Genomic DNA, 56,685 nt, shown 5'->3' with positions numbered 1-56,685 from the left:
CACCGCGTGTATGAGAGCGTGAATGTGCCAGTAATATTGGTTAACGCTCGCCTATGGCCAACGGATTCAGAAGTGAACAAGAAACACATTAAGGATTACACCATTTACTACATTGAAGACTCAGGCCACTTCCCAATGCTAGAACAACCACAGCAGTTCAACGCAACGTTGATGAAAGCGATTAAGTCAGTGAAGTAGTGCGGTTGTAATCATTCTATAGATAAAACTAAGGCCTCGCGTGTGCGAGGCCTTTTTGTTTCTTGGGGTACCTCAACCTGAAAAGGTTATATGGTCGCATCTGTCTTAAAGAGTAATACCTTGTTATCCGAGTAGCGATAAAGATATGGGTAAGGCGATGTATTCATTGCCTCTACATCAGCCTTGAATTTTTCAGGGTTAGCTTGGTATGTTTCTTGTTTAGCTGAGTCCATCCAACCGAAGTAAGGAACATAGCGGTAGAAGTAGCGTTGGTTTTCGCTGGTTGCCATCATTTCGTCAGAAACAGAATACACTAGGTAACGATTTGCTTGTGGTACACCCTCAATGAAATCAATCTCACCTTCTACAATTTTCTTGAAGTAGTCTGGCCTACGTTTCGAAAGAAAGCAGTGGTCTAATTCATCTTCAACAAAAGTGGTATCAGGCGTAAATTCGGCAGATTGTCTAAACTCGGCACATTCTGGTTTGGTAATATCCATTGCGCTGACACTTGTATTTCTAACATTGAGAAAATCTTGCTCAAACTCAAAAATTTCCGCATTCGGATATTTTTGCTTCATCATTTGTTTTAAGCGATCTAAGTCTTCGCGATAGATTGAGTCGTAAGTGACATCATCGCCAATAGGCTCGATAGCAATATTGTGCTGACGTTTGAAGGCGTAAGGAAGTTTGTCTGCTGTTTGCGTGCCCAAAAAGAACGTCGCTATATCGAGGTTTGATGCCAGGTTGCCAATTAACATGGCTGCGGTTGCGGTGGTACTGACCGTGTTTTTGATTGCTACTTTATCGTAGTAATCTTTCGCCAGAACATCGGCATTACCTAGCTTAGTCGGCTCACGCTCTGTGTAAACATACATGATTTGCATTGCTTGGCTGTATTGCTCGTAATTGTCATTCTGATAGATATCGAGTTCTGATGCCTGTTTGGTGTTGTCCACCATGGCTTCTCTATCGTGTCTCACCGTACAACCAGTGAGTAATAATGCAGCCACTGATGCTGCGAGTATCGTTTTATTCATTTTCTAGAACCACTAACTATATAAATAATGTAATTGTTTGGTATTAACCATTTGTTTAGTTATTGAATATTAAATAATTCTATTGAAAATAGATACTTAGCAAGAGGTATAAATGTGACTTGGCACGTTGTTATTGAAAATTGAGCAAGGTCTAAAGCGAATACAATTGAAGACTCAGGCCACTTCCCAATGCTTGAGCAACCAAAGCAGTTCAACGCAACGTTGATGAAAGCGGTTAAGTCAGTGAAGTAGGGCTGTTGCACGTGAGAATAGGCTGATAATCCCCTCCTAACCTCCCCTTGGTTTACATCTCCAATCTCTTGTTGGTAATGGGAAAGGGGAGGAACTAAATACCGATCGCTATATGTGCTGGCATATGTTCAGCGACAAAGAATGTTCTCCCCCTCATTCTTGTGTCTCAAGAGATCGGGTCACTCCATTCGAGGGGGAGCTAGAGGGGGAGGCTTTGGCTTACTAGAACCATTCCACAACGTTGATGAAAGCGGTGAAGTCAGTGAAGTAGGGTAGTTGTTAAAGGACAGTGGTAATCGTTGATAGATAAAATTAAGGCCTCGCGTGTGTGAGGCCTTTTTGTTGGTCGGAGGTTTTGCTAGCTACATTCATTTCAATGTGCGAGCAATGATCGCATCGTTCACTCATTTATGGTCCTTAAACGACGGCCTCATAGTTATATAAATGCTCTACCAACCACCCCTAGATACGTAATCAGCACCGCTGTTATTGGTAAGGGCTGACCGAATCTAGTGGTGCTTTCTACTGACAATAATTTTAACTATGTGTTTAGGACGTCCTGCTATGGCTAAGAAAATAATATTCATTCATGGTCGCGCTCAAAAGCCCGATAAAGCTCCCCTTCAAGCACTCTGGTACGAGGCTATAGAACATGGCTTGCAGCGAGATTGTGGATACTCAAGTTCATTACAAGCTTTTAAAGATGTCGATAAACGGTTTGTCTATTACGGTGAGCTATCAAATACATTGTTAGACAAACCAACGGAAGACCCTGCAAGTCGTCAGCAAGCGTTGTCTGAACTCAAAAAGTACAAGACAAGCCAGTTCAATAAAACAACGTATAACAAGGTATCTAAAATTGGTTTTCTGAAAGAGGCGTTAGCAGATACTTTTTCGTCACTATTTGGAAAGCTGGGTGTGGCTGAGACACTCATAACCAAGGTCGCACCGGACATGGCGCATTATTGGTATGAAGATACCTATTTCGGTAGCGATGTCAGGCATAGGCTAATGGTTGAGCTGAAGGAAGCGCTTGATAACCAGGATGACGTGATGATTGTATCGCACAGTCTTGGGTCGATGATCAGTTATGACGTGCTGTGGAAGTTGTCTCATTACGGAGAGTATAGGCATGACTATGGTGCGGATAAGAAGGTCAACTTATTGCTAACGCTCGGGTCACCGTTAGGCGATGAAAACGTAAAAGATAGGCTAAAAGGGAGTCGTTTGAAAGATGAGAAGAAGTACCCGTTAAACATTCAGCAATGGATAAACATATCGGCAGAAGATGATTTTATCTCTCATGACAGCAAAATTAAAAATGACTTCAAGGATATGCTCAAACTGGATCTAATACCCGGTGGAATGAAAGATATCCACCCGATTTATAACCTCAATATTCGCAACGGGAAAAGCAATCCACATGCTTCCATCGGTTATCTCATTAACCCTAAATTCATCACAGTACTGGACGAATGGCTCTCGAGTTGATTTGGTTTACCATCGTAAATTGCTTCTCTGCTTGTTCGTTGGAACGAAGATAAAACAAGGCCTCGCGTGTGCGAGGCCTTAGTTGTTTGTGGGGGAATTAAAAGTAGGGGTGTGAACACAGAATTGGACAAAAATGGCGAGGTTAAATGTACTCATGGTTCAGAAAAAAATAACGAAGTCTAACCTATCCATTACTACGAAATTACAGCTTTACGATGCCACGAGTCACTTTAATGCCACCAATTAAAGTAGAACCACCGTAGTCTTTCGCTAATCTTAATAAAGTGTCATGAAATCCATGATTTGGGAAAGCTTGTTCTACTTCTGCAATCATGGACTTAGGGAGCCCTTTTTTAACCATTCCTTTTGATGCATCAATCCAGTCCGCTTTTCGACAAGCTTCTATAACTTTTTCATGTGGACCTTTATACGGTGTGATTTTGTGATGCCAGTGAATAGCGCCTTTTAGAGCATCAGGGTCTAATCCCCAATTTTCCTTTTCATTGTCATTTAATGCCACTGCTTCTGATGGCTCAAGGTAAGCGAGTTCATGGTCAGTCCACAGGCCAATATCATGATAGACAAATGCGGTTTCGACTAACTTTTCAAATTGTTTATCATAATCTAGAAAGTGCATTGCATAAGTGATTGTTCTATAAACATGATTACGATAGCCAAGATAATCTTCCCCAATCAGCTCTTTATAACGCTCAAGTAGTAACTCTACCCGTGGTCTCTCTAGCTTTATTTGAATCTTACTGCCCATGATTATTTCCTTATTAAATCATCCTGTTGTTCATTGAGGAGTTTAGACCAAAAATCGATATTAACGAAAACTCGGGATAATCGCTGGTATGCCCGGTAGAAGACCAACCAACGCCATTACACCACTAAGCACAATAAACATAGTTCCAGGCAACACCCAACGGCTCATTTTACTCAGTTCACTACTACGTTCTTTACAACCGACTAAGCCTAAGTTGTCCAACAGCATGGTGAGAGCCCAACCAAATGCAGGGTTAACGAGCGCTGAAGAAAATACAACAATCGCTGCCGACTGTGTGGTTTTTCCTTCACGCGTCATTTCCATTCCAGCTTCTAGCAATGGCACAAATACCCCAACAATCAGCGCCACACACAGTACAGGTTGCCAGATAGCTAGATCCATCGGGTAACCCCAAACAGCGGCGATGATACAGAACAGAGCTGTGAGCAGCGCGCCAGCAGGAATAGGGCGTTTAGCTATCGCCGCTGGTACGATGTAAGTACCCCATGAAGATGTAAAGTTAGTACCGCCAAGCAGAGAACCGAACGTTTGACGAATTGATGCCGTGGTCATGGTGTCGTCGATGTTCATGTGTACTTTTTCGGTACGCTCTGGGTAGCTGATCTTTTGGAATACTTGATGCCCTAAGAAATCCGGTGACCACATCGCTACGGCTAGAATCGCAAACGGCAATACCACCATGAAGTGTTCAATCGTCGGTAGGCCTAGCATCCAACCTGTATCTTCTCCCCACCAATACATAGGGTTCATGTTAGGCAAGCCTGGCTCAGTGTGGAAAGCAAATGGGGCGCCCATGGCAAATGCAATCGTACCACCCAACAAGCAGCTAAGAGGTACTGCTAACCAACGTTTGCGGAAGTGTTCCAGTAGCGCGTACAAGATAATGGTGCAAAAGATCACCACAAACGCGATGTGGCTCATACCGATTCCTTCAGCCCAAGCGAAAAGCTTTTTCACTTGAGAGGCGGTTCCAACAAAGCCGAGGTAGAGCAATAAGCCGCCACACACGCCTTTACTGGTGAGGTTGGCCAACATGCTGCCACCTTTACTGATGGCTAAGATGAGGCCAAAAGCGCCAATCAACAGGCCAAACGCCATCGGGTGTCCACCTGCTGCAACCACAATCGGAATCAAAGGGATAAGTGGGCCGTGGGTCCCTGCGAGGTTTGCAGTCGGCAATAAAAAGCCAGAGAAAATAATAATGAAAACAGAGGCGATGAGCAGTTCATAACGAACGTTTTCTAGAATGAAGTCTTCATTTAATCCGAGAGCCCCAGCAAAGGTGGCTGCAATCGCGCCCACCATAACCACTTTACCAATGGTCGCCGCCATCGCTGGGATGGTGTCTTCTATCTCAAATCGATAATCTTTAAACGGCAAATTTGGACGCCAGCGCTTAGGCGACATGATTTGCAATTCGTGTTCTAGATACTGTTCTCGGGATTCAAACTCTGAGCTTGGTTTATGTTGTTGTTCATAGGTGAGTTCATCCTCATTGGCTTGAGGCTTCTCTGTTTGTATATGTGCGGACTCTAAAGTAGTGCTCATTTTGATTCCTTTCGTTCACACTCTTAGGTGTGTTATTCCAACAAACGTTGTTGACTCACGGTATGAAGCGCAAACAATGCGTCAACTTGTAATTAAAAACTCATTAACATTTAGTTGTTAGTACCTTATACCAAACCAAAAAAAACAAATAGACTCAGTCGGTTAGACATTAGTCGTAGAGTCGGACGACTAGTATTAGACCCTGTAGATAGTATGTGTCTGGTTATTTGTAGTCCCTTAATTTCTCCCACGTTCTGCACTTGATAGTGATAGAATCTCCGCATTAGAGTTATCGAGAAACTAGGTATTTATAAACAATGTTTATCCATCACGTAAATGGCATCGACTGGCTGGTAATTACAGCCTTTGAAGAACTGAAAACTATGTTTATCGAAGATGCAGGCCCAATCCCAGCTTGCTTTTCTACCGCCAGCGAGTTGAGCCTGATTGATCAAGCCAAACGCAGTTATGGATTTTTGCCTAAACTCCGCGGTGTGATCACCGATACCGGCACTTTTCAAAGTAGAGATATTGAAGAAGATTTGAACCCACAGCTTGCGTGTATCGTTGAAGGGCGTGGTCGGGTTTTTATCTATCACGGCGACTACGTGGCTTTTGTCGATGACGAGCAAACCTTCATTACCCGTATGGACTGAGAGTGATTCAGTGAGTTGAGATCGGCGAATTGGTAAATCGGCGAGTTAGCCCACCTAGAATTTAAAACTAAAGGATTAATATGATGGCAAAAACGATCTCATTGGTACTTGGCAGTGGTGGCGCAAGAGGCTTGGTTCACGTTGGAGTCATCCGCTGGTTAATTGAGCATGGCTATCAGATAAAATCCATTTCTGGCTGTTCAATTGGCGCACTTATCGGTGGTGTCTACGCTGCGGGCAAGTTGGATGAATTTGAAGAGTGGGTCACCAGTATCGATCAAGGTGATATGGCGATGTTGTTGGACTTTTCATGGCAGTCGAGTGGTATGTTCAAAGGGGACAAGATCATCGACACTCTGCGTGGACTGATCGGCGAGATTTCAATTGAAGATCTGCCCATCCCTTATACCGCAGTTGCCGCTAACGTCGCCGATGAAAAAGAGGTTTGGCTGCAATCAGGTTCTCTGTTTGACGCCATTCGCGCCTCCATCTCTTTGCCACTGTTCTTCACTCCACATGTCATTAATGGTGAAGTGCTGATTGATGGAGGAGTGCTCAATCCCGTACCGATTGCGCCTACCTTTAGTGATAAGACAGACTTTACGCTGGCTGTGAACTTAGGTGGTGAACCTGAGATGCTTCAACAGGAAACGATACCGGTTTCCCTACCTACAAAAGAGAGCAATCTGCATGAGAAGGTTGTTCACTTTATCGATAATCTCGGTAGCAGTGTAAAAAGCAAAATGAGCTTCAACTTTGCTTTTTACGATATTGCCAACCAAGCATTTGATGCGATGCAATCGACCATTGCTCGCCAAAAGTTGGCCGCTTACCCCGCCGATATCACGCTTGAGATCCCACGCAATGCTTGTGGCACCCTAGAGTTTGATCGCTCACAAGAGATGATCGACAGAGGCTACCACTTAGCACAGGCTAAACTGGGCAATCGACTTTAATGTATTTGCTGCTGAATGAGGGTAACTATGGAAACTGAACTCAAATTATCTGAACTCAAAGAATTGGTCACAACAAAAGATGTCATCGTGCTCACCAGCATAGAAGAGCCTGCTGTATCTTGGTTGATAGATTGCTATCAAGAGAATGCTGATATCCAAATTATCGAGAACGCACACCAACTAGATACTGAAGCGATTTTGTCGCAATGCAGAAGCAGCCTTAACGAAAGTAAAAAGGTCATCCTTACAGCGCAGTTTCGTAGCCAACTGCCTATCATCAATATCGCTTCACTGTGTAATGAGCAGCGCAAGTCATTGATCAATATTGAGCTATTAGGCTGGGATGAAGACAAACGCGTTCCTCATTCTTACAGTAGTTTCTAGCTTATATTTGTTGCTAGCTTATATTTGTTGCTAGGTAACTGCAGTTTTTAGGTAACCGACAGCGTCTCTATAACCAGAGCAGTTCAACACAAGGTTGATCAAAGCGGTTAAGTCAGTGTCCGGAATTTGTTGACCACTACAGGGTGGTTGTATCGAATCAGGAGTAGAAAAGTCTCTTGAGATTTTACTTGTCTAAATTGTGCTTAATTATTTGTTCCACCACACCATTCATCGTCCTTGAGCTAATCTCCGGTTTCAAATACAAGGAATGATACTCAACTCCTGTTCGGTCTATATAGGCTGCTTGTAAGCCAGCGGATAGCGCACCATGAGTGTCCCAATCATGAGTAGCGACAAGACGAAGGTTTTCGACAGGCTCTTTTAAAGTTTCGGCTGCAAAGTTATACACATCTGAATTGGGTTTGAAACTGCCTGTTTCTTCAACGGAAATGACGGTGTCGAAATAACCTTCTAAGCCTGAGTTCTTGATTTGAGAAGTGATGAGATCGAGGGATGAGTTGGAAAAAGCGACGGTTTTAAACCCGTTCTCGCGCAATTTGAGCAAAGACGCTTTGATATCTGTGTGCGGTGGTAGATTGGCAAAAGAAGTTAACAAGGCACCTTTGCTTTCCGCCGTTAAATCACACTTGTACCGTTGTGCAATAGCGTTGAGCGCTGCATTCGCTAATTCAGAAAAAGTAGATTTTACGTTTGTTGCGATGCAAACCGTTGAAGAGTGTAAAAGCTTTGAAAACCAAAGTGATAATGCATCCTCTTTTCCAAACACCGCTTTAAATTTAGGCTGTAATGACTCCAAATTTAAAACCGTTTCGTTTATATCAAAAAGTATCACTTCTTTTTTCATGCAAAGCCCCCAGATTTAATTGAATTTTATGCTTACATAATCTGCTCTGACGATATGGTTTTCAACCTCCATTCAAGTAACTAAAGCTTTGCTCTCTAATTTGAAAAGAAGCTGGAATGCGTCAACGACAACCCGCCAACTCAAATCTGGCGTTGCTTTATGAGTATCATGCAACGCCAAATCTGAAACGATTTAGCTTAATTTGCGGCTTCGATGGTGCCTTTGAAAGTGCTGTCTAAAAAGTCATTGATCTCTTGTGAGTGGTAAATTGAGATAATCTTTTTATACGTTTCATTATTTTTGTCTTCTTCTCGCGCCGCAACAACCATCACTGCTAAAGGTGCGTCTTTTTTCTCTAAGTAAATGCCTTGTTTCTTAGGGTCGAGTCCAGCCGACATTACATAGTTCATGGTGATTGCAGCAGCATCTACATCGTCAAGAGAGCGGGGTAGCTGCGCGGCATCCACTTCAACAAATCGAATGTTCTTCGGGTTGCTAACAATATCGTTTAAAGACGCGTTGAAACCAGCGTTGTCTTTTAATGAGATCAGCCCTGCATCTTCAAGCAGTAATAGTCCACGCCCGCCATTCGTTGGATCGTTTGGAATCGCGATTCGAGCGTTTTCGGGAATAGAATCAAGCGAAGTGTACTTGTTCGAGTAAACGCCCATACGCATCAAAATTGAACGTCCGATAGAAACTAACTGGCTATCGTGATTGGCATTAAAGTTATCGAGGAATGGCTGATGCTGGTAACTGTTCAGTTGGATACTTCCATCATCTAATGCTGCGTTAGGGGTGATATAGTCTGAGAACTCGACGAGTTCAATGTTTATCCCTTGCTTTGCTGCTTCTTTGGCAACAGCTTGTACAACTTGTGCATGTGGGCCAACTGTCGCCCCAATCTTGATGACAGCCTCGTCTTTTTTTCCACATCCTGTTACACCGAATACGAAAGCTAATGCCAACAGGGATGCTGTGATTTTTTTGTAGCTGTTCATGATAACTCCATTTAATAAATAAAAGACATGTAGACGTCTAGCTATCTATATTATCTATTTGCGCGATCGGGTCAATAGGTTTGTTTGAAGCGAAGTTACATTGATGAGCGGTTAAGTCAGTGAATCAACGAGGCTTCTGTACGTGAGACTCGACCGACAATCCCCTTCTAACCCCCTTGGTTTACATCTCAAACCTATTGTTGGTAATGGGAAAAGGGAGGAACTGATTACCGACCAACAAAGGCCTCGCGAGTGCGAGGCCTTTTGGGTTTTGTAGGGAATAGGGCAGTCACTCGGAATCTAAAGAAAACGGGTTCAGTAAAGCTAACTATTAAGAAAGCTTTTGGTTAAAGAACTCAAGTGTACGTTTCCAAGCTAACTCTGCTTCTTCTTCAGCATAGCGGCCAGTTGAATCGTTATGGAAGCCATGGTTCACGCCGTCATAGATGTAAGCTGTGTAGTCTGCTTCGTTCTCTTTGAGTTCGGCTTCATAATCTGGCCAAGTCGCATTCACGCGTTTATCGATTCCCGCAAATTGGATGAGCAAGGGGCCTTTTACATTTTTTCTTAAATCTGGTGCGGCAGGAGTACCATAAAATGGAACGCCTGCATCGAGTTGCTCTGGCATGACAGCGGCCAACATATTCACGATATAGCCACCGAAGCAGAAACCGACTGCGCCTAGCTTACCGTTACTTTTTTCATGGGACTTCAAGAAGTTTGCCGCTGCGATAAAGTCTTCTTCGATTTTCTCTTTTGATAGCGACTTCTGCATCGTTCGACCTTCATCATCATTACCTGGATACCCGCCAAGCGAATAGAGTGCATCAGGTGCAAACGCAATAAACCCCGCCGCTGCGAGTCGTCTTGCCACATCCTTTATGTATGGATTGAGGCCTCTATTTTCATGAATGACCAATACAACAGGCGCATTGCCCTCTAACTCTTTGGGTACAACCAAGTAACCATAGCCTTCGCCGTGTCCTTTAGGTGAAGGAAACTTCTCGTAGGTTGCTTTGATGGAAGGGTCATTGAAAGAGACTTGCTCTGCCTGCGCATAATTAGGAATCAGTGCAGAAGTTAGCGTCGTCATGGTTAAGCCAAGTACAGCTAGCCCAGATAGACGAGTCATAAACTCTCTGCGATCAATCAGGCCGTGTGCATATTCGTCGTACCAATCAAATGCTTCTTGAGGGATAGATCGAGTTGGGGCTGATTGAGATTCGGTATTTGGATTCATAACTTTTCCTTGTTGTGAGTTGTTTGACCAATCAACTATAGTGGAAAATTTAATATAATTGAACGATCGCTCAATAATTTTGGGCTATTTGTTCTATCAAAGTACAAAAATTAGATGACAGTCCGATAAAACGATCACTTCGAATCGATTTCCATCGCTTTGGTTTGTTTTACGGAGCAATTCAATACAAGGTTGATGTAAGTGGTTAAGTCAGTGAAATAGGGTGGTGATTATTATTTGTTTTTGGGGAGGGTCTAGTTCTAAATTGACCTTTAAGAGCTAGGCATATTTACGGTCAATAGGGCAGAATGTTTCAATACAAACCGCTTGATTTTACTCTGGTATAATCTTTCTCATAGGGACGACCTTAGCGTTATCAGAACCTTCTTGATGAGAGATAAAATAGATGTTGAAACTTCTGCGTCAGATAAAAAAATGGAAACTTGTAACGTTTAGTTTACTCATGCTCATTGCCGCTTTTTTTATCTACAACCAGTTCGGGAACCGTATTTCCCGTGTCGATGAGGCAACATTTTTGATCGGGCAACTGAATACTGTCTTGGATGCAGCGGAGCAATATTCTCATGACAATGGCTCTTTACCTCCAATTACTTCCGATACCGACACGAACTTCGGCTACTTAAACATCAATCACTTAATTGAAAATCCGGGCTTATCAACATGGCGAGGACCATATCTACCTTATGGCGATACATGGATAGGTGGCGATCAGTACATCGACCACCCAGATTACATAGCAACGCAATTACTGCTTAAGGAAAAGGATAGTCTTTGGATAAGAGGAAGCTCCGAGACAGGTTGCGAATCGTCATCATCCACTTGCTCTGTTGCAGCTTGTATCTGGTTGGTACCAACAAAAGTCGCACAAGAAATTAATCAGATTGTGGACGGCAGTTCGAGTATAGAAAGCTCAGATGCGACAGGAAAAATACGTTACGAAAAAGCTATTGGTGGCGCTCTTATCTGTATGATTGGAGATGATTATCCAATGCCTTCAGCACAGACAAATTAAGTCGTTTCTAATTACCTCACTGGCAACTTGGTCTTAGTTTTTACCTGACCGAAGGCGAAGCTCGATTCTATAGAAGCAATATTAGGCAGGCGAGTTAGTTGTTTACGGATGAACTGCTCGTAGCTTTTTAGCGATTCACTGACTACATGCAATAGGTAGTCGTGATTGCCCGTCATCAGAAAACACTCTAACACCTCGTCAATCACTTCAATGTGCTGCTCAAAGTCTCGCATGTTCTCTTCTGTCGGCTTTTCAAGTTTCACCAACACAAACACATTGACTGGCAGGCCACACGCTTCTTGGTCGACACTGGCGTGGTAACCACGAATTATCCCTTGTTTCTCTAATGCTCGAACTCGGCGTAAGCAAGGAGAGGGCGACAGTGCTACTCGATCGGCCAACTCTTGATTAGACAGCCGAGCGTTGTTTTGCAGTTCAGCCAGTATTTTCTTGTCGATCTCGTCCATTGGCATAATCCATCAATATTGAATTTAGTTTGGCAATATTATTGCTCAAAGTGTATGTCTTACTTCGCAAATAGCAATTTTTAACATCTGCCCAAAACTAAAATTAAAGAAGGAACAACAAGCATGGAATGACTTAGGAATTATGAATACTTCAACTCAACTTAGCCCGCTGCGTAAAACCACCAAACACGAACAAGCAGAAGCTCTTGCCGTTGAGCAAGCAAAGCATTTTGGTATCGACCCAAATAGCGATTACGGCATCACGCTGATTGAACTGGCGACGACACTGTACCAAGCCAATACCAAGACACACGATCTTTGGGCATTGACGGTTGATGGACTTTCAGAACTCGACAAGAGTGACCGAATCGCCTGGTTTAACGCCAAACGTTTTTTGTCATTCCAGATCGCTAAGATCCTCGATAATCTGCAAAACCCAATGCGCGCCACTTACCAGTCTATTGCCACCAATAATGGTAATTTTGCGTCTAAAGGTGCGTATCCAATTTTCGATAATGTCGCTGCTATATTTTCTGCAAGCCCTGTGATTACTCGTACCGCGACCTATTTGTTTGCGTGTACAGAATGGATTGAAGATGCGTTTAACGGTAAAGAGCCGTTGCACGATATATATTCCCGACTGCTTAACCCTACATCGATTTCACTGGCTAACCATATGGTTGATATCGAGGCAGGCTCTAGAGCCAACGAATACCTCGCATGGAACTTTAACTCGGGTATGGCGGCTATTGATGGGTTGTTGAGCCACTTGCTCGGGCATGAAGACATTGTTTTGGCTTCACGCAATATCTACGGTGGTTCTTACCAGCTGTTGGAAGATTGGTTTGGAAAGCCTTCTAATCTGAATGTCGCGGTAGAGTGGGTGGATGGTTATTCCGGTGATGAGTTTGCGACGCGCCTTGATGAGGTTGCTGATAAATACGCAGATCGCATCGCTGCAGGTAAGAAAATCTACGTTTACCTAGAGTCACCGTGTAACCCGCATGGATACGTGTTGGATGTTGCTAGCATCAGTAAAGCTGGTCACTCTCGTGGTTGGGATGTGATTGTTGACTCAACAGTGGGTACACCATTGTTGCACCCAGTACTAAAACGTGACGATGTGATGGAAAGACCAGATTATGTGATTCACTCATACACCAAAGAACTGGCGGGTTCTGGCACCACAACTGCTGGGGTTGTGATTGGTCGCAATGAGACTATGTTTGTGCCAAAAGGAGAGGAGGTCACTTTCACCAAGCCCAACGGTGATGAGGCCAAAATCCTATGGAACGAAACGCTGTTTTGGAATGTGTACTACATTAAGGGTGCATTCCTAGATGCAGATAAAGCGTTTGAAGTGCTCAATGGTATGAAAACGTATGAGATGCGAGTGGTGCAAAAAACGATTAATACACTGACTCTCGCGAAGATCTTTGATGCTCACCCAGACATCAATGTATCGTGTCCTGCTTTGCCAGACAGTGACAACTATGAACACTGCCAGAACAACATGTACTTGGGTTTGCCAGCGGCGCTTTTCACAATCGATATGGAAGGTAACGGCGATCGTGCGCCAATCAATCGAGATGGATTCAAACAGTTCTTCGACATGCTTGAGCCAGCAATCGGCATGCAAGTGAGCTTAGGGCAAACCAACACCGTGGCGCTGTGCCCAGCCCTGACTACGCATTCAGAACTCAGTGATGAAGCGCTTAATGAAACAGGCATCAAACCGACCACAATGCGTATCTCTATCGGCTTGGAAGATCCGAGAATGTTCATCGCTCATATTGTCGAGGCCGCTAAATTGTCTATCGACCGCAACCACGTAGATTTCTCATCCAGCTTCCCGAGTAGTGACAATATCGATGAAATCTATATGCAAACTTATATGGATGTACACCAGAGGTTTGTGAAAAGCTTGCCGAAGTTCAGTGAGCTGAGTCAGTAACTTAGGTCAGTTAACAAGATTAGTCAGTTAAAGGCCGTCAATAAAAAAGCACCCAGCTGACTCAATAGTCGGTAGGGTGCTTTCTCGATGATCATATTGGTTTACCAAGTCACTTACTATTTTGGCTGGTGGCCTGTCTTTTTCGCAAGCTCTTGCATAGCTTCGGCAAACGTAGTTGTTCCGCCTTTCGCTTTAACCTGAACCACCTTATATCCTCGGCTTTCTAGCGCTTGACGCTCTTCTAAAACGGCTTTGTCATCTGGTTGACTGCCTTGCACAGGCTGATGAATGTAACACCCTTCTAATTGACCATCTTCGACCAGTTGGTGGTGTTTCAGTGCATTGATATCAAAATTCATAGTAAGTCTTTTCGCTTTAAATGGAGAGTCTCTGTGGCAAAGGCCGCGAGTCTTTATAATTTTATGGTTTGTACAATAGGCATTTTAACCATAAGAAGCTAGCGAAAATTAAGCAATCCAATGGAATGAAGTCGGGTGGTCTTACTTCTTCAATCTCTTATTGAACGCTGGGAAGGAAAGGGGAGGAACTGAATACGAACGTTTCAATACACCCTTATCTGACCTTTTCGTTCAACCATTGAGCGAAATCGGTACAAATCATCAACCTTTCCAAATGTGGAATCCTCACTTATTTTATTGGCTCTGTTTTCCATTTGTGAATGGTTATAACCTAGTTTTCGTAGAAAAGAGAATCGAATAAGCCGTGAGCGCGGCGCTTTATAACGAATGAAAACTAGGTACAAGCATGAACGAAAACTTTTATAGATACGCGATTTACACTGTTTTTTCAGCGGCAGCATTGTTCTCCGCTTTTTTAGTCACCTCAGATAATGTTTCCCCCTTCACCACTCAAGCGACTTTGTATCGTAACGTAGCGACCATTGCGCCAGAAGTGTCCCGCGTAATTACCGACGTCATGGTTAGTAATGGCGAGTTGGTTGAAAAAGGTCAGCCATTATTTGCTATCGATGCCAGTAGCTACCAATTGAAAGTGGCACAAGCGAAAGCCGAACTGCATCAAGCGCGTGACTCTGATTCAGCAAAATGGCAGCAAGTACAGCGTTGGTGGTGACTGAGGTATTTTCACAGCATCCGTTTGTGGTGTGGACCATCAGCCTGTTCTTCTTCGACTTTATGCGTCGTCGAGCCACTACGCCAGCGAAGAAAGGTAAAATGTTGATGCCAACCTTCAACTGGATTTTGATTGTGGTGTTTGCTCAGCATACCACCATGGATATGCCGATGCGTATTCATGAAATTTTGGTATCCATGTTGATTACCATGGTAGTAGCAAAAACCATGGTGGCTCTGTTCCCTGTTGAGCAAGGAAACAAGCCTCCTGTATTTAAAGAACTGCCTGTCACATTTGAGAGCAGAGCAATTTCACTCGCGTTGATTAGTCTTGGTTTGGCATTCTTGATGATTGTCGACATTATCTCTGCAACGTTCTGCATGGTGCCAGTGATTGCTGCTGCAACCCAAACCACACACAAAAGCTTTATCGACGTGGTTGACCGCCGTTTTCAAACTCAAGTGGGCGGCTGTGCATTCGCCGTGGTGTTCACCTTGTTGATGGCAGGGCATCAATCTACATTCGGTTACTACACCATAGTGTTGGGTTTATTTGCCTTTATGATCACCGCATCAATGGCCAAAGCGAAAGGTTCAGCCAGAGACATTCATGCCGATGCGTTATTGGCGACTATGCTGCCGATTCAGTTGTACATGACCAGTAGCAATTTAGGGTTGGAAAGTACCTTCCTACGCGCTTGGGAGCTGACTGTGACTTTGTTTGTGCTGTGGGCTTTGTGTCATTTTGTTCGTAAGCCTAATGGTGAAGAGCCGGCACTCGTTCGCTAATAATCAAATCCGGCCAACCGATTATGGTCTGATTTGATTGCGCCTTTCATAAAATTAAAAAATGCTTTTACTTTGGCTGAATCTTCTAAATCTTTATGAGTCATCATCCATAGGTCTGTATTTTGGTGCATCACTTCCATATCTACTCTTTGCAGAGTTCCCTTACTGTTACCTAAAAAGCAGGGTAAGTAGGCTAACCCCATCTGATTTTCAGCCGCGATGATCAGGGGCTCAAAAGAGTCGGCTTTCATGACAATTTTGTCTTCCGAAATCAGTTCAGAAACCTGTAGCGAAGCACTGCCTCTATGCATCATTAACCAAGATGCAGACTTTAAGGGGTGCTTACTCTTAAGGCCATTTATATATTCTGGCGATCCGTAAACACCAAAGGCAATTTTACTTAACTTGGTCCCAACTAAATGGGCTGGCAACTCATTTGCCGGGCGAATCGCGATATCTGCATCTAGGTGTGAAATATCCAATTGACGAGATGTGAGGCTGAGTTCTAACTGAATTTTTGGATAAAGCCGATGAAAAGCAGCCAAATGAGTACCCAGAATGAGGCGAGATAACGCATCGGTCGTCGTTATTCTTAGCGTACCTTCTAGCTTCAATTCCTGTCCAAAAACCTTGTGCTCCAATTCTCTTACTGTGGATTCGATAGCGAGAGCTGACTCCAGAAGCTTTTGCCCTTCAACCGTTAGTTTGTATCCGGTAGGAAGTTTATGGAAAATTCGTAATTTGTGACGATACTCAAAGGTGTCAATACGACGTAAAACGGTGCTGTGGTTTACACCAAGTGCTCTTGCCGCGGCCGACAGGGATCCTTCATTCGCCACTGTTAGAACATATTGCAGGTCATCCCATCTTATGTTGTGCATTTGCGCATATCCAACGTGTTCAATTAGTGAGTTTACCAAAAATTTAGCACAGCTATAGTTATCTCAACAAGGCAACAAACAGAACTGAAGTTCAAAGCATGCACTGATGGCACTTTTAATCTCCCACGCATTGAGCTTCAAAATTGACAATCAGGAGAAAGAAAATGTTAAAGAAAAATCTACTTATCGGTCTAGCGAGTCTTCTGGCTTTCTTTCAATTCACTCCAGCCCTTGCAGATGAAACAAAAGCAGTCGATTCAGCAAAGACACTAGAAACGGCTCAAGCATTCTTATGGGCGGCAGGCTCAGGTGATATGGCAAAACTCGAGTCATTAATGGCCGATGATTTTGTCTGGCACAACGAAGGTGACGCCGACATCCCTTGGATCGGTAACTGGGAGTCAAAAGAAAAAGTGCTCAACACTTTCTTTCCTCTATTTGGCGCAGGTTTGAAAGTCACAAGCTGGTCAACAGACTATAGTTTTGTAAACGGCGACCAAGCAGTATTCATGGGCAGCATGAGTGCCATTGCGAATGAATCTGGTGTAGACACGGGTAAATTCAGCTGGGCGGTTCGAGTTCAGGTTGAAGATGGCAAAGTGAAGAGTTGGAACTGGTTTGAGGATAGCTACGCAGTATCTAAAGCTTATCACGCCAAACAGTAACCACAGTGACCAATTAGGTTGTAAAGGCTCGATATGCTGTAGACGTATATCGAGCTTAACTTGGTTTTGAATAGCGACGCGAAGAGCCTATTATTTAACAATCCGACAGTTAAAAGGACACCTGAGACAATCTAGTTCTGAGTTTCAGTGTACGAGCCAAATAACGTACTTTGGCACTATTAAGTTTGGAGAAACTATCTATGAGCAATAAGCTAGCGAATGCGACTAATCTGTATATGGAAGGTATCCGAGATGGTCATGCATTAGAGGCGGTAACGAAGTACACCGGTCAACGTTATACTCAACATAGCACTGGGGTTCGCAACGGTATTGATGGTTTTGTTGAGTTCTTCGAACCGTTCTTAAAACGCTGCCCTGTTAGAGACATAAAGATCATACGCTCAATCGTAGATGGCCAATTCGTGTTTGTTCAAGCATTCCAAGATATTAATAATGGCGAATATAAGTGGGTGACTACGGATCTATTCGATACCGATAATGACGATAAAATTATTGAACATTGGGATGTGATTTCTGCCTTCGAAGCTCAACCGACGGAAGGGGAAGGTCGACTGCAAGGGCCAATCAATCATACTGACTTAGATAAAACAGAGGAGAATAAGAACCTTATCCGTGATTTTTTATGTGATGTCATGGTACTAGGGCAGAAAGACAAGCTATCAAAGTATCTCCAGCACGAAGAGCTAGCCGTTTATCAAGCCTCAGATGTGAGCCCTTTAGATAGCTATATTGGTGGCTATGACCAAGTGTTCAAGATTGTCGGTCAAGGTAACTTCGTAGCAGCTTACAGCCGAGTTATTGATAATGGTCTCGAGGTTGCGCGTTTTGATCTATTCCGAGTTGAGGGAGGTCAAATTAAAGAGATATGGGTAAACCAAGAGCCCGTGCCACCAAAAGCAGAATGGGTAAATGGCGGGAAGTTCTAGAGTCGCTTTAAGGGAGTTACGCCAATAATGCTATCGCTAAAACAAACCGAAAAAGCGCATCTTTGCTAACCTTACTGGTTGTGTGTGTTTAACCTCTTGAATCTTAGCCAACATGTTTTGTGATGGAAGAGTATTTACACTGTTTTACAACTCGCCTTAACGCTCAACAATGCAATCGCGCCCTTGAGATTTTGCGTCGTAGAGGGCGTTATCCGCTCTTTTAATTAATGAATTCCAGTCATCGTTTATGAGGGCTTGAGTCACTCCAATGCTGACAGTATACGTGCCAGAAGAGAGCTCTTGATTGGAGTTGTGTTTTGCGTGGTTTCTTATTCTTTCAGCTATCTGCATTGCTTGAACTTTATTCGCTCTAGGTAGCATGACAACAAACTCTTCTCCACCATAGCGAAAACAGAAATCGCTTGTGCGGCATGTATCTTCAAGAATTTGACCAAAGTACTTAATCACATCATCTCCCTTGTCATGACCATAGGTATCATTAATTTTTTTGAAGTGATCTAGGTCGGCAATCAGTACAGAAATGTCACTCTCTCGGCCTGGTTGAACAAGCTTGGGTATCAGTTCTGCTAGGCCTCTACGGTTATAAAGGCCGGTTTGTTCATCAGTGATCGATGAACGATAGGTCTGCTTAAACAAACGATCAGTTAAGATCCAAAACACTGAAAATGCGAGGCTAACAATTGTGATTGTCATGATAACGAAAGACAATTTATGAATATCTGATATCAGGTAATAGTTCGAATTCGTTCCTTTGGTATGAGCAAGTACGCCCCTAATTGCCATATAGAGAATGTTGATAAACAGGGTCAGATTCAACAGACACTTTGCTTCTCTGTTATCGTGCTTTTCCCCTGAATAGTTTGCACAGAGGGCTAAGATACATATCGTCACAACGAGAATACTTCGAGCCTCGATCCTAGAAGTTACAGAAGGCGCAATTAGGGCGCTATAAAGGAAGAAGCTAATGCCAAGGGAGCTAATGATGATTGATATTACGAGAAAAGATCGACTTGCTCCGCGTAACACGGTTATACTGACGAGTAACAAACCAAAAGCCGTTGCGTATGCACCATTGGAAAGAAAAACAGTGGATTCTGAAGATTGAGTAACGCCGAACGAAAGCGGGGGTAACACTGGCTCCTAACAGCCAAGCAGCATAAGCAATATAATTTACCCCTAACGTGGTGCCTGCGAGTATATATTTATGCGTTAACAACATAGCACTCGCAACCGTAGCTGCTAACAAAGAGGTATATATAGCTAAGGTGTGTACATCCATGAAATCACCAACAACGTAAAAATGAACTCTCTCAATTCAGTATTGCGCAATTTGTATTATGAATGTTTAGTAGTTAATCATTATTAAACTACATACTGATGCAGATCAATTTTTGCTCAGGTGCATTTGTAAGCGTAGGGCAAGGTGCGAGTTATTCAGGAGCCTAACCTTAGCTTTGTTATACCTTTATTTTAAATTCTCTAAGCCCGATGTATCGACGCCTTTTAAGGTGTCTTTTGCTACTTCATCTAAATCCGTCGTTGTCGATTTTTGAGGATAACTAGCAGCGGCACCTTTACCGATCGCTGTTGCTTCTGCTTGTAGCTTTTTCCCCTCAGACTCACCCGCGATCCAGCCTTGCTTGTAGTCACTGTCTGATTCAAAACGCTTTCCATCTTTTATGTAGTTTTCGAAGCTATTGCCGCTTTCTTGCATGCCGCTATGCCTACCGTCATGAAAACCTTGTATGTAAGAGGTGTTGTGACCACTCTCAATCAAAGCACTATCACTTGTTCCGCATCCGGACAAAAGAAAAACCAATAAGATTAAAAACAGTTTATTCATACTCAAAGCCTCGGAACTCAGTCGTCTAAATGATAAGAATAGACCAAGATCATCTCGCAAAGGCATAACAGCGCTCTAGGCGGGAAAGCTTGTTTGAGAATCATGATATTCAAAACTTGAGAGAGTAGAGTTACTACTGCCTTATTAGATGTTTAAAGATAGCAAATCACTGGTCGGAAATTTGCTATCAAATACAGAGTGAATATCCGTTGTGTATATTGGTAAGTTCAAGAATTAAGACGAGTTGACTTATTGCTTATTTGAACGGTTAGCAATAAAACTCAATACCACGACTGCAACACTAAAGCCCACAACACCCGTCCAACCCGCACGTTCAAATGCCTGAATTCCCACAAATGAACCAAACGCACCACCGAGATAGTAGCCAAGCATATAAATACCGTTGATACGACTTTGAGCTTGTGGGTCAATTGAGAATACGCGTACTTGGTTCGATACTTGAGCGCTAAATACCCCAAGGTCGATGAGAATGATACCGACGATCAATCCAGTCAATGTGTCAGCGAAAAGACCCGATATAACAAAACCAGCAGTAATAATAACTAACGCCATGCTGATCATGTTTCGAGAGCCAAACTTGCTCACCAGTGACCCTGAAACTTTTGCTCCAATCACCCCAGCAAGTGCAATAACACCAAACATTCCTGCCTGTTGTGCATTGTAGTTAAACGGAGATTCACTGACATGCAGAGCTAACGTCGCCCACAGCGCATTGAACGAAGCAAACCAAAGCGCGCCAGTTAAAGCGGAAGTACGCAGTGTCGCATGCTGCTTGATTAACGTGGCCATGCTCGCAACCAGTTTAAGGTAAGGTATTTTCGTTGTCGGCGTGTTCGTCGGTAAAAAGGCATACAGCAACACACCAAAGACCATCGCAATAATTGCTGACATCATAAATACCGCGCGCCACCCAAACTGCTCACCGATGAACCCACTGAGTTTACGCGAAAGCAAGATGCCCACAGTTAGGCCTGTCATTAATGTGCCAATGACTTTTCCTTTCGTTTCTGGAGTACTTAGTGACGCTGCAAATGGAATCAGCTGCTGAGTGATGTTGGCACTTAAACCAATCGCAAAACACGCAACAACCAGAGCCACTAAGCTAGATGCAGTAAACGCGACAAAAGATGACAACACCAACATGACAGACAAGATCGCTATTAGGCGTCTGCGGGGTAACGTGTCTCCTAAGGGCGATAAGAATAGCAATGCCACGGCATAACCAATCTGACCGGCAGCTGGCACTGCGCCAAGCTGTTCGCTTGTTAACCCTAGCTCTGCGCCGATCTTAGGTAAGATGGGTTGGTTATAATAAAGGTTTGCAGCAGTTGCCGAGACTGCGCTCGACATCAGTAATAAACGTCCTGTGCTCAACACTTCTGTAGTCAATTTTGACATGGTGACACCTTAACTTTGGTTCATCGTTTTAATGAATGATTTCGATGAGCTAAGTCTTAGGTTAGCGATTGAATAACAAAAATAACCATTTGATTTAAATTCTATACGAATCTGGTATAGATAACTTTCTAAGCCATGTTTTGTTGAATCGCCTCAATTTCACTCTGTACGACAGCAACAAAGACACTGGCTGTAGGGGATAGAGTATGCGAATGGTGTGTCATCACTAATGGCATTTGTACGTCCACAGATTCAAGATTAACAAATACACATCCCTCACTGCGTAAATCACGAATTGCATGCGGTGCGATAGATACACCTAAGCCAGAAGAGACTTGGGTTAACACGGTTTGCATGTTGTTGGGTTGTTTTTTTATATTTGGAGAGAATCCAGATAGGTCACATTGAGTAATGATGGAGTCAAATAATCCTACCGCTTGTTCACGTTCAAATAAGATGAAAGGGTCTTGCTGCAGTTGTTTCATTTGAATGGTGGAGTATTTAGCCAACTCGTGGGTGACGGGCAAAACAGCAACAAGCTTATCTGTATAAATCGTCACCGAGGTGTAATCATCAACAAGCAGGTTCGGCAGTGGGCGAGAGAAGCTAATATCGATCTCTCGTTTGTCCAGAGCTTCGATCTGTTCAGAAGCCGTCATCTCAACAAGATCAACATCAATATTGGGGTTTTCAGCAATATACTGTCGAACTAAACGAGGCAAAAAGCTCAGAGTTGCGCCTCCAAGATAACCAATAGTTAAAGTACCAATACAACCAGAAGAAGCTCGAATCGCGGACTGTTTTGCTTGTTCCGTTTGTTCGATGAGTCTAATCGCATCTTTAAGTAAGTGCTGCCCTGCGGCACTAATGACGACTTCGCGAGATGTACGGAAAAATAGGCTCACTCCAAGTTCGTGTTCAAGGCTTGTGATATGGCGGCTAATGGCAGGTTGAACGGTATTTAACTCTTTTGCAGCTTTTGAAAAACTGCAATGTGTCGCGACAGCCACAAAGCTTTTTAGTACTTTGATTTCCATATAGCCTCAATATAAACCTAGGTGATAAAAAAGCGCTAACTTGCGCCTATATTGCTTTTATTATCAATCACAAAGACCTTGCTAGCAAACCTTAGGGTAATAACGTTTGCAAGGCTCTGGTCACTTGTGAGAGTGGGGCGATAATCCTACGTATTCAGCTTTCAAGCTTTCTGTTTTCTAGATAATTCTTTTTCAAACTTTTAGTTTTCGAGCTCTTCGTTTTCGAGATTGCGCCGAACTAAATCGTGCATTTGTTTTACAGTCATCAGTGCTAACCAGGTAATTTCTTCTACTGAACGTTGACCCGTTGTGGAAGTTGGGTTGTGGGCTTCAATCACAGATTGATAAATTGAATCGCCGCAAGCCTCTTCTATTGGCATAGCTCTATATAGTTTGGTTTATTTGAAAGCTAATCTATGAGGTTTAAGACAGTAAGATAGGGTTCAAAAATAGACAGCTTGGTAGTTGATGGAATCAGTACAGAACGAGATTCGACTTAATCCTATCTTCTCGCTGCGATTGTATTCATTGATCGAGTGGTCAAAGCCATAGGCTGTCGACGGGGCCATATATTGAGTTATGCCTTGCTGTGTCGCTGTTATTTCATCATGGCCATGACCGCAGAACACGTCACGAACGCGATATTTTCGAAGCACTTTCATCACATCAGTATCGTTCTCTAGGCGGATCGCTTTCATCCAATCTGCACCGACTGGAATGACAGGGTGGTGAACAACCACGATAGGATCATTGGCCTTTCTCAATTGTTGTTTTAGCTGAGCCATGCCGCGGTTATCAATACGCCCTGAACCAAGTGGGTGGCGGCTGTCTAGCGGCTTGAAGCTTGAGTCTAGGAACACAAACTCTCGTTCACCGATGGTGGCTTTGTCGGTGACATAAATCGTCGAGCCTTTTAGCTCTGTGCGCATTAAGCGAGAGTCATCATGATTACCCGCAATCACGTAAATGGATTGGTCGCTAATGTGTTGCCTAATGAATGCCTCTAATCGAACGTAGTCGCCAGACTTTGGGTTACAACAAATATCACCAGTCAGAAAGATGGTCTTGCATGCCGTATCTTTGTTGACGTATTCCAGTGCTCTGCGCAGGTTCTCATAGCTGGATTCATCGGAAAGGTGGCAATCACTGATTTGGTACACGGTATTCATTGTTATTGTCCGGTAATTCGATACGTAGAATTAAAAGTGATAGAAAAATGCCTGCTAAATCAGCAGGCATTTATTGGTGTTATTTCGCTTTTGATGCGGCGTGGTGTTCAATCATGAAGGCAATAGCTTCATCGTTTAAACAAGATTTACTCACATATTGGCGCTGTTTACCGATATGCAGGATAAAACCAAGATCGGTCTGCTCAAGTTGGTCGATGTCACTCCATGCGATGGTGTTGGTCGCTTTGTGGTTTTTGTAACTTACTCCGTTAGCGTCACCTTGAAAGACGATTTTGCTGCCTGCGCCTGAGCTGATTTTTTGTCGCCATAACCACCAGGTTCTTTTGCAGTACACACTGAATGCTTCAATCACACTCAAAACAATAAAGAACCAGCCAACATAGCCGTTAGGTAATAGTTCAAATTCCAGTAGAACCACACCAAAAATAAGAAACAGTATTCCTTTTAAGTAGGCTTTTGGAAATTGAGTCGGAAGGCTAGTTTGATCATAACACTCCGCGAAAAACGTCTTGTCGAGTTTGTATTCTGTAGTGAAACCGGGTTCTTTAGACATGTGAGGCTACTTTAATGCTTCTTGTTAATGGGCTTTCTTTGAATTGGTATTTCATGCTGCGATCTAGCAACTCCAGCATTGTATCGCTTCTCAGCACTTTTCTTTAGCGGTTTTATGTCTCTTTTGTAAATCAATAATACCGTCAAGGTTTGCTCTTGTTAGTACAATATCTTGATGCTCTCGGATTGGCAGAGAAAACCCAAGCAGCTGGTGGCTATTGATTGGATAAAACTCGATTAAATAGCATCCCAGTAGCATGAGTTCTTGTCGCTTGTGCTGCTGAATTTGTCTGCTAGAAAATCAATTACGACCCTGACTTTTGCCGCCAGATTATCAGTATCAAGATAAAGGGCGCTGATCGATTGTTGCTCTAAACTGGTCGAAACTTGGTAACCGTCCAGTAAAGGGACAAGTAAACCACTCTTCAATTCTTTCCCAATTAACCAAGTAGGAAAGACGACAATTCCACTTCCACCGACCGCACTCGCGACCAACGTTTCTGCATTGTTGCTGTAGAGTGATCCTGAAACTTCATACGGCTCTAATTTATCTTCACCAATAAACCAGCGTTGAAGACCATTTGGTCCCTTAAACACTAAACAGTTATGTTGTTTGAGTTCTTCTGGCGTAGTTAAGGTGCCATAAGATTTGAGGTAGTTTGGACTTGCAGCCATGACATAGCGCTGCTTAGCAAAACGTTTCATCCTTAAAGAAGAATCTTGCGGTACACCAATGCGGATCAGTAAGTCGATAGATTCAGCAGCGGGGTTTACAAATGCATCCGTCTGCTGGACTTCCACCTTGAGAAGTGGATACCTTTCTAACAGTTCCGCGAGATATGGCGCGATGTGGAGTCGACCAAAGGCAACCGGCGCGCTTATTCTGACGGTGCCACGAGGCGTGTCTGCACGCTGTTCAATGCGTTCGACAACCGATTCATACTGATTGATGATTTCGGTGCAATGCTTGTTAAATGCCACACCTTCATCAGTAAGAGAAATTGAGCGTGTATGACGATGTAAAAGTTTGGTTCCGACTTTCTCCTCGAGCTGCGCCATTTTGCGAGACACCGACGATGGTGTCATGTCTTGGCGACGTGCCACTTCAGAAAAGTTGCCAAATTGGGTGGTCATCAAGAACAGTTTTATTTCCAATAAAGAGACATCGTAATTCACAAGCTTTCTCCTACTTTTATTAGTCAAAGATTACGTTCTAAACATAAAAAAAGGCAAGCTAATAGTTAGCTTGCCTGAAGGTTCATTTATTATGCGGTGAGAATATTCTCAGTAACAATAAAGTGTGCATCCTCGCTGAAAGATTGGAACTGCTCGACAATCTTCTGCATCTCTTGAGTTTGAATATCGTTAAGAAATGCCTCTTCAGAATCAATCTGAATAATCTCAAAGTAATCCCATGGTAACGGCTTATCTTGACCAAACATGCTGATGCCTTTGAAGACCTCGAACGATGAAACACTACTGAGTTTGTTTACCGTCGGTAGATCTGACTCTTTGGCCCATTTAAGATATTGAGTTTCATCCGTGGTTGATTTTAGGTTAAAGAACACGATGATGGTTTTAGCTGACATGCAATGTTTCCTTGGTAAGGTGAGTCGTAATATTGTCTTTTGCTAACGGTGCTTCTAATTCGGTTTGTATTTGCCGATTGGCGATATAAATACAGACCAAGGCGCACGCAATGCAGACCATGGCAGCAATACGCCAATAATTCAGTTCAATGGGCGTATTCCCAAGCCAGCCTTGAGTATCGATTATCAGGCTCATGATCATCTGGCCTAAAATGGTAGCCACTGTGGCAATCGCGACACCCACCTTTGGCACTGCCGCTACCATGACGATCATGTAAAAGATGCCAAATAGTGCGCCTGCGAGTTGCCATTTAGGTACCGATAACAGAGTTGCGTCGTAACTTGGTTCAAAGAAGAAAATCAGTAACCCCGTGATAACGGTTCCCATACTAAAGGTCAGCAGGGAGCTTTCAATCACACCAACTTTTGCCCCCAGTTGACCATTAATCGCCGCTTGAGCACTCAATGCCATGCCTGATGCAATGGCGAGTAAAATAATCAGCGTCATGATTGTCCTCCTAAATAGACAAAACAGAGAGCGAGGAATATGAACCCCAAACCAAGCAAACGCAGTGGGTTAGTCGCTTGCTTTGGCATTGCAAACCAGCCGAAGTAATCAATCGCAAAACTCTTAGTGATTTGACCAAACAGGACGCAAACCATCGTCATTGCGACCCCTAAAATTGGCGTCGCTAATGTAAGAACGACCACGTAGATAGGCCCCAGTAAACCACCGATAAGCTGCCATTTTGGAATGGTGTTCCAAGCTTTGAATTGTCCATTCGGTGTGAAGTGACGAATCATCCAAAGCAACGCAGTACCAACGCCAAAGATGCTCAAGGTGGCCCATAAATGGCCAACTTGTTTACCTAAAGGGCCAAGTAAGCCTGCTTCGAAAGACAAGCCCATACCCGCGATCACAATCATCACGATAAAAATAATGTTCATCGTGGGTCAAACAACGCAACAGAAGCACGGTTTGCATTAGCTTTATTTGCATAAGCTTTGCCGTTTGGATAAGACACAAGTTCTAATTGCATCCCCCAAGGTGCCATGAAGTAAACCCAAGATTCTCCTGCCGTAGGGCCTTCAGTCATGGTGGTTGGTTCTCCGAGGACTGTGATGCCTTGGTCTTTTAGATACGCTACCGCGGCATCCATATCCTCAACGTAGAGAGCAAGGTGGTGACCTCCAATGTCGGCGTTATTTGGTGCTGTTTTGTTTCTTTCTACTGCGTCTGAGTATTCAAAGAGCTCTAAGTTAATCCCTTTCGCGTTCATCACTGCGATCTTGGTGATTTCTGCACGTGGATTAACGTTTAAATGATCTTTCATCCAGTCATCATCGGACGCGAATGGTCCAAACTCATACGCCAGTTCAAAGTCAAAATGCTCCCGGAAGAAAGCGATAGCTTCATCTAAATTCGGTACCGTGAAACCGATATGGTCTGGTTTTTGTAGCCCTGGAATAGCCATTAGAAATCTCCTCGTTCATGACGAATTTTGTTGAGTGCGCCCATCGTCGTCGCCCCTTTGTTAAAGCCAGTGTATGCCGATGCAAATACGATTAACTCTTCAAGCTCTGCATAGGTCGCACCTTGTTTAAGTGCCATATCAACGTGAGCGCCAAATGGATTACCTTCGCCCGTTACGTTGAGCGCCATTTGGTCAATCGCAAGGCTAATGAGCGCTTTGGTTTTCTGGTCAATTAACGGCATGCCCCATGCTTCACCAGCAACACGTACTGTCATGTCGCCCCATACTGGGTTGATTGATTTGAGGCCCTCAATCAGTGCTTGATCATCCAGCACTGCATTCTGATATTTCTTAGTCATATTCAACTTTCTCACTTATATCAATTTGGTTCGCCGCAGCGGATGAAGGGGATTATAGAGATCGATGAAATTTGAAAAACCAGCGGAATGGAATAGGACTTATGCGGAATCTGCACAGACGTGTTGAGAACAGGAAAAGAGGCTAAGGCGAGAAAGTGGAGAAGAGGGGAAATGGAAGGCACCTACACAATGACTAACATTCTTTTCACGCGCTACACCACATTATCAAGGTGGTGAAAATAGCCATAAAAGCTGAGGAGAAAACAATGAAACAGTTAATTTTATGTGGTGCTTTGGCCTCTGTTAGTACATTTAGTGTTTCAACCTATGCGGCTCAAGGCACAGAGATAGTCAGTAAAGAACAAGCGATTAAAGCGGCACTGTTATCTTTGGATGTCGAGGTACTTGGGATTCGTCATGACGAGCCTGACAATCAATGGGATGTGTTTGTTACGCGTGATGGTAAAGCTTATGAGATCGAAGTTGATGCGCTAACTGCACAAATTGTGGCGATTGAAGAAGAAAGCCTTGCTGAAGTGCAAGCTGAACTGTCCGGAGAATTATCCCATGACGGCGTTACTGGTGACGTGGATAAGTGATTCTAGAAGACCATTTACATTCATAAGATAAAACTAAGGCCTCGCGTTTGCGAGGCCTTGATGTATGCGGTACGAGTGAAAAGAACCTGAGTTTAATTGCTACTCGGTTGTGCGCTACATAGTGAATACAGGGGACATGCCGCTGTCTTGACCGTTCATCAATAACAAGCCAATCAACACAAGCAAAATACCGCCAAAGAGTTGCAAGTAGTGACCTGCGGCTTTTAATGAGGCGTTGCTGTTCTTGTTGCCCGCTGCCAAGTAGCGTTTCACTAAGTGTTTGCCTGTTAGCGTCATCATTGCAATTAAAGAGGTTGTTAGTGCTGTGCCTATGGCCATCGCAAAGGCACTCAATACGCCCATCCAATATAGGCCAACCATGTTTGCGAAAAGCAGTACCATGATGGCTCCGGTGCACGGTCTTACGCCAATCGTCACTATAATTCCAGCATATTCTCGGAGCGTTGAGGCTTTGTTGATTGCGTCTGCATCGGCTACATGCTGGTGGCCGCACCCACAGTCGGCATGAGAATGATCTGCATGAGTGTTAGCTGCGGCTTGCATTGTGCTAGTAGCGTCGATTATCGGAGAAGGGGCTGATATTGATGAACGAAGTGCCATTGGCGCACGCGTTGAAATTGTCGCAGCTGTGTCTGTTGCGAGTGTAGTGATGGCTTTCACTTTCAGCTTAGGCTTACGCATAGCGGTGTAGATGTTTTTCAAAGCCTTCCAACATATAAGTGCGCCGACGACCGCGACTAAGGCAAAGCTTAATGAAACAAACATATTCGCTTTGTCATTCACTACTCGCATGGAAGCACTAAAGCCCCACAGCAACACGCTTACTAGTAAGATTGCGACCAATGCTTGTAAAAAAGCGGAGACGACCGTAAGCACTAAACTCGCCTTGGCTTTGGTTGGGTGAGTCGCTAAGTAAGTCGACACGATAACTTTGCCGTGCCCAGGCCCCAAAGAATGAAGCATGCCATAGATAAAGCTGAACCCGATAAGGCAACTGCCTGCGCCCCAAGGGTTGGATTTAGCTTCATAGAGCAGGTCTGCAAGTTCTGAATTGACTTCTCTTTGCCATTGAATGCTAGAGATAACTAACGATGGCCACATGGACCACAGTTGATACGCACCAATAGCAATAAGCACGAACGCGCCAGCACCAATGAGGTAGTGATTGATTTTGGATTGATTTTTCTTCATTTAACAAGAACCTATATCTGAAATCTTTCTGTTAATTAGTTGCCATGCTTAATCAGCTAGACGCTGACTTAAAGGCTGAAACGAACCACTGCGACTAAGAAGCGGGAACCGCCGCACAATGAAGCTCAACCGATTGTGTAAACAGTTGGCCTAGCGTGTTATCTGGATCTGCATCGACAGGTAAAGACATTGCATAACTCATTTGCTCTGGCGTCGGGTTAGGCTCGATTAATTCTAAATGGCATTGTCTTGCTAGTTTAGGTGACAATGTCACGTCGCTGTTGGATAGCCACGACATGTCGACAAAGTAACTAGGGTCAAAAATCAATACGCGAAGCGAGTTTCGTGTCACAGGCTTAGGTTTAGAAAGTGGTAGGTCAAATGTTAGAACCATCTTGGCTTTATCACGCTCAAACTTTGCGTTCTCAACCACCTGATATTTGATGGGCTCTTCACCATCATAAAAGTACGTGAAGTAGTGCTCGTACATCATGTTTTCGATTACAGACGCAGCGAGCTTTTTGAATGTTTCAGTTTCTGTATCGGCAGAGACGTCTTCTCCATCCAACATGTACATCGAGGTCATTGCATCAAAAGACCACTCCATAGAGAGACCTGTGATCATGCCATTCTCTCCCTCAATATGAGTTTTCATCTCTATCCAAGAGTGAGGGTGGGCATATAGATTTGGCGCAAAACACAATAATGCTAGGCCAACAGTCAAGCCCTTGAGAGAGCGAAAGCATGTCGAGAAACGGCTTACATAGCGTGTGGAGAGGCGATTGATGACATCGATTAGAATAAATGGCTGTTTCATGAGAAATGATGGTAATTTAGTGTGATGTTATATTATAACAACTCGATGCGTTGTTCACTTCAAATTATAAGCTTGTTTACATTGAAGCCGACTGCAATTCTTGATTTTCAATCCAACCTATTTTTCCTATAAACATCTTTGATTGGTCCCTAATTCGACATTATTCAGACTAGTGTGTGACGTTGAATAGTCGATTAAGCTCTCGGTTGTGCGAGGCCTTTTTGTAATGGGTTTGAGCTTGGCTCTTGATAACAGGCATTAACAACGCAAAAAATACCCCCAGTAAAAATACTACCCCCTAGTATATATGGTTATTTGAAAGGTAACTGAGATAGGCTGAAGATGACGGTAAGTTTGGGTGCTTGTGATCTTCGTTATCGATCCAGTAAATCTTATTTTTCACATGATAGTTATTGGCATATGCCAATAATGGGGCGTATGCTGAACTCCTGATCATCAATAACAGGAAGTTACTATGTTATACGCAGTACCTTGTCGCGACCTTCATGTTGGCAACCACTTTGCTCGTTCCCCACAGATCGCGATTGTCGATGAACAACGACAGATAAAACAGATTGTTCCTTTGATTGACTCCGACACCTCTTGCAATAAAAAGAAGCAATGGATTTCGGTTCTCCGTTCTTACGATGTGAAATCTGTGGTGGTTCGTTATATTGGTAAGAAGATGCTAGCGCACTTGTTCAATAACGATATTCGAGTCTTGGCATCGACAGGTAAGGCAGAAATCGGGGCTTTGGATTTCGACAATCTACGGGAAGTGACCGATCTCGATTATGGTCGCGAGCCGAGAAATAGTGGGTGTGGCAATAAAACGTGCGGCGAAAACGGGCACAAAAAACAAGCTTCGATTCTAATGGTACAGCCTAATCAGCTAGGTGCTATTCGAGGGTTCCGACAATGACCTTTTTGTTGACGCTATTGGGGTTTGTCGGAGTCGTTACATTGATGGCGATAGGCGTGATTTTTTCGCGCAAGCCAATCAAAGGCAGCTGTGGAGGATTGGCGCAGTTAGATATTGAGCGTGAATGCAATTGCAAGGATGTGTGTGAAGGGCAAAGCAAAAAGCTGTATCAGATTACTGAGCCATCAAGCTAAGTATCGAAGTAAGCATCAGAGTTCTCGCTCACTGAGTTAAATAACTTCTGGCTAACACGTTAATTAACTACTTTGAATCACCAACGCGTGACCATTGACGATGCACTTGGCGACTTTAGCTCGTGCACGCTTGATAATGTTGCCGAACGTTTGGCGAGACACCTGCATTTGTTCAGCGGCTTCAAGCTGGCTCAGGCCTTCTTGATCAGCCAAGCGCAAGGCTTCGAGCTCTTCCAATAGCAATTCTTCTTTATGAAGCTCGTCCATAGGAACACCATTGGGCTTAAAACAAGAGTAAGCCGTACGGGTACACAACTGGCGATGTTTTTTTGGTCGAGCCATATCAATCTCTAGCAATCTATGGGTAAAGGTAAGTATGAAGGTTTTCTTTCCACACAATCATCGGCGTTGCCAAGTGTGCAGCCAAGGTTTTTTCAACGACAGCGCCATTTGTTTTGAAGCTATTGGCGAGCATGACACTTTAACTAAGCATGAGGCAGTAGCTAAATATAAAACCAGAGCCAAGATTGTACCAACAGATAAAACTGAGGGCTACGATGGCATCATGCAAGGTGGCATTGTCACTACACTGCATGACAGCGCGATGTTGCATTGTCTATTTCAGAATGATATCAAGGCGATGACGGTGAGTTTAACCTCTCGTTTTCATCATCCGATTTTGATTGGTCAAGAACTGGAAGTTCGTGCCCAGTGGGTGAAAAGTAGACGTAATATCTACTTCCTAGAAAGCCAAATTACTCAGTGCGGAAAGTTATGTTCGTCGGCACAAAGTCAGTTTATGTCAGTTTCTAGCTATCAAACTTAAGCTTGGTATAGCGGTGTTGTTTTATCAGTTATAAAAGTCCAACTACGGTTTCATAATCACTGAAAATAACGTGTACGAAGAAGAGATTAACCGCGCCCTGTTGAAGATTCGTGAGTCACGAAAGTGGCGTAAAATCTTGGTCGATTATTTCGCAGATCAGTAATCGAAATTAGAGGCTTATTCAAAAGCTTTTGGACTTTCGCCGTTACAGTTGATCTGAATCTGAGGCCTTGATCTTTTTGAAGTATTTAAATGCACTCCAAACTGCGTAAGCCGCAACCCCTACAATCAATGCCGAGCGAAGGAGAATAGGCGCATCATGCTCAAGTTGACCAACATGAGGAACAATACTGGCAAACAATCGACTGGTAAAAAGCAGCCCCATTACTAACATAATTACTTTATTCATGTGACCTGCCATACAATTGAGTACGTTGCACAGAACGAGTTTTGGGGCGATTACACGGTTAACACGCCAGACAACGATTCTGCTCGAAATAAAATCATGCGCTTCTCAAACGTAACCGTCAATGCGATATCGGCGTTAAGCCAGTAAGCTAAAATTTCGTTTTTGGAAGGGGGCTGTTCTGGTGCTGGAGTTTCGAGTTCGAGACTGTGGGAGGGCTATGACATCTTCCGGTGAAATTGATTTTCCGGATTTAATATTCTGATTTATGACCGCATGCATTCTAGGGGGGACAAATGTCCTCATTTTTATTTGGAGAGGCGCAATAAAATAGGTGCCACTAAAACAAATAATAAAGGACACATCTATGGACCTATTCGCTCTACTTGATATCAACAATACTTTAGTCAATATCCCAATAGGGGATGGCTACGCAATGAGCTGGATTGAAGCATTCGGCACCGTGTTTGGTTTGTTGTGTATTTGGTTTGCAAGCCAAGAAAAAACCATTAACTACCTGTTCGGATTGCTGAATGTCACCTTATTCGCGGTTATCTTTTTCCAAATTCAGTTATACGGACTGTTACTTCTACAACTCTTTTTCTTTTGCGCCAACATTTACGGTTGGTACGCATGGACACGTCCTAATGAGCAAGGTGAAACGCTAGAAGTTCGTTGGTTGAGCCAAAATAAACTAGTAGCAACGGCCGTAGCGTGTGCGATTTCTATTGCTTTGTTAACTATGTACATCGACCCATTCTTTTTTGCGCTAGCAAACATCGCGGTAGATAGCCTGAATCTATTTGGTGCGGATTTAGCGGAGCCAGTGCTTGAACCGGATGCGTTCCCATTCTGGGATGCCACGATGACCATTCTATCTATTGTTGCTCAAGTTCTTATGACACGTAAGTATGTTGAAAACTGGATACTGTGGATTGTGATTAACATTATCAGCGTTGGTATTTATGCGACGCAGGGTGTGTACGCAATGTCTGTTCAATACGCAATCTTAATGTTTATTGCGGCAAACGGTACTCGTGAGTGGGCACGCACAGCTAAACGAAACAGTGATAAATCGTTAACTCAAGCAACGGCTTCTTAGGAGTGAAGATGGCAAAGCAACCTCATATCTGCGTTGATGAAACGCAAATTGCTCCGTTAGTTATTGTTTGTGGTGAGCCAGATAGAGCGAATCGAATCGCGAGCTTGCTTGAAGATGTCGAGATGGTTTCTGAGAACCGAGAGTATCGAATCTTCACTGGAACTCATCAAGGGAAAGCGATATCAGTTTGCAGCACTGGTATTGGCGCACCTTCAATGATCATTGCGGTAGAAGAACTTAAGTTTTGTGGTGTGACTCATATCATCAGAGTAGGGTCTGCAGGTGCGATGCAGTCACATATCGGGCTTGGTGAGCTAATTATTGCAGAGGGCGCGGTTCGCGATGAGGGTGGTTCTACCGCTTACGTTAAGCCGTCGTATCCCGCCTATGCAAGCTTCTCTCTGCTTAAAGAGCTAGACAAGTTCTTGCAGCAGCAAACAACACCTTACTATTTGGGCACGGTACGCTCACACGACAGTTTTTATACCGATGACGAGAAGGCGCTTTGTCAGTACTGGAATGGCAAAGGCATTTTAGGTGCAGACATGGAAACATCCGCGCTGTTTACCGTGGGACGCTTGAGAGGGCTTAATGTCGCTTCTATCTTGAACAATGTTGTCTTGTACGAACAAGATGTAAAGGAGGGCGTTGGGCAATATGTCGATGAGGCAGAGGTAATGATGCAAGGAGAGCGGCTAGCGTCATTAGCGGCACTGAAAGCATTAATTACTCAATAAGAGCCTGAATAAATGCAAGACGAAAGCGATGGGAGACCGTCGCTTTTTTATTGGGTTCTCTCCTGTGGTTTAAGTGGTTACAATCGTTTGAATATAAACAGCAGTAATGCAATGAGAGAGTAAGTATGAAGATTGCACCATACTCAAGCGGACGCTTTAAAAACTACTTAGAACAAAAAAGCTCTGAATTTAGAGATCTCATCTACCAACACCAAGTTAACTCTCGTTACTTCAATCAAAATGATGAAATCCTACGTCAAGGTGAGCAGCTTCAGTATCTTTATGTAGTGCCCGCTGGAAGAGTCTCTATGAGTATTTCGGCGGCTAATGGGCGACGCTTTCAATTGGGCGAAGTGAATTGTGATTATCATATCTTCGGTGAGATGGAGTTTTTCACGCAGACCCCTTGTCAGTGGAACGTAGTGGCTGATGAACACATGCAAGTTGATGTTATTTGCATTCAGAGATTAGCAGAAGCACTACTTGAAAATCCGGGGATGATGTTCTTCTTTGCCTCTGCATTGGCGGAAGATTATCAAGACTCTATGGGTATTTACACTAACCGTCTTTTACACTCAATTACCTACAATATTGCGTATGATTTATTGGTTCAAAGCGAGACTAACACTGTGTTAGGCGGTTTCGATAAAGTGAATCAAGAAGCAGAACGATTTGGTACATCGAGCAGAGTGTATCGAAGAGCGGTTAAAGACCTATTAGACAAGGGTTTCATCAGAAAAGGAGATCAAGGGTTAGAAATTGTCGATCAGCGAGCACTGCAAGCTTTTATTGACTCCTACGAATAATAAAAGAGCTTGGCACTTACTTAAATGCCAAGCTCGGTTTTTCAATGTTTACTATTAACTACTCGCATCTATTTATGAGCGACTTTCTCTCAGCAACTAGCAACTAGCCCGTAAGTGTCCGCGCACCATTACCGGCGACTAAGTATTAATCCTTAAGCTTTTGCATACATGAGTGTTCTATAACCACCGATTAAGTTGCGTGCTTTAAAGCCGTTGTTGACGAGTTGGCGATAAGCCACGTTACCACGTAACCCGACTTGGCAGTAGATTACAATCTCTTTGTCTTTTGATAGTTCGTCCATGCGGTGACGCAGTTGGTCGACAGGAATGTTGATTGCGCCTTCAATAAAGCCACCATTTTCTAGTTCGCCAGGGTTACGAACATCGAGTAGGAGTTGGTTGTCGCTTAATGTTGCAATCTCATCGAAATGAATAGGTGTCGCGTCACCTTTAATAATATTGTTGGCAACAAATGCGGCTTGGTTAATCACGTCCTTGGCACTCCCGTAAGGTGGTGCATAGGTTAATTCAAGGTGTTGAAGCTGATCAACGGTCATACCTGCACGTTGAGCTACTGCCATAACATCAATGCGTTTATCAACGCCATCTTTACCGACGGCTTGCGCACCTAGTATTTTCCCTGTCTTAGGGGCGAATAACATCTTGAACGAGACAATCTCAGCGCCAGGATAGTAGCTAGCGTGGCTTGCGGTATGCACATAGACTTTTTCATAGTCGACGCCTTCACGCTTCAACTGTTTTTCGTTTTTCCCTGTTGAGGCAACGGCTAGGTCAAAAATCTTACAGATAGCTGTGCCCTGTGTACCTTGATAGATTTCATTGCGTCCGAGCATGTTGTCGGCAGCCATACGACCTTGACGGTTAGCAGGGCCAGCAAGCGGAACTAGAGTTTGTGCACCTGTGACAAAGTCTTTTTCTTCGACCACATCACCCACAGCGTAGATGCTAGGATCGCTAGTCTGCATCATTTCATTGGTGTAGATACCACCTAGTTCGCCAATTTGAAGTCCTGCTTCTTTTGCTAACTTAGTCTCAGGACGCACACCGATAGCCATGATTAAGATATCAGTAGTTAATGACTCGCCATTATTAAGTGTTAATTCTAATTCACCCTCTATGTGTTGGTGCTTCTCGCTCTCGCCTGAATCAAAACTTGCGATGTGTTCGTTAGGTATATATTTCACAGACTCAAGCGCGACGCCGAGTTTTAGGTCGATGCCTTTGTCACGAATCTCCGCATGGGCAAAGCCGGCCATTTCCCGGTCTACTGGCGTCATTACTTGGTCAGCCATCTCAATCAACGAAGTCTTGATCCCAAGCTGATGAAACGCTTCCATCATTTCCAAGCCGATAAAGCCACCGCCAACAACTGTCGCGTGCTCAGGTTTATTCATTTGGATTGTTTCGATGATGCGATCCATATCTGGAATATTGCGTAGTGAATGGGTGAGGGGGTTATCGATTCCTGAGATGGGAGGAACGACGGCACCGGCTCCAGGGCTGAGTAATAAGAAGTCGTAACTCTCGCTGTAGTGATTACCATCAACAAGATTTTTGACTGTAACGGTTTTATTGGTGCGATCAATAGAGGTAACTTCGTTCATCACTCGTGCGTCAACGTTGAAGCGAGCTAAGAAGCTTTCAGGTGTTTGTAACAGAAGCTTGCTTCTATCCTCGATATCGCCACCTATGTGGTATGGCAATCCACAGTTGGCAAAAGAGACGAATGGTCCTCGTTCAAACATTATGATTTCGGCTTCTTCACTAAGACGACGAGCGCGTGCAGCAGCTGAAGCACCTCCAGCTACGCCACCGATGATTACAATTTTAGTCATACGTTTACCTATTACTGTCTCTAAGTTTAACTATACAAATTGCCGAGCATAGAGCTTGTATCTTCTTAATGATCAGTACTGGCTGGTCGCCGGCGATTGAGTAGTTTTCGAAATACCTAGATACTATAAAGATGTAAATTAGCATTGTCTAATATTTATTTTGAAGCTATCACCTCGGGATTGAGCGTTTGGTCCAAGGGCTGTGATTAGACTAAAGCACGCTAGTAAAGGTAATACGCGTTAGCGAGTCGAGTACAGGTTAGCCAAATTAACTGTCATGAACATAATGAACAGGATCACGGATGTGCTGACTGATTACGTTCTTCAGATCTTGTTCATACAGATCTAGCCAGGCATAACGCTCGCGATACAACTTACGCTTTTGACGTTTTAGAGCTTCAAGATCTTTCCTGTTCGGGTTTGTCGGGAGACGATAGAAATAGTTATCATGCACCTGTCCATCGTGCTCTTCCCACAGACTGTCGTATTTAAGGCTGATGTCTTTGTTTTTCTTACCGTAGCGTAATGAGTTCGAGACATGACCAGACTCTTTAACCGCATAGATATTGTCGATACCCAAGTTAATAGCGAGCAGTCGTAGTGTTTCTACCATGAAGGATTTAGGTCTTAAACCGTAAAAAGCTTTGGTGAATGTGCGGCTAAATCCATTGTCATTGGCGCCACCCTGTATACCGCCGATGTGAATGTTGTTGTCGAAAACAGTAAACGAAATGGTATACATTTTTTCGAGTTGAGAGTTGGTCAATGAAATTGTCAGTTCACCTTCTTTTCTCGCGTTTCTTTCGAAGCTGAGATTAACCAGATAAACGTTGTCATCTATCTCAAGTTTTAAAAGATTGAGCCTTTCGTTATAGATTTGGTGTCTAGCTTCTGTTGCGAAGGTGTTTTCAAACCAGTCGTAGTGTTTGGATAAGATATCGATCTTTTCTTTATTGCTAAAGCCAGTACATAAGTAGGGAGTCACAAATTTAGAAAGGAAGTTGGGTTGCTTGATAAATAATAACTTTCTCTCTTCAGAGTTGAAACTATTACTCATTTTTCGAGTAGCTGAATAATAAAACAGGGCTCGAATAGTAAACTTAACTATCGCTTTGTACTTACCCTTATTTTTATGGGTATTTGCTTCAATCCCCATGCGAACGACATTCATAATCACCTCAAAGAAGAAGGATTGCTCGAACACAGTCGTGTCATGAACCCTTCCAATAATCTGACCAATAACAAGAAAATGATGATAGTGAAAAAGGCGATTTGGGTAAGTATGGATATGTATAGCTATGTAACTCAATCAGTTACTTAGCGTTCAGATTTTGGACAGATGTGTTTGTCGCTTTAGTGGGGAGGGGTATCAATGTTATTTATTAGAGGCGCTTGCTCCTAAATCAAAAATGCCACTACAAATCTGCAGTGGCATTAGAACGATAACAAACTATCACCTTGCTTAAACCTAAACTTTAGTTCTTATATAAACTAAAGTTCTAACAGTTTAGCCAGTTCACGCTCTTCGAGAAGCTCTTCAATGCGTTGACGAGTCTTAGGCGTTTCGGCTTGCGCTTTAGTCGACTTGCCTGCTTTTTTGCTTCGGCTCGTTTTCGCTTTTTCCTTAGTCGTCATCGTAATCTTCCTTGTGTTTTTTGTGTTACAGGTTGCACGTCTCTTTTAGTGCCTTGCCCGCTTTAAATGCTGGCGTCTTTGATGCGGCAATCTGAATCTCTTCTCCGGTTCGCGGGTTACGACCAGTGCGAGCAGCTCGAGAGTTAACTTTAAAGCTACCAAATCCAAGGATCGATACGTCATCACCGTTCGCAAGCGAAGTAGAGATACCTTCAACTAGCGCATTTAGTGCTGTGCCTGCTTGGTCTTTTGAGATGTCTGCAGAAGTCGCGATGTGTTCAACTAATTGAGATTTGTTCATAATCTATATTCCTTATTGAGTACGGCTGGCGTCTACCTTTAGCACCTAGCTTATGCGATCTTATCAACAGCAATTGAAATAATGTCAGTGAGCGGGTAGAGCTTTGTAAAGTAACCAACAGAATTGACTATAAAAGCATCTGTCGGTTCAATCAATGCAATTCATTGATTATTATTGGTTTATAGACATGTTGCCCAAATTTACTTGAGAAAAGAGCATTAGGGTTGCCCGTTCGATTCATAATCCAAATCGAAGCTGTCATCTATCACGTTGATAACGAAAGAGTAAAAACAAAGAAGCCCAGCTTAATTGCTGGGCTTCATGTTGTGCTGTCAGAGCGATTTGTTAATTCAGAACTATTTAGTAATAAAAATTTGTTCTGTTTCTAGTGATGTCATCGTGCGAACTTGACGCCAAATGTAGTAGAAAATACCTAACATCATCAGCATGCTTGGGATGGCGATTGCTGGGTAGCTGTAAAGTGTCAGCTTGCCAAGTTCTTCATTAAAGGCAGCGGTGCCAGCAGGGCTAGTCACAATCCAAGTCGCTAGGAAGTAGTTCATAGCTGAAGAAAATGCGAAAGTACTCGCGAATAGGTAGTTGGATGTCATTAGACAACGATCAAACTTTGCTTGGTTACCGAACTGCTTTAGGCGCTCTTCAATAAGAGAGATATTTAACAGGGCCGGTGTGAAGATAACTTTCTGGATAAACGGGTAGCGGGTGAAGGTAGAGCCAAGAACCGCCAAACCAATTAGACCAGGGATTAATGCTTCTTTTAGTGCTAACCAACGAGTGTCTAGCTCAAAGAAACCAATACCGCCCGTCAATAGCACGCTTACAAAGCCGAGCGCAGCGATGAAGTTGAACTTCTTATTGCGGATTAACTCCATGCCACCATAAGCAATAGGGAAGGCAAGGGCAACAAGCAAAGCTAAGCCTGTTCCGAGATGCTCATCTCCACTGAACTTCATTAAAATGAATGAAGGAAGAAAGACGTTAAACACGACTTCGAAAAGAGGACTCGATTTTTTGTTTTCTGTGTTACTCATAATTTCTAAATACATTATGTTATGGATTTATTCTCAGGGATTGTTGTTTACCTCGCCCAAGATGTAAAGCCTTAAGGCGTCATGCTGTGTAACGACATGTGACATCAACGACATCTCTGAGCCTATATAACGCTCAATTTAATACTTTGTGAGGGATGTTTATCTGGCCGACTTGGGGAAATCGAGTGGAAATTTTGGTTTAGTTTATTCAAACCTAATTCAGTTTATTGCGTTGTCGCGTACTCTCACTCACATTCACCGCTCTTAAACGATTGATGAATGTGAAATGAGGCAGAACAGAAAGGAAGAGTTATAAGCCCATTATTCGTCGAAAAGTAGGTTAAAGCTCAAAGGGATTTGGTCGGAAATCGCTAATCCACCCACGGTCGCTGAAAGTTTGTTTAGATTCTCTGTAGATATCCCAAAATCAGCGCCATTGACGATGATTGTCGAAGCTGAGCTAACCATGACAAACCCTGAGGATGGAACCACCACAACTGGGAAGTCGATCGTTTTGGTTACGCCGTGTAAAGTAACTTCCGCTGCTACTGTTGTTCTTTTTGGATCACCAGATAGCATCGACGGTTCAACCTTCCCAGAGATCTTCACTTCAGGAAAAGTCATCGATTCAAAGTAGAGTTCATTCAGTCTCTGGTCACGAATAGCGACTCCGGTGCTCACGCTTTTCAAGTCCAATACTATTGAAAACTGGCCCTCTTCGGTAAGCCCTCCAGACATAGGTTTGATGGATGCGGGCTCGACAACAAACTGCTTTTTAATGGTCGCGAATGTGATGTTCGATAACTTCGGATCTAATGTGTAGCCCGACTCCGCGAAAGATTGAGCGGAGATAACGGTGCATAGGAGGCCGAATGTAGAGATTAGTTTTTTCATAAGTTGTCACCAGATTGATGAATTCACAGGTTTACGTTCTTGAGTCGTACGTTTTTAAAATGACTTTTTGGAAAGAGTGATTGAGAGAAGCTTAGTTCAGCATTCGAGAAATTACCGCAGGAAAAGAAGAGCGTCGCTGTATTACTGGAATCATGAACGACGAAGTGACTTGTTTAATTTTGGCTATGTTATAACATAACCAAAATTACTCTTGCCAAGAATAATTATTCTGTTGGTAAAAGGGAAGCGATGAGCATGTATCAAGGAGACGACGTAATGAATGCCGTGTTAACCAAGCCTTTGGCTACCAATAGCAGCCAGCCACTCAACATTAGTTCAGCTGTGAGTATTCAGGATAAGGCAAATCACAAGCCAAGCTCGAGTGCTTCTGAGCAGCCAACGGTATTAGCGGATATCTACCAAAGTGATATTAATATAGCGGTATGGCAGCGACAGTTTGATGAAGGCTTAACGACGGCAATTAGTGAATTTATCGCCTTGAATCCAAACTTTAGTAAGTCTGTTAGCGTGTCACCTGAAAATGCTTTTCGATAAGTTGGAATTTGCCACCGATGGCACCGCCTCTAAAGCTCTGTTAGAAAACATGGCAGAGCTGGTGGATATGTTCTGTTGTTTGTTTGAGCTTGAAGAAGTCGGGTTACGTTTAGCCGTTCTGAATAAAGCGATGTGCCCACGTTTCCATTTTGATCAAGTGCCTTGCCGCTTGGTGACAACTTATCATGGTGTTGCGACTCAATGGTTGCCAAACGACTTAGTCGACCGTTCTAAGCTAGGGCTAGGGGCTAACGGAAAGCCTGATTCTGTTTCAGGCCTGTACAACGACGAATCTGACATCCAGAAAATGGCCAGTGGTGATGTTGCGTTATTAAAAGGGGAGCGTTGGAGTGGCAATGAGAATAGAGGCCTTGTTCACCGTTCACCAGTCATTTCATCTGACGAAACACGATTGCTGTTAACGTTGGACTTTGGTTGATCAACTTTTGACTACTTTGTCCGCAACCTGTTTCTATTCAGACGTTCAACACGTTTAAATACCTTCCTAATGATCTAACGGTATAGCGCGATCTGTGCCGTTATTACTCTCAAACAGAGACACTCATCAGCTGACCATGTTTAGCACATTAATTCAAAATTTAGAGTTTACCATTCTCTAAATCAATGGGTTACGATGCGTGCACTTACTCACATATATCAATATTTCAGTTCCTCATCGGTTTCTTAATTTATTTTAAAGCGTAAAATATATCCCGCTTGCAAACCGCTTTGGCAATCAATTTGTTCGCCACGGTTTATTACTTCCAAATTATAGGTTTCCTATGTTCAAGAAACTCTCGCTTAAAAATAAGCTGGCGATTTCAGCCAGTATGGCCATTATCCTGGGGGGGATTTTGGTCGAGGCATTGTCTTTTCGTGCTTCACTGCAAAGGTTGGATATTGAAGTTGAACAGCGCTTAGAGGGCGCATCGGCTTCGTACAATCAATATGTATCGGATTGGATCTTATCCAAAGAGCGTGCGCTTACTTCTCTTTCGAAAGAGTCCAAACAAGAAAGCTTGGTGACTCATCTAAAACAGGTTCGTGACTCAGCCTCTTTTGATAATGTCTTCTTGGCATTTCCTGATGGTTCGCAAAAGAACGCGAACGGTGTTGTGTTGCCACCGGGCAATGATGATCCACGCGTATGGGGTTGGTACACCAATGCGGTTGCGAACCCAAGCAAGGTGTTCATGGATAACCCAACGGTTGCTGCAGCAACTGGGGCGAACGTTGTTTCATTAGGAACAGCAATGCAACTGCATGGTCAACAGGTTGTGTTAGGCGCGGATGTTGAAATTACCGACATTCTTAATAGCCTAGAGCAAGTGATTCTTCCGGGTGAAGGTTACATGTTCATCGCGACCAATAAAGGCACGGTTTATACGCACCCTGACACCAAGTTACTGAACAAAAATATCAGCTCACTTGGGTTAGATTTTGCGGACGTACAAAAGGCGCTGACTAGCGGTAAAGACACTTCTATCGAGTTGAATGGCAGCGACTATGTTCTGTACGCACGTGCGATTGATGGAACGAGCCTGATTACTGTGAGCGTTGTTAACCATGACTCTCTGGTTGCGCCACTATTTGATGCAGTGATTGGTCAAGTGTTGGTGACGCTACTTGTGGTGATCGTATGTACCATACTGTTTAACCTGTTGTGTACGATTCTATTCCGCCCGTTGAACCACGTTTCTCAAGCACTGGCGCAAATCGCGAATGGTAGTGGTGATTTAACTCAACGCATTCATGTTGAAAACCAAGATGAAGTGGGCGAGTTGGCTCATAACTTCAATACCTTTGTTGGAAGCTTACAGCAGTTGATTGGCCATATCCGTGGGCAGTCAGAACAGCTAAACAGCCAGTCAGAGCAAAGTGCTCAGCGTGCGAACCGTTCGGTGGATGAGCTTAATCATCAGCAGCAAGAAATCACTATGGTCGCGACGGCCGTAACTGAAATGGCGAGCGCCACGCAAGAGATAGCATCGCATGCCGAGCAAACAGCAAAAGCGGCGCAAGATTCAGCGACAAGCACTAACAGTGGTCACGCTCTGGTTGTGGATACCAAAGGTTCAATCAATAACCTAGCCAATGAAGTTAATGAAGCGGGTAGTGTGATTAGCGAACTTAACAAGCATGCTCAAGAGATCTCGACTGTACTCGCAACGATTCAAGGCATTGCAGAACAAACCAACTTACTTGCTTTGAATGCAGCGATTGAAGCGGCTCGTGCTGGCGAACAAGGTCGTGGCTTTGCTGTGGTTGCTGATGAAGTACGTGTGCTTTCGCAGCGCACTCACTCTTCAACAGAAGAGATCAAATCAACGATTGATATCCTGCAACGCACGACAGCTCAGGCGGTTGAGCTGATGGAGAGCAGTTCTAAGTTGGCAATACATTCAGTAGAAGATGCCGATCGAGCTTCGCATGCGCTTGAAGAGATCAATACTGCAGTTGCTTTGATCAGCGATATGGCGACTCAAATCGCGACGGCTGCTGAAGAGCAAACACATGTGACGGGTGAAATTACCCAGAACGTGACGACCATTAAAGATGTTACCGACCACTTAGTTGTGGGCGCACAGGACAGCTTAACTGAGTCGAACGAACTTAAGAGCCAAGCCGCTGGCTTAAGTGACAAAGTGGCGACTTTTAAGCTTGCTTAACTGGTTCGCTCACTGATGCCTGATCAGTGAGTGCACGTTAAGCAATAAGCCAAAGCGACGTAGATTACGTCGCTTTTTTTGTGTCTGTGAACAATCGAATTCTTTACTAATCCGCTTCTGAAAATTCTCTAAGCGCACTCATTGCGGCTTCAGCTTTGTCTTTCTGAACGAAGATATGGTCGTGATAAAAGCCTGCAACAACGTTAGCGCTAATGCCGTATGAGCCAAGCTTTGTCGCAAACGCCGCCGTTAATCCAACCGCTTCAAGGCTCGAATGTACCGATAAAGTGATCAGGCTAAATACACCGTCGAAGTCTAGCTGAGCTTTGGTCGCAACGTCTTCTTCCAGAACCAGCGTTAAACCTTCTTTCTCACGAAAAGTTGAGATTGGATTGAGCTGAACATAGTCTGTTAACGCTCCGTCGACAGTACAGAAAACATAGTTGCCTTCAATGAGTTCTGGTGACATGGACTTTAACAAAATGTCTAAATCGGTAATGGCAGTCATAGTCAGTTTCCCTGCGTTAATAAGCTAATTGATGATGTATGCAGTCACGATAGAAGCAACTGACAGTTAAGTAAAATTAATGATTTTAATTCTGCATCAGTTTTACTAATGGCAAGTTTTCCTCCTTAGTGATGGCATCGTACTTCTACCAACTTGTCGATTGTTCCATCTCGTCAGATAAATGGTCGATAAAGGCTCTTAACAGCGGTGTGACTTGTTTACGCGTTCCATAAATAGCATGAACACCGAGCGTTTTAGGTTGCCATTCAGAAAGCAGTGGCACTAATAGACCATCACGCATCAAGGTTTCCACTGAAGGGAAGGGCAGTAAACAGATACCGTTGCCTTTGAGTGTGGCAGAAAGCAGAACCTCTGAGGTGTTTGCACTGATATTCCCTTTAATCGGAACCGATTCGAGCCCATTGGGGCCATTGAACGTCCAAGCGGTTTTGCCAAAGTAACTGAACGATAAACAGTTGTGGTGCGCTAGATCTTGGGCTTCTGTGGGTGTGCCTTTCTCTTTTAGATATTGAGGCGATGCGCAAATCACGGAGCGGCATTCACCGATCTGCTTCGCGACAATATTGGGCGTCAGTTCGTTGGTTATGCGAATGGCCAAATCGATGCGTGACTCAACCAGGTTGACGGTCTGATCAGTCGAGATAATGTCGATAGAAACCTCTGGCCATTTGGCGATGAAGCGACTAATTGATTCCATCAAGAAGCTATCGACAATCGAGTAGCTCGCAGTAATACGCAGCTGACCTTTTAAATGCTCTCGGTTTTGGTTTCTGATCCCAGCTAGGGATGTTTCCAGTGCCAAAAGTTCTCTGGCGACCTCAAGTGTTTCTTTACCTGCGCTGGTTAAACTCAAGCTTCGTGTTGTTCTGTGAAGCAAGCGTGTGTCCATCCATGTTTCTAACTCACCCAAATAACGAGTGACCTTGGTTCGTGAGAGATCAAGGTGCTCTGCCGCTGCGCTCAAACTGCCACGTTCCACTATGGTGACAAAGACATTCATTGCCTCGAGTTTATCCATTGTTTTATTGCCTAGAGAATTAAACCGACCTCAGTATATGTCCGAAAACTGCAATAGTTAAAGTCAATTTGATATCTATTTCATCTAAAAACAATCAAATAAGATATTTGGACATTCAACGAGTTGGCAGGTGTTCAACTCCAAATATCGGAATAAAGCCATGAATACGTTATCGAAAACCCTGTTATCAAAAAGCATGCTTTTAGGAACCATAAGCCTAGGAACCGTGCTGGCATCAAGTGTTGCGCTAGCGACAGAACTGAACATTACTCACTATAACCCCGGCGAGAACGCGATATTCCCGGCAAGCTCGGTATTGGTCTCGGGTGAGAAAGAAGTGATTCTGTTTGATGCGCAATTTAGTGTGGCTGATGGACAAAATTTGGTGGAGCAAATCAAAGCGACTGGCAAAAAATTATCGATGATTTACATCAGTAGCGGCGACCCAGATTACTACTTTGGTTTGGAACCGATAGTTTCGGCATTTCCTAACGTTAAAGTCGTTGCCAGTGAAGCCGTTGTCGCGCATATCAAACGCACCAAAGATGCAAAGCTTGAATACTGGGGGCCTATATTAGAAGGCAACGCGCCCTCTAAGGTGATTGTTCCAATGGTGATGAACGACACAACATTAAGCATCGAAGGTGAAACCATCGAAGTGAAAGAGATAAATACACACCAAGCTTACCTATGGGTTCCGTCTGAAAAAACGGTGTTTGGTGGCGTGTCGGTGTATAGCGGTGTGCATGTATGGATGGCAGATACTGCATCGAAAGAGATTCGTAGCCAGTGGTCACAATCGTTGGAGCGTATGAAAGCACTAGAGCCAGAGGTTGTAATTCCGGGTCACTATTTAGGTGAAATGCCAACAGGAATAAATGCAGTTCACTTCACGAAGGATTATGTGGCTGATATTGAAAAAGCGTTGGCGAGCAAAAGTAATCCAACATCGGTCGAGATCAGTGATTACATGAAGAAAGCCTACCCGAAATTTGAGGCTACGGAAGGCGATTTAGAACTTGGCGCGAAAGTGCTAAGCGGCGAAATGGCTTGGCACTAGAGTTGATTATCTCGGTTGTGTCCCAGAACAGTCTGAAGATTGTATGCTAGATTTATTGGTGATACACAACTGGAGATATCGATGATCTGGCTTTCAGTGAAAGTACTACAGATTGGACTTGTCTATGGATACAGGAAGTATCAAAAAACGAAAAGAGCTCCAGCTTAGGAGCTCTTTTTTTGTTTCGGAGAGACGACTTTCTATTTCAAGTGAGAAAGAAAATCAGCATTTACCCGGTTTACAGTTAGTAGTCAGATTAGCCTAGTAGCCAGATCCGCCCTGCAACTCAATATCACCAATAAGCGAAAGTATGTTGAAAATAGAACCCATTACTCCTCACATCGGCGCTCGTATTCACGAACTAGAGCTTTCTACATGCAGTGCTGATGAACTCGATAAGGTGTATCAGGCACTTATTGCCCATCAAGTGATCTTTCTCGACGGGCAGACTTTGTCTCCAGAACAACACTTGATGATTGCACAGCGCTTTGGAACGTTAGAACCTGCACATCCTTTCTTCCCTCGCGTGGAAAGTGCGCCACAGGTGAGTGTGATTGAAACAACCCGTGGCAATGCGCCAAAGGAAAGTTATTGGCATACCGACTTAACGTGGCGCAGCTTGCCGTCGAAAGCTTCCCTGTTGCATGCTCAACACATTCCAAGCATTGGTGGTGACACTATCTGGTGTTCTATGACTGCGGTTTTTGAATCTCTACATGAAGATATGAAAGCTAAGTTGAGAGGGTTGTCGGCGACTCATTCGCTTGTGGCCTTTGAAGGTATAGAATCAGAAGACATTGATCTCGATTGGCACAAATCCTTGATTAAAACAGCACAGGAGAACCCGCCAGTGGTTCACTCTGTTGTTCAAGTTCATCCTGAAACGGATAAAGAAACGCTCTGTATCAATGAACAGTTTACTCGTTATATCAACGAACTCGACCGCAAAGAGAGTGATGTTTTACTCAGCCAACTGTTTGAAATTGCGAGACGCCCTGAGTTTCAAGTTCGTTTCAAATGGGACAACGGCTCAATGGCGATCTGGGATAACAGGGTAACGCAACATTACGCAGTGATAGATTACGGGGATACTCCAAGAAAAATGCATCGAGTAACAGTGACATAGCGGTAAGCTGAACACAGTTATCAAAAGAACACCGCGCATGCCCATCCCTGAACCAAGCACTCGTACTTAAATTTAAGCGTCAGCAGGGTGCATCATTCATCTACGCTTAATAATAAAAACAAATGCGTTGGTACATATTTGATTGAAACCTCACTGCTCGGACGTGATGTGTAATATAATCGGCGCCAAAATATAAGTATAAAAACCAAATCATAGAATTAATAAACGTCAGGGCTTAGAGAGCAAAGTATTTCGTATGAACGCGATTCGTAAAGTTTACCAGTACGCAGAACCGAATTTAACCCTCGTGGGTTGGATGGGCTTTGTCGGCTTCCCAATTTACTACATTGTGTGGGAGTTTTTGTTCCCGCAACCCTACGAAAACTTAGCGCTTCGCCTGTTTTGCTCGGTATTGTTCTTTGGCATTATATTTCGCAATCGCGTCCCATTTGAATGGCGAAAATACCTTCCGGCTTATTATCAAGTTGCCGTAACTATCTGTTTGCCAGGTTTCTTCTTCTACATGCTGCTAATGAATAATTGGTCCAACGTTTGGGTTATGTCATTCATGTCGGCTATTTTCCTCCATATTTTATTGGTGCACGTGACGAGAGTGATGTTTGCACAAACCTTTGCCGGTATTGGGATTGCTACCTTGTGCGCTTGGATTGCACAAGGCTTCTACCTCGAACTCACAATGGATTGGACGCATGTGCCAATCTTTTTGTTTATCTACTTATTCGGCAACTTGTTCTACTTCCGCAATCAGGTGGAACATGAAAACAAGGTGTCATTGGCGAAGTCTTTTGGTGCGGGTATTGCCCATGAGATGCGAAACCCTCTAAGCGGATTACTTACCTCTATTGATGTCATGCAGTCCATATTGCCGAACCCTAAAAGTGGCGATCAAAAAGGGCAATATGCGTTAAGCAATGAAGAAGTGATTCAGTTGCGTGAAGTGGGCGATGAAGCGATGGAGATCATTCATTCCGGTAACGAAACGATAGATCTGTTACTGACTTCAATTGATGAAAACCGAGTCTCTCGATCTACGTTTAAGAAGCATTCAGCGCAAGCGGTGGTTGAGGATGCGATAGACAGTTTCAATTACAAGCGCTCTGCTGATAAATCAGCAATCTCTTTAGACGTACAGAGTAACTTTGATTTCTTGGGTAGCGACACTTTGTTGAAGTACGTGATGTATAACTTGTTCAAGAACGCATTCCACCATCGCAGCCCTGAAGATTTTCATATTCATGTCACCATGTGTAGTGATGAAGTGGCCAATCAAATAATGGTTACCGATAACGGATCAGGCATCTCAAATGATGTGATTCGACGCATTTTTCAGGACTTTTATACTACTGGCCAATCGGGTAATTACGGCTTAGGTTTGCCATTTTGTCAGAAGGTAATGCGCTCGTTTGGTGGTGAAATTAAATGTCAGTCTGAAGTGGATCAATGGACACAGTTCACGATGACTTTTCCGTCTTTGTCTTCCCATTCGGTGAAAGAAATCAAGAATGAACTGACTAAACTTAAGACTGTGCTAATGGTGAGTGACCAGAAAGTTCTCACCAATAAAATGACTGAGGTAGCCCGTTTTATGGGGTTTGAGCTCACGGTGTTGGATGTAGCATCAGCGCTTAAAAATAAGGAATACCAGTTCGAATTCGACTTGATATTCGTTGACATGGAGAGCTTGGATTTAAGAGCAAGTTGCCTCGATAGGGTTGAATCTTTACTTTCATTCACTGAAGCTCGAATCATCTATTTGTATGAACATCACCCAATTAAACGTGTCCGAAACGTTGCTTTTGAACCTATTTGGGTGGAAACACAAGTTTGGCTACTGAATACCAAGGCGACCATCGAACGCTTACTTTTCGACTCCAACTATGTGATGCCATCAGTTTCTGTAAAACCGTTAGAGGCTACCAATAAGCGCACGATCATGGTGGTCGATGATAACGAATCTCTGCGCCGATTTACCGCGATGTTATTGGAAAAGCAGGGTTTTGATGTCGTGCAAAAAGAAGACGGACAACAAGCCTTAGATGCGCTTGATACCGACGAAATCGACTTGATCCTAATGGATATTGAAATGCCAATCATGGACGGTGTTGAAGCTTCTCGCCGAATTCGCAGTGCCGACAAAGAATACTCTTCGGTGCCGATTATTGCTCACACGGGTGACAGTTCTCCCGTTACCTTGGAAAAAATGGAATCATCAGGCATGTCGGACTTTATTGTTAAACCTGCCGATAAAAACCGACTGTTTGATAAAATTGCTCACTGGATTTAGCGGGTGTAATAATCTGAAGTTCACGGCCATTGGGTAGACATAGATTCAAGAAAGAGCTCAGCGAATTGCTGGGCTCTTTTTGTATCGCGACATGATAGCGTCCATTCAGTCCTGCCGTTGGTGTTGGTTATAAATATGGTTCGAAAAAGGTTACACGAACTCTAACTCGGGGTGATGGTACGCTTCGTGACAAACCGTGAGCACATGGTCAATGTCTCTTGGTGTCATATCGGCATTCACTGAAAAACGGATGATGTTTTTGTTCTTGCCAGTCGCAGGGCGGCAGAATACCGCACCGAACACATCACGTTCTTCTAAGAAGTCTCGCACACGCTCCGTGTTTCTTTCATTGCCGCACTCTAGCGCTACAATTTGAGACTCACTGCGGATATTAAAGCCAATTCGCTTTAGCCCCGTAGTCAGCGACTTAGCCCGATTGAATAAGGCTTCTCGTTTGTCTTCCGCACCTTTGATCACCTCCAACGTTTTCTCTAAACGAACCACTTCTTGTGGTAACACTGTTGAGCTAAAAATCGCAGGGTACGCCACAAACGGCAAGGTTTTAGACAGTTGTTTAGGGCCAAGGATTGCCCCAGCGCGATAAGCAAAGGTTTTTGCCAAGCTAACGGTGATGAAGTCGACTTGGTTGGTGAGCCCCAATGCTTGCACTAAGCCTGCACCATTCTCTCCATGTGTACCCAGTGAATGGGATTCATCAACGACGACCGCACAATCAAACTCTTGCGCCATTTCGTAGATGTCGCGCAGTGGGGCAATGGTGCCTATTGTGCTGTAAACCGAGTCGACAACAATGACACCTGAGCCGTGGCGCTCTAACTGTTTGCGTAGGTGATTCATATTGTTATGCATAAACGGATGGGCAACTGCGCCGGCAGCCCGAATCCCTTCCCATAGCGACATGTGTGCAAGGAAATCAATATACACAGGTGTGCCCGGTGGGCAGATGGTTTGCAATAGCCCAATATTGGCCGCCCAGCCCGATTGAGAAAGCAAACAGCTCTCCATTCCAACATAGTTCGCAAGCTCAGTTTCGAACGCAGGTTTAGACTGATCATCTTGTAAGAAAATCGCAGACATCACCACGTTGTCATCGTGCTCACAGATCGCCGCTTGATGGGCTTGTTGGATCTGTTTGTTGTGTGACAGCGCTAAGTAATCATTGCTCTGCATCACAACGGAATTACGCTGGGGGCGTTTACCCAATACTAAATGCTTCTGGCTTTGGTTCTGGGTAATCAGGTCTTGAATATAGAAGTTCAAGCGTTCTTCGATAAAGGAAGGTAGTGGTTTGTTTTTTGTTTTATCACTCATAATAGTTCTCTTCAAATACAGGAAAACGCCAGCGCTGACGGCTGTATATTGACGATAAAAAGTGATGTGTCATTAGCCAAGTTGCATAATTTTGTGGGTGCTTGCAAACTCAGCATTTAAGGGTTTTGAGGCGAGTGGGTTTCCTTACGGTTCGGGGCTTTACCCGAATTAAGATAGGAATAATAGCCTTCTTTTTTATGACAAAAGGCTATTAGAATTCGGCATTCGAAGGCATTTAAAAAAGCGGATTTTGAAAGGCTACGTGCTACGTGCTGTTAGCTGTGAATATGGATAAGCTCGATTAAGGCATCCAATTGCTGCTTGGCTCCACCCTCTAACGAATACCCAATATTGATGCGTAAGCAATTGCTGTAAAGATCGAGAGTGCTGAACAGGTGTCCAAGCCTAATATCAATGTTCTTCTCGGTAATGCCCTGAGCAAAGGCTGACTGGTTCAAGCTTGGGATTTGCAGCCAAAGCACCATGCCACCTAGTGGATTACTTATCTTCACATCTTGAGGAAGGTGCTGAGCCAAATAACTTAGGTATTGTTGGCGCAAAGACAAGATCTGAGTGCATCTTCTCCTCACGTGCTTAGCGTATTGCCCAGATCCAATAAAGTCAGCAACCGCAAGCTGAGTGGGCAGGGCAACGCTGTAGCTCGCAGCTGAGAACTGAGCCTTGTATTCGTTGATAAACCTGCCCGGCAAGCACCATCCCAAACGGTAACTCGGTGACAAGCTTTTCGATACTGATCCACACCATAAGACATAGCCGCCTTTGTCATAGTATTTCGCGGGAAGTGGTGTGTGTGAGGAGTAGGACAGTTCAAGATACACATCATCTTCAATGATCGGCACTCGATATTGATTCGCTAATTCGGCAAGCCTTTGTTTTTGACCAGCCGACATATTGATCCCCTGAGGGTTCATATGAGAAGTACAAAAGATCGCGGCATCGACTCGCTTGTTCTTCAAATGCGCTTCCAGTTGTTGCAAGTCGACACCATCATCGAGCGATGGGATTTCTATGATCTGGCGTGACATCTTTCCGAGTAACTCCAGAATTCCGTTGAAACAAGGAGAGCTAATCGCAATGGTGTCGCCTTCTTTGGTACACGATTCAAGTGCAGCTTTTATCGCAGACATACAGCCAGCCGTAATCACCATCTCTTCAGGTGAAAAGTGCACATCGAGCTTGGCAAAATGAGTGGATAATGCCTGTCGTAAAATCGGCTCACCTTGTGTATCTGGGTAATGGTTAAGCCTGTTGCTCATACGCCTAATAGCGCGACGAAAACTTCGTTCCAGTTCAACGATCGACTGCTCATCATTAGTGGTGCTCGAAACCCCTAAAGGCCCATTGATTGAGTTGTGAGTCGATGAGGTTTGCCTAACGCTGGACACCTTACTCTCAAACTGTGCCCACTCTGGGGTTGAGTGAGCAGGTTTATGAGGAGAAACAAAATATCCCGCTTGCGGTCGAGAATGTATCCAGCCTTGTGATTCCAGCTCTTGATAACAGCTCACCACGGTCGACATGCTGATGGCTTGTTGCTTGGCCAATTGACGTAGCGAAGGCATGCGTCCGCCTTCCGGTCTTTTGCCTGTTTCTATCTCATCGATAAACTGATTGGCTAGCTTTCTGTAGATACTCATTGTCACGACCGTTGTTAACTGTACTGGTTTTTATTATAAAAATTGTATCTGTACTGGTTTTATTGTTCAAGGGATACTCATTTAAAACAAAGGAGGGGTCAGTATGAAAAGAAATGATTTGTTGTTAGCGGTATTCGTCATGGCGATTTGGGGATTCAACTTCTCGATGATCAAAATGGGTGTGACTAATGTTCATCCGTTGTTGGCAACCGCCGCGCGTTTCTCGCTAGCGGTGATTCCAGTGATATTTTTTGTAGCGAGACCTAGTGTCGCTTGGCGTTACTTAGTCAGTTATGGCTTTGTGTTCGGTGTGGGAATTTGGGGTATGGCTTCATGGTCGATCACCGCTGGTTTATCGTCTGGGCTTTCATCGGTCTTGCTTTCAACCAACGTATTAATCGGCATGGCGGTAGGCGTGTGGTTGTTCAAGGAGAGTGCTTCTATTCGTAAATTATTGGGTGCGATGCTAGCTATGTGTGCATTGGCGGTATTGGTATCTGCAGCTACGGGTAATGTCACCGTTAATGGCGTGATCTTGATTATGATTGCGGCGTGCAGTTGGACCTTGTTGGGCGTGATTGTTAAGGCATCGAAAACCACTCAAGCTTTTGCGTTCAATGTCTGGGGGATGCTGTTTGCTCCAGTGCCATTAGTGTTATTTGCCGTGATGTTACACGGTGACCAAATAATCTGGCAGGGCATCGAACAATGGGATTGGAACACGACGATTGCGGTGCTGTTTCAAGCTTACCCAAACACGCTATTTGGTTATTGGGTATGGAATAAGCTGCTAATCCAATACCCGTTAAGTACGACCGCGCCGTTAACCTTGTTAGTGCCTATCTTCGCATTGATTAGCGGTTACTTAATGTATGATGAGGTGCTGTCTGTGGCTCAGGTTGTTGCATCAATACTGTTTCTTGTCGGGATTGGTTTGATTGTGAAACCTGCGAATGTAACGAATACCAAAGCGACACAAACACTTGCTGAACAAAAATGATTGAAGAAAGCTGATATTGCATGAGCAGCTTTGAATGACAAATAAGACCTCGCACTTGTGAGGTCTTATTCTATGTCGAAGAAGTGAAGTTATTTAAATAACCAACTTACTAAGCAATCAACTAACCATACACGCAAGTAACTGGCTCTCAAGATCATCGTCTATTTCTAGACCGATCATTTCTATTCTGATTTCGATACACTCATCGAGTTCTGATTCCGTCAAGCCATCCTCTGTTAAGTTGTAACCGAAAACCTCAAAAGAACATAGGCCTTTATAAGTGAATTCGAATTAAATTCTGAAATGATACAAATCTTATATTTAATAACGCTTATTTAGTAACCTTTGTTGAGTCCCATATCAAATCAAGTGGCTGATTTTATTGGGTATCGGAGAAAAGTCTCAAAAATTATTATTTAGTTCGCTAAAGTTTTAAATTCTATTAATGGTTGTTTGTATGGAATATAACTCCATTTCGTTACTGTTGAGTAGATGGTTTTTAGCTATATATGTGAAATTTGAAGCGAGTTATCTTTCTGATTTGAAAGAATAATTAAATAGTTAAGATAAAAAAGTTGGCGAAAATCAGAAGCTTGGCATACACTTTCCTTGTAAATGACCTTATCTCATTGATTGAATAGGGTAAATGCTTTGGCGCTACTGGCGATGGTAGCAATGTTTAACATAGCTTTGAGGAAAGTTTTATGGCACTCACGAAGGCCGATTTGGCTGAGAACCTGTTTGAGACACTCGGATACAGCAAGCGGGATGCCAAGGAAACGGTGGAAGTGTTTTTCGAAGAAGTTCGTAAAGCGCTCGAAAATGGCGAACAGGTAAAACTGTCTGGTTTTGGTAATTTTGATCTTCGCGAGAAAAACGAGCGACCTGGTCGTAACCCGAAAACTGGTGAAGACATTCCAATTTCTGCTCGACGTGTTGTTACTTTTAGACCGGGACAAAAACTAAAGGCCCGTGTCGAAAATATTAAAACCGAGAAGTAGCCAAGCAATAGACCACGCCTAGCGTGGTCTTTTTGTATCTGCATAGAGTTTAAGCTAAACGCATTTCTTTAATTTTTAGTAACCTTTCTCAAACTCCATCTATTTACTGTCCGGTAAGAACTTGCTTTAGATGCGAAAACAGAGGCTAGGCCTCTGACTTTGAATCTTCACTCTAAAGGGCTTGTTGAACCTTACTTGCGATGTCTTCAGACACCCAAGGCTTCCATACCTGTGGTGAGCTTTCTAGAAAGTAATACATGGCTTCTTCGGCGTCGGCTTGGTTGTCTTCCATCCAGGCCAGCAACTCACTCATTTGTTTATTGGTAAAACCACGCTTTTCAAAGTATTGGTAGGCAAGAGGTTCGTTATTAGCAAAGGCTTCTGTGGTGATTGTGTGAACCGGTGCTGGTGGATACATGGTCACTTTAGGAGATTCACAATCAGGTTGTGTCGTACAGTTACGGAATTCCTCAATGTCAGTACCACTTCCGAAATCAACCTTCACCATTTCATACTTACCTAGCACAGGCGTAGGCGACCAGTAATATCCAAACCATGCTTTTTTGCGTTCGTAAGCTTTCGCTATCGTACCTGCTAAAGCGGCGCCTGAGCCGGGATCAACCATTTCAAAATTGTGATCTTCTAACTTAAGCGCATCGAACAGGTGACCGGAGGTAATCTGACAAGTCCAACCCGCAGGGCAGCTATAAAACGCAAACTTCTCATCATCTTCTGGGTGTTCAAACAGCTTTGCGTTTTTAATCACACCTTCAATGGTTGTAAGCTCTGGGTACTGTTCAACAAGGTAGTTTGGTACCCAGAAACCTTCTTCACCGCCGTTGACCAAAGACTTGCCCGCGTAACGTAGACGCTTATCCGCAACACCCTTATCCAACGCTTCTTTGATGCCATTAGTCCAAAGCTCTGGCGCAACATCAGGTTGACCTTTTTCAATCATTGACGTGCCCGTAGGGACGCTATCACCGGGGATTAAGTCCGCTTCACAGCCGTAGCCGTTATTCAAAATGAATTGGTCGACATGAGCAATAGGCTCGCCGAGTTCCAGTTCATGTCTGCAATGGTGATCTTTCCGCATTCGTCAGCACTAGCGTGTACAGAAAACGCAGCAAGTAGCGCGATGGAAAGCATGGATTTGTTATTCTGGATTGACGTAATTCCTTTTCTTGTCAGAAGCTTATTCGCTATAGAAACAGAAATGTTCGACGGAGAAAAGAGACAGAGATCTAAATTTAAACGATCTGATTATTTGGGATAGGAAGTGGAGAGGCTACTCAACAAGTACTAAAAAGGGCTGCGAGTGCAGTAATGCCGTTCACTTAAGA

Annotated in this window: 57 protein-coding genes and 7 pseudogenes (1 of these 64 only partly in view); 27 read left to right on the top strand and 37 right to left on the bottom strand. The window is 43.7% G+C overall.

Going from position 1 to position 56,685, the window contains the following annotated elements; translation table 11 throughout:
- Positions 1–198 carry the final stretch of an alpha/beta fold hydrolase gene (locus AB4209_RS10350; protein ID WP_372055773.1) on the top strand. It extends 675 nt beyond the left edge of the window, so only the last 198 of its 873 coding nucleotides appear in the window; its start codon lies off the left edge, out of view; it ends in the stop codon at positions 196–198.
- 86 nt (positions 199–284) lie between these two features.
- Here AB4209_RS10350 and AB4209_RS10345 read toward each other — a convergent pair whose 3' ends face one another.
- Positions 285–1,238 (bottom strand): hypothetical protein, encoded by a 954-nt coding sequence (locus AB4209_RS10345; RefSeq protein WP_372055771.1) that lies wholly within the window; start codon positions 1,236–1,238, stop codon positions 285–287.
- 165 nt (positions 1,239–1,403) lie between these two features.
- Between AB4209_RS10345 and AB4209_RS10340 the strand changes: the two are divergent.
- Both AB4209_RS10340 and AB4209_RS10335 read left to right on the top strand, forming a co-directional pair.
- A pseudogene (locus AB4209_RS10340) lies at positions 1,404–1,490 on the top strand (alpha/beta fold hydrolase); the annotation flags it as partial.
- Positions 1,491–2,054: 564 nt separating this feature from the next.
- Positions 2,055–2,981 (top strand): hypothetical protein, encoded by a 927-nt coding sequence (locus tag AB4209_RS10335; RefSeq protein WP_372055769.1) that lies wholly within the window; start codon positions 2,055–2,057, stop codon positions 2,979–2,981.
- Positions 2,982–3,183: 202 nt separating this feature from the next.
- Here the strand turns inward: AB4209_RS10335 and AB4209_RS10330 are convergent, their stop codons facing one another.
- A complete protein-coding gene (locus tag AB4209_RS10330; RefSeq protein WP_372055767.1) occupies positions 3,184–3,747 on the bottom strand; it encodes a phosphohydrolase in 564 nt (187 codons plus the stop codon).
- A 60-nt stretch (positions 3,748–3,807) separates the two neighbouring features.
- Entirely contained in the window at positions 3,808–5,316 is a 1,509-nt protein-coding gene (locus AB4209_RS10325) for a DUF3360 domain-containing protein (RefSeq protein WP_017059070.1), read from the bottom strand.
- A gap of 317 nt (positions 5,317–5,633) precedes the next feature.
- Between AB4209_RS10325 and AB4209_RS10320 the strand changes: the two genes are divergently transcribed.
- From AB4209_RS10320 to AB4209_RS10310, 3 genes are all read left to right on the top strand, one after another.
- Entirely contained in the window at positions 5,634–5,972 is a 339-nt protein-coding gene (locus AB4209_RS10320; RefSeq protein ID WP_017059071.1) for a hypothetical protein, read from the top strand.
- An 83-nt stretch (positions 5,973–6,055) separates the two neighbouring features.
- Positions 6,056–6,928, top strand: coding sequence for a patatin-like phospholipase family protein (locus AB4209_RS10315; RefSeq protein ID WP_372055829.1), 873 nt, complete (start codon positions 6,056–6,058; stop codon positions 6,926–6,928).
- A gap of 15 nt (positions 6,929–6,943) precedes the next feature.
- Positions 6,944–7,312 (top strand): hypothetical protein, encoded by a 369-nt coding sequence (locus AB4209_RS10310; protein WP_372055765.1) that lies wholly within the window; start codon positions 6,944–6,946, stop codon positions 7,310–7,312.
- A 184-nt stretch (positions 7,313–7,496) separates the two neighbouring features.
- On the opposite strand, the gene AB4209_RS10305 is transcribed toward AB4209_RS10310, so the two are convergent.
- The 3 genes from AB4209_RS10305 to AB4209_RS10295 all read right to left on the bottom strand — a co-directional run bounded on the left by AB4209_RS10305 (position 7,497) and on the right by AB4209_RS10295 (position 10,418).
- Positions 7,497–8,177, bottom strand: coding sequence for a haloacid dehalogenase type II (locus AB4209_RS10305; protein WP_372055763.1), 681 nt, complete (start codon positions 8,175–8,177; stop codon positions 7,497–7,499).
- Between the two features lie 197 nt (positions 8,178–8,374).
- Positions 8,375–9,178: a MetQ/NlpA family ABC transporter substrate-binding protein gene (locus AB4209_RS10300; RefSeq protein WP_017059075.1), complete on the bottom strand. Its 804-nt coding sequence runs from the start codon at positions 9,176–9,178 to the stop codon at positions 8,375–8,377.
- A 331-nt stretch (positions 9,179–9,509) separates the two neighbouring features.
- Entirely contained in the window at positions 9,510–10,418 is a 909-nt protein-coding gene (locus tag AB4209_RS10295) for a dienelactone hydrolase family protein (RefSeq protein WP_102394668.1), read from the bottom strand.
- 406 nt (positions 10,419–10,824) lie between these two features.
- On the opposite strand from AB4209_RS10295, the gene AB4209_RS10290 reads away from it, so the two are divergent.
- Positions 10,825–11,451: a type II secretion system protein gene (locus tag AB4209_RS10290; RefSeq protein WP_372055761.1), complete on the top strand. Its 627-nt coding sequence runs from the start codon at positions 10,825–10,827 to the stop codon at positions 11,449–11,451.
- Between the two features lie 11 nt (positions 11,452–11,462).
- Here the strand turns inward: AB4209_RS10290 and AB4209_RS10285 are convergent, their stop codons facing one another.
- On the bottom strand, positions 11,463–11,918 hold the full coding sequence (locus AB4209_RS10285; RefSeq protein WP_017059083.1) for an Lrp/AsnC family transcriptional regulator: 456 nt from the start codon (positions 11,916–11,918) through the stop codon (positions 11,463–11,465).
- Between the two features lie 142 nt (positions 11,919–12,060).
- On the opposite strand from AB4209_RS10285, the gene AB4209_RS10280 reads away from it, so the two are divergent.
- Complete coding sequence (locus AB4209_RS10280) at positions 12,061–13,872, top strand: PLP-dependent transferase (protein WP_372055759.1); 1,812 nt, start codon at positions 12,061–12,063, stop codon at positions 13,870–13,872.
- A gap of 116 nt (positions 13,873–13,988) precedes the next feature.
- On the opposite strand, the gene AB4209_RS10275 is transcribed toward AB4209_RS10280, so the two are convergent.
- Complete coding sequence (locus AB4209_RS10275; protein WP_017068564.1) at positions 13,989–14,231, bottom strand: hypothetical protein; 243 nt, start codon at positions 14,229–14,231, stop codon at positions 13,989–13,991.
- 406 nt (positions 14,232–14,637) lie between these two features.
- On the opposite strand from AB4209_RS10275, the pseudogene AB4209_RS10270 reads away from it, so the two are divergent.
- Positions 14,638–14,949: pseudogene (locus AB4209_RS10270) on the top strand (biotin/lipoyl-binding protein); the annotation flags it as partial.
- Positions 14,937–15,752 (top strand): annotated as a pseudogene (locus tag AB4209_RS10265) (DUF2955 domain-containing protein); the annotation flags it as partial. The pseudogenes AB4209_RS10270 and AB4209_RS10265, both read left to right, overlap by 13 nt.
- Here AB4209_RS10265 and AB4209_RS10260 read toward each other — a convergent pair.
- Complete coding sequence (locus AB4209_RS10260; protein WP_017059087.1) at positions 15,749–16,633, bottom strand: LysR family transcriptional regulator; 885 nt, start codon at positions 16,631–16,633, stop codon at positions 15,749–15,751. The pseudogene AB4209_RS10265 and the gene AB4209_RS10260 sit on opposite strands and share 4 nt — an antisense overlap.
- Before the next feature lie 164 nt (positions 16,634–16,797).
- On the opposite strand from AB4209_RS10260, the gene AB4209_RS10255 reads away from it, so the two are divergent.
- Both AB4209_RS10255 and AB4209_RS10250 read left to right on the top strand, forming a co-directional pair.
- A complete protein-coding gene (locus tag AB4209_RS10255; RefSeq protein ID WP_017059088.1) occupies positions 16,798–17,298 on the top strand; it encodes a nuclear transport factor 2 family protein in 501 nt (166 codons plus the stop codon).
- A gap of 200 nt (positions 17,299–17,498) precedes the next feature.
- Complete coding sequence (locus tag AB4209_RS10250) at positions 17,499–18,245, top strand: nuclear transport factor 2 family protein (RefSeq protein WP_017059089.1); 747 nt, start codon at positions 17,499–17,501, stop codon at positions 18,243–18,245.
- A 156-nt stretch (positions 18,246–18,401) separates the two neighbouring features.
- On the opposite strand, the gene AB4209_RS10245 is transcribed toward AB4209_RS10250, so the two are convergent.
- The 12 genes from AB4209_RS10245 to AB4209_RS10190 all read right to left on the bottom strand — a co-directional run bounded on the left by AB4209_RS10245 (position 18,402) and on the right by AB4209_RS10190 (position 27,730).
- Positions 18,402–19,400, bottom strand: coding sequence for a GGDEF domain-containing protein (locus AB4209_RS10245; RefSeq protein WP_137001848.1), 999 nt, complete (start codon positions 19,398–19,400; stop codon positions 18,402–18,404).
- 331 nt (positions 19,401–19,731) lie between these two features.
- Positions 19,732–20,109, bottom strand: coding sequence for a hypothetical protein (locus AB4209_RS10240; protein WP_240798951.1), 378 nt, complete (start codon positions 20,107–20,109; stop codon positions 19,732–19,734).
- Between the two features lie 249 nt (positions 20,110–20,358).
- Positions 20,359–21,528 carry an MFS transporter gene (locus AB4209_RS10235; protein ID WP_372055757.1) on the bottom strand — a complete coding sequence of 390 codons (1,170 nt, stop codon included), beginning with the start codon at positions 21,526–21,528 and terminating at the stop codon, positions 20,359–20,361.
- A gap of 128 nt (positions 21,529–21,656) precedes the next feature.
- On the bottom strand, positions 21,657–22,565 hold the full coding sequence (locus AB4209_RS10230) for a LysR family transcriptional regulator (RefSeq protein WP_102333226.1): 909 nt from the start codon (positions 22,563–22,565) through the stop codon (positions 21,657–21,659).
- Positions 22,566–23,008: 443 nt separating this feature from the next.
- Entirely contained in the window at positions 23,009–23,734 is a 726-nt protein-coding gene (locus AB4209_RS10225) for a metallophosphoesterase (RefSeq protein ID WP_029235480.1), read from the bottom strand.
- Between the two features lie 79 nt (positions 23,735–23,813).
- Positions 23,814–24,308 (bottom strand): YcxB family protein, encoded by a 495-nt coding sequence (locus tag AB4209_RS10220; RefSeq protein ID WP_017059097.1) that lies wholly within the window; start codon positions 24,306–24,308, stop codon positions 23,814–23,816.
- A 236-nt stretch (positions 24,309–24,544) separates the two neighbouring features.
- A complete protein-coding gene (locus AB4209_RS10215) occupies positions 24,545–25,483 on the bottom strand; it encodes a LysR family transcriptional regulator (protein ID WP_017072042.1) in 939 nt (312 codons plus the stop codon).
- Positions 25,484–25,572: 89 nt separating this feature from the next.
- Positions 25,573–25,896 (bottom strand): hypothetical protein, encoded by a 324-nt coding sequence (locus AB4209_RS10210; protein ID WP_017072041.1) that lies wholly within the window; start codon positions 25,894–25,896, stop codon positions 25,573–25,575.
- On the bottom strand, positions 25,886–26,404 hold the full coding sequence (locus AB4209_RS10205; protein ID WP_017072040.1) for a DMT family transporter: 519 nt from the start codon (positions 26,402–26,404) through the stop codon (positions 25,886–25,888). The genes AB4209_RS10210 and AB4209_RS10205 overlap by 11 nt, the downstream gene beginning before the upstream one ends.
- Positions 26,401–26,844 carry a DMT family transporter gene (locus AB4209_RS10200; protein WP_065676946.1) on the bottom strand — a complete coding sequence of 148 codons (444 nt, stop codon included), beginning with the start codon at positions 26,842–26,844 and terminating at the stop codon, positions 26,401–26,403. The genes AB4209_RS10205 and AB4209_RS10200 overlap by 4 nt, the downstream gene beginning before the upstream one ends.
- On the bottom strand, positions 26,841–27,371 hold the full coding sequence (locus AB4209_RS10195) for a VOC family protein (RefSeq protein ID WP_372055754.1): 531 nt from the start codon (positions 27,369–27,371) through the stop codon (positions 26,841–26,843). Before AB4209_RS10195 ends, AB4209_RS10200 begins: the two co-directional genes overlap by 4 nt.
- Complete coding sequence (locus tag AB4209_RS10190; RefSeq protein WP_017072037.1) at positions 27,371–27,730, bottom strand: carboxymuconolactone decarboxylase family protein; 360 nt, start codon at positions 27,728–27,730, stop codon at positions 27,371–27,373. Before AB4209_RS10190 ends, AB4209_RS10195 begins: the two co-directional genes overlap by 1 nt.
- 266 nt (positions 27,731–27,996) lie before the next feature.
- Here AB4209_RS10190 and AB4209_RS10185 point away from each other — a divergent pair, with 266 nt between their 5' ends.
- The gene (locus AB4209_RS10185) at positions 27,997–28,329 is read left to right on the top strand and encodes a PepSY domain-containing protein (RefSeq protein ID WP_372055752.1); all 333 of its coding nucleotides are present in this window, start codon (positions 27,997–27,999) and stop codon (positions 28,327–28,329) included.
- A 114-nt stretch (positions 28,330–28,443) separates the two neighbouring features.
- Here AB4209_RS10185 and AB4209_RS10180 read toward each other — a convergent pair whose 3' ends face one another.
- Both AB4209_RS10180 and AB4209_RS10175 read right to left on the bottom strand, forming a co-directional pair.
- Positions 28,444–29,541: a nickel/cobalt transporter gene (locus AB4209_RS10180; RefSeq protein ID WP_372055750.1), complete on the bottom strand. Its 1,098-nt coding sequence runs from the start codon at positions 29,539–29,541 to the stop codon at positions 28,444–28,446.
- Positions 29,542–29,635: 94 nt separating this feature from the next.
- Complete coding sequence (locus AB4209_RS10175; protein ID WP_372055748.1) at positions 29,636–30,358, bottom strand: DUF1007 family protein; 723 nt, start codon at positions 30,356–30,358, stop codon at positions 29,636–29,638.
- Between the two features lie 475 nt (positions 30,359–30,833).
- Between AB4209_RS10175 and AB4209_RS10170 the strand changes: the two genes are divergently transcribed.
- Entirely contained in the window at positions 30,834–31,280 is a 447-nt protein-coding gene (locus tag AB4209_RS10170; protein WP_017059102.1) for a NifB/NifX family molybdenum-iron cluster-binding protein, read from the top strand.
- Complete coding sequence (nqrM, locus tag AB4209_RS10165; protein WP_017059103.1) at positions 31,277–31,474, top strand: (Na+)-NQR maturation NqrM; 198 nt, start codon at positions 31,277–31,279, stop codon at positions 31,472–31,474. The genes AB4209_RS10170 and nqrM overlap by 4 nt, the downstream gene beginning before the upstream one ends.
- A gap of 63 nt (positions 31,475–31,537) precedes the next feature.
- On the opposite strand, the gene AB4209_RS10160 is transcribed toward nqrM, so the two are convergent.
- Entirely contained in the window at positions 31,538–31,816 is a 279-nt protein-coding gene (locus tag AB4209_RS10160) for a DUF134 domain-containing protein (RefSeq protein ID WP_029235478.1), read from the bottom strand.
- Positions 31,817–31,850: 34 nt separating this feature from the next.
- Between AB4209_RS10160 and AB4209_RS10155 the strand changes: the two genes are divergently transcribed.
- Positions 31,851–32,300 (top strand): PaaI family thioesterase, encoded by a 450-nt coding sequence (locus tag AB4209_RS10155; protein ID WP_102320058.1) that lies wholly within the window; start codon positions 31,851–31,853, stop codon positions 32,298–32,300.
- Between the two features lie 34 nt (positions 32,301–32,334).
- Positions 32,335–32,463: pseudogene (locus tag AB4209_RS10150) on the top strand (ABC transporter substrate-binding protein); the annotation flags it as partial.
- Positions 32,464–32,505: 42 nt separating this feature from the next.
- On the opposite strand, the gene AB4209_RS10145 reads toward AB4209_RS10150, so the two are convergent.
- The gene (locus tag AB4209_RS10145) at positions 32,506–32,709 is read right to left on the bottom strand and encodes a hypothetical protein (protein ID WP_017059106.1); all 204 of its coding nucleotides are present in this window, start codon (positions 32,707–32,709) and stop codon (positions 32,506–32,508) included.
- A gap of 364 nt (positions 32,710–33,073) precedes the next feature.
- Between AB4209_RS10145 and pnuC the strand changes: the two genes are divergently transcribed.
- From pnuC to AB4209_RS10130, 3 genes are all read left to right on the top strand, one after another.
- Positions 33,074–33,808 carry a nicotinamide riboside transporter PnuC gene (pnuC, locus tag AB4209_RS10140; protein WP_017069647.1) on the top strand — a complete coding sequence of 245 codons (735 nt, stop codon included), beginning with the start codon at positions 33,074–33,076 and terminating at the stop codon, positions 33,806–33,808.
- An 8-nt stretch (positions 33,809–33,816) separates the two neighbouring features.
- Positions 33,817–34,545 (top strand): nucleoside phosphorylase, encoded by a 729-nt coding sequence (locus tag AB4209_RS10135; RefSeq protein ID WP_372055746.1) that lies wholly within the window; start codon positions 33,817–33,819, stop codon positions 34,543–34,545.
- A gap of 125 nt (positions 34,546–34,670) precedes the next feature.
- Positions 34,671–35,351, top strand: a complete 681-nt coding sequence (locus AB4209_RS10130; RefSeq protein ID WP_017067876.1) for a Crp/Fnr family transcriptional regulator — start codon at positions 34,671–34,673, stop codon at positions 35,349–35,351.
- Positions 35,352–35,503: 152 nt separating this feature from the next.
- Here AB4209_RS10130 and AB4209_RS10125 read toward each other — a convergent pair whose 3' ends face one another.
- The 6 genes from AB4209_RS10125 to AB4209_RS10100 form a co-directional block, all read right to left on the bottom strand.
- The gene (locus AB4209_RS10125; protein WP_065583695.1) at positions 35,504–37,207 is read right to left on the bottom strand and encodes an FAD-dependent oxidoreductase; all 1,704 of its coding nucleotides are present in this window, start codon (positions 37,205–37,207) and stop codon (positions 35,504–35,506) included.
- A gap of 268 nt (positions 37,208–37,475) precedes the next feature.
- Positions 37,476–38,378, bottom strand: coding sequence for a VirK/YbjX family protein (locus AB4209_RS10120; protein ID WP_372055744.1), 903 nt, complete (start codon positions 38,376–38,378; stop codon positions 37,476–37,478).
- A gap of 320 nt (positions 38,379–38,698) precedes the next feature.
- Entirely contained in the window at positions 38,699–38,842 is a 144-nt protein-coding gene (locus tag AB4209_RS10115) for a hypothetical protein (RefSeq protein WP_017059112.1), read from the bottom strand.
- A gap of 25 nt (positions 38,843–38,867) precedes the next feature.
- Entirely contained in the window at positions 38,868–39,143 is a 276-nt protein-coding gene (locus AB4209_RS10110; RefSeq protein WP_017059113.1) for an HU family DNA-binding protein, read from the bottom strand.
- A 356-nt stretch (positions 39,144–39,499) separates the two neighbouring features.
- Positions 39,500–40,195 (bottom strand): VC0807 family protein, encoded by a 696-nt coding sequence (locus tag AB4209_RS10105; RefSeq protein ID WP_017059114.1) that lies wholly within the window; start codon positions 40,193–40,195, stop codon positions 39,500–39,502.
- A 321-nt stretch (positions 40,196–40,516) separates the two neighbouring features.
- Positions 40,517–41,089: a YceI family protein gene (locus tag AB4209_RS10100; RefSeq protein WP_229647247.1), complete on the bottom strand. Its 573-nt coding sequence runs from the start codon at positions 41,087–41,089 to the stop codon at positions 40,517–40,519.
- 276 nt (positions 41,090–41,365) lie between these two features.
- Here AB4209_RS10100 and AB4209_RS10095 point away from each other — a divergent pair.
- Together AB4209_RS10095 and AB4209_RS10090 are read left to right on the top strand one after the other, a co-directional pair.
- Positions 41,366–42,083, top strand: a pseudogene (locus AB4209_RS10095) (DUF1826 domain-containing protein).
- 343 nt (positions 42,084–42,426) lie between these two features.
- Complete coding sequence (locus AB4209_RS10090; protein WP_017069836.1) at positions 42,427–44,313, top strand: methyl-accepting chemotaxis protein; 1,887 nt, start codon at positions 42,427–42,429, stop codon at positions 44,311–44,313.
- 106 nt (positions 44,314–44,419) lie between these two features.
- On the opposite strand, the gene AB4209_RS10085 is transcribed toward AB4209_RS10090, so the two are convergent.
- Entirely contained in the window at positions 44,420–44,821 is a 402-nt protein-coding gene (locus AB4209_RS10085; RefSeq protein WP_372055742.1) for an ACT domain-containing protein, read from the bottom strand.
- Between the two features lie 145 nt (positions 44,822–44,966).
- Positions 44,967–45,860: a LysR family transcriptional regulator gene (locus AB4209_RS10080; protein WP_017059121.1), complete on the bottom strand. Its 894-nt coding sequence runs from the start codon at positions 45,858–45,860 to the stop codon at positions 44,967–44,969.
- 160 nt (positions 45,861–46,020) lie between these two features.
- Between AB4209_RS10080 and AB4209_RS10075 the strand changes: the two genes are divergently transcribed.
- The 3 genes from AB4209_RS10075 (at position 46,021) to AB4209_RS10065 (ending at position 50,351) form a co-directional block, all read left to right on the top strand.
- Positions 46,021–46,920, top strand: coding sequence for a Vmh family MBL fold metallo-hydrolase (locus tag AB4209_RS10075; RefSeq protein WP_017066263.1), 900 nt, complete (start codon positions 46,021–46,023; stop codon positions 46,918–46,920).
- Between the two features lie 310 nt (positions 46,921–47,230).
- Positions 47,231–48,046 (top strand): TauD/TfdA family dioxygenase, encoded by an 816-nt coding sequence (locus tag AB4209_RS10070; RefSeq protein ID WP_017059123.1) that lies wholly within the window; start codon positions 47,231–47,233, stop codon positions 48,044–48,046.
- Positions 48,047–48,302: 256 nt separating this feature from the next.
- Positions 48,303–50,351, top strand: coding sequence for a response regulator (locus AB4209_RS10065; RefSeq protein ID WP_372055740.1), 2,049 nt, complete (start codon positions 48,303–48,305; stop codon positions 50,349–50,351).
- Positions 50,352–50,501: 150 nt separating this feature from the next.
- Here the strand turns inward: AB4209_RS10065 and cqsA are convergent, their stop codons facing one another.
- Positions 50,502–51,683: an alpha-hydroxyketone-type quorum-sensing autoinducer synthase gene (cqsA, locus tag AB4209_RS10060; protein WP_372055738.1), complete on the bottom strand. Its 1,182-nt coding sequence runs from the start codon at positions 51,681–51,683 to the stop codon at positions 50,502–50,504.
- A gap of 275 nt (positions 51,684–51,958) precedes the next feature.
- On the bottom strand, positions 51,959–53,341 hold the full coding sequence (locus tag AB4209_RS10055) for a PLP-dependent aminotransferase family protein (RefSeq protein ID WP_372055736.1): 1,383 nt from the start codon (positions 53,339–53,341) through the stop codon (positions 51,959–51,961).
- 103 nt (positions 53,342–53,444) lie between these two features.
- Between AB4209_RS10055 and AB4209_RS10050 the strand changes: the two genes are divergently transcribed.
- On the top strand, positions 53,445–54,341 hold the full coding sequence (locus AB4209_RS10050) for an EamA family transporter (protein ID WP_372055734.1): 897 nt from the start codon (positions 53,445–53,447) through the stop codon (positions 54,339–54,341).
- 117 nt (positions 54,342–54,458) lie between these two features.
- Here AB4209_RS10050 and AB4209_RS10045 read toward each other — a convergent pair.
- Positions 54,459–54,596: pseudogene (locus AB4209_RS10045) on the bottom strand (GTP-binding protein); the annotation flags it as partial.
- A 449-nt stretch (positions 54,597–55,045) separates the two neighbouring features.
- Between AB4209_RS10045 and ihfA the strand changes: the two are divergent.
- On the top strand, positions 55,046–55,342 hold the full coding sequence (ihfA, locus tag AB4209_RS10040) for an integration host factor subunit alpha (protein WP_372055732.1): 297 nt from the start codon (positions 55,046–55,048) through the stop codon (positions 55,340–55,342).
- Positions 55,343–55,514: 172 nt separating this feature from the next.
- Here ihfA and AB4209_RS10035 read toward each other — a convergent pair.
- Positions 55,515–56,491 (bottom strand): annotated as a pseudogene (locus AB4209_RS10035) (ABC transporter substrate-binding protein).
- Positions 56,492–56,685 lie beyond the last annotated feature (194 nt).

This window comes from Vibrio sp. 10N.286.48.C11 (genome assembly GCF_041469805.1).
GTDB lineage: Bacteria > Pseudomonadota > Gammaproteobacteria > Enterobacterales > Vibrionaceae > Vibrio > Vibrio crassostreae_C.
Note: the sequence above shows the minus strand (reverse complement) of the source record. Positions and strands in the feature narration are given on the sequence as shown.

Coding starts and splice junctions, on each gene's coding strand:
- AB4209_RS10345 (WP_372055771.1), bottom strand. CDS start 1,238: ATGAATAAAACGATACTCGCAGCATCAGTGGCTGCATTATTACTCACT.
- AB4209_RS10335 (WP_372055769.1), top strand. CDS start 2,055: ATGGCTAAGAAAATAATATTCATTCATGGTCGCGCTCAAAAGCCCGAT.
- AB4209_RS10330 (WP_372055767.1), bottom strand. CDS start 3,747: ATGGGCAGTAAGATTCAAATAAAGCTAGAGAGACCACGGGTAGAGTTA.
- AB4209_RS10325 (WP_017059070.1), bottom strand. CDS start 5,316: ATGAGCACTACTTTAGAGTCCGCACATATACAAACAGAGAAGCCTCAA.
- AB4209_RS10320 (WP_017059071.1), top strand. CDS start 5,634: ATGTTTATCCATCACGTAAATGGCATCGACTGGCTGGTAATTACAGCC.
- AB4209_RS10315 (WP_372055829.1), top strand. CDS start 6,056: ATGGCAAAAACGATCTCATTGGTACTTGGCAGTGGTGGCGCAAGAGGC.
- AB4209_RS10310 (WP_372055765.1), top strand. CDS start 6,944: ATGAGGGTAACTATGGAAACTGAACTCAAATTATCTGAACTCAAAGAA.
- AB4209_RS10305 (WP_372055763.1), bottom strand. CDS start 8,177: ATGAAAAAAGAAGTGATACTTTTTGATATAAACGAAACGGTTTTAAAT.
- AB4209_RS10300 (WP_017059075.1), bottom strand. CDS start 9,178: ATGAACAGCTACAAAAAAATCACAGCATCCCTGTTGGCATTAGCTTTC.
- AB4209_RS10295 (WP_102394668.1), bottom strand. CDS start 10,418: ATGAATCCAAATACCGAATCTCAATCAGCCCCAACTCGATCTATCCCT.
- AB4209_RS10290 (WP_372055761.1), top strand. CDS start 10,825: ATGTTGAAACTTCTGCGTCAGATAAAAAAATGGAAACTTGTAACGTTT.
- AB4209_RS10285 (WP_017059083.1), bottom strand. CDS start 11,918: ATGGACGAGATCGACAAGAAAATACTGGCTGAACTGCAAAACAACGCT.
- AB4209_RS10280 (WP_372055759.1), top strand. CDS start 12,061: ATGAATACTTCAACTCAACTTAGCCCGCTGCGTAAAACCACCAAACAC.
- AB4209_RS10275 (WP_017068564.1), bottom strand. CDS start 14,231: ATGAATTTTGATATCAATGCACTGAAACACCACCAACTGGTCGAAGAT.
- AB4209_RS10260 (WP_017059087.1), bottom strand. CDS start 16,633: ATGCACAACATAAGATGGGATGACCTGCAATATGTTCTAACAGTGGCG.
- AB4209_RS10255 (WP_017059088.1), top strand. CDS start 16,798: ATGTTAAAGAAAAATCTACTTATCGGTCTAGCGAGTCTTCTGGCTTTC.
- AB4209_RS10250 (WP_017059089.1), top strand. CDS start 17,499: ATGAGCAATAAGCTAGCGAATGCGACTAATCTGTATATGGAAGGTATC.
- AB4209_RS10240 (WP_240798951.1), bottom strand. CDS start 20,109: ATGAATAAACTGTTTTTAATCTTATTGGTTTTTCTTTTGTCCGGATGC.
- AB4209_RS10235 (WP_372055757.1), bottom strand. CDS start 21,528: ATGTCAAAATTGACTACAGAAGTGTTGAGCACAGGACGTTTATTACTG.
- AB4209_RS10230 (WP_102333226.1), bottom strand. CDS start 22,565: ATGGAAATCAAAGTACTAAAAAGCTTTGTGGCTGTCGCGACACATTGC.
- AB4209_RS10225 (WP_029235480.1), bottom strand. CDS start 23,734: ATGAATACCGTGTACCAAATCAGTGATTGCCACCTTTCCGATGAATCC.
- AB4209_RS10220 (WP_017059097.1), bottom strand. CDS start 24,308: ATGTCTAAAGAACCCGGTTTCACTACAGAATACAAACTCGACAAGACG.
- AB4209_RS10210 (WP_017072041.1), bottom strand. CDS start 25,896: ATGTCAGCTAAAACCATCATCGTGTTCTTTAACCTAAAATCAACCACG.
- AB4209_RS10205 (WP_017072040.1), bottom strand. CDS start 26,404: ATGACGCTGATTATTTTACTCGCCATTGCATCAGGCATGGCATTGAGT.
- AB4209_RS10200 (WP_065676946.1), bottom strand. CDS start 26,844: ATGAACATTATTTTTATCGTGATGATTGTGATCGCGGGTATGGGCTTG.
- AB4209_RS10195 (WP_372055754.1), bottom strand. CDS start 27,371: ATGGCTATTCCAGGGCTACAAAAACCAGACCATATCGGTTTCACGGTA.
- AB4209_RS10190 (WP_017072037.1), bottom strand. CDS start 27,730: ATGACTAAGAAATATCAGAATGCAGTGCTGGATGATCAAGCACTGATT.
- AB4209_RS10185 (WP_372055752.1), top strand. CDS start 27,997: ATGAAACAGTTAATTTTATGTGGTGCTTTGGCCTCTGTTAGTACATTT.
- AB4209_RS10180 (WP_372055750.1), bottom strand. CDS start 29,541: ATGAAGAAAAATCAATCCAAAATCAATCACTACCTCATTGGTGCTGGC.
- AB4209_RS10175 (WP_372055748.1), bottom strand. CDS start 30,358: ATGAAACAGCCATTTATTCTAATCGATGTCATCAATCGCCTCTCCACA.
- AB4209_RS10170 (WP_017059102.1), top strand. CDS start 30,834: ATGTTATACGCAGTACCTTGTCGCGACCTTCATGTTGGCAACCACTTT.
- nqrM (WP_017059103.1), top strand. CDS start 31,277: ATGACCTTTTTGTTGACGCTATTGGGGTTTGTCGGAGTCGTTACATTG.
- AB4209_RS10160 (WP_029235478.1), bottom strand. CDS start 31,816: ATGGCTCGACCAAAAAAACATCGCCAGTTGTGTACCCGTACGGCTTAC.
- AB4209_RS10155 (WP_102320058.1), top strand. CDS start 31,851: ATGAAGGTTTTCTTTCCACACAATCATCGGCGTTGCCAAGTGTGCAGC.
- AB4209_RS10145 (WP_017059106.1), bottom strand. CDS start 32,709: ATGAATAAAGTAATTATGTTAGTAATGGGGCTGCTTTTTACCAGTCGA.
- pnuC (WP_017069647.1), top strand. CDS start 33,074: ATGGACCTATTCGCTCTACTTGATATCAACAATACTTTAGTCAATATC.
- AB4209_RS10135 (WP_372055746.1), top strand. CDS start 33,817: ATGGCAAAGCAACCTCATATCTGCGTTGATGAAACGCAAATTGCTCCG.
- AB4209_RS10130 (WP_017067876.1), top strand. CDS start 34,671: ATGAAGATTGCACCATACTCAAGCGGACGCTTTAAAAACTACTTAGAA.
- AB4209_RS10125 (WP_065583695.1), bottom strand. CDS start 37,207: ATGACTAAAATTGTAATCATCGGTGGCGTAGCTGGAGGTGCTTCAGCT.
- AB4209_RS10120 (WP_372055744.1), bottom strand. CDS start 38,378: ATGAATGTCGTTCGCATGGGGATTGAAGCAAATACCCATAAAAATAAG.
- AB4209_RS10115 (WP_017059112.1), bottom strand. CDS start 38,842: ATGACGACTAAGGAAAAAGCGAAAACGAGCCGAAGCAAAAAAGCAGGC.
- AB4209_RS10110 (WP_017059113.1), bottom strand. CDS start 39,143: ATGAACAAATCTCAATTAGTTGAACACATCGCGACTTCTGCAGACATC.
- AB4209_RS10105 (WP_017059114.1), bottom strand. CDS start 40,195: ATGAGTAACACAGAAAACAAAAAATCGAGTCCTCTTTTCGAAGTCGTG.
- AB4209_RS10100 (WP_229647247.1), bottom strand. CDS start 41,089: ATGAAAAAACTAATCTCTACATTCGGCCTCCTATGCACCGTTATCTCC.
- AB4209_RS10090 (WP_017069836.1), top strand. CDS start 42,427: ATGTTCAAGAAACTCTCGCTTAAAAATAAGCTGGCGATTTCAGCCAGT.
- AB4209_RS10085 (WP_372055742.1), bottom strand. CDS start 44,821: ATGACTGCCATTACCGATTTAGACATTTTGTTAAAGTCCATGTCACCA.
- AB4209_RS10080 (WP_017059121.1), bottom strand. CDS start 45,860: ATGGATAAACTCGAGGCAATGAATGTCTTTGTCACCATAGTGGAACGT.
- AB4209_RS10075 (WP_017066263.1), top strand. CDS start 46,021: ATGAATACGTTATCGAAAACCCTGTTATCAAAAAGCATGCTTTTAGGA.
- AB4209_RS10070 (WP_017059123.1), top strand. CDS start 47,231: ATGTTGAAAATAGAACCCATTACTCCTCACATCGGCGCTCGTATTCAC.
- AB4209_RS10065 (WP_372055740.1), top strand. CDS start 48,303: ATGAACGCGATTCGTAAAGTTTACCAGTACGCAGAACCGAATTTAACC.
- cqsA (WP_372055738.1), bottom strand. CDS start 51,683: ATGAGTGATAAAACAAAAAACAAACCACTACCTTCCTTTATCGAAGAA.
- AB4209_RS10055 (WP_372055736.1), bottom strand. CDS start 53,341: ATGAGTATCTACAGAAAGCTAGCCAATCAGTTTATCGATGAGATAGAA.
- AB4209_RS10050 (WP_372055734.1), top strand. CDS start 53,445: ATGAAAAGAAATGATTTGTTGTTAGCGGTATTCGTCATGGCGATTTGG.
- ihfA (WP_372055732.1), top strand. CDS start 55,046: ATGGCACTCACGAAGGCCGATTTGGCTGAGAACCTGTTTGAGACACTC.